Raw genomic sequence first — 57,671 nt, forward strand, 5'->3', positions numbered from 1 at the left:
TATTAGCGCAAGGTCCGAAGATCCCCTGCTTTCCCCCGTAGGGCGTATGCGGTATTAGCATCCCTTTCGGAATGTTGTCCCCCACTAATAGGCAGATTCCTAAGCATTACTCACCCGTCCGCCGCTAAGCTAAGGTGCAAGCACCTTCGCTCCGCTCGACTTGCATGTGTTAAGCCTGCCGCCAGCGTTCAATCTGAGCCATGATCAAACTCTTCAGTTAAAATCATTTCGAACTTTATAAGTAAAGTTCTTAAACTTGGCTCATCAATTCCTGACTTAAATTTCGCTCAAATAAACTTCGAGTAATTTAAACCAATCAATTAATGAAAATATATTCGATTAATCAACCAGTAAAAATCCACACAAGTTGTTCTTCATAATCTCTTAATGATCTTCTCGATGCTTCGTCAGCATCAAGCTAGGTCGGCTATATTACTCTCTATTTTTAGAAAGTCAACATGCAATGTTGATTTTATTTCTAAACTTACCACCTAAACCAGAACTCAACCATTTTAGCTAAATCCTTGTTTATCAACAAGTTTTTATCAACATCACCGCCGATGGATGTGCATTATAGGCGAAATATTTACGCTTGCAAGCCCTTTGATAAAAAAATTTAATCATCCGATTATTTTTTATTCATTTTACCTTTTTTAGCTATAAATTTCGGCCAAAAGTGTTTAAATACTCTCTTAAAATGTGCGCTGGGTCGAATGACCCTGCTTTCTCTTTTTTGCTTTCAGTATTCAAAGCACTAGGATCTTTTATGCGTCAACAACAATATGTATGGATTAGCCTGCTGACTTTAGGGATGGCCTCCCCTGCTTTTGCCAATGAATCTGCAGTAGACAGTTCTACCCGCACCACAGCAGAAGCAGACTCATCTGCAGCAACCAGCAAAGCCCCTTCACGCTTTGAATCCTTAAAAGAGCTGAAAAATATTAAAGCACAAGATTTGAAAGTGAATGCCAATGCCGCACAACCGGAAAGTGTTAAAGATCCACTACAACCTTTAAACCGTCAGGTCTATGCCTTAAATGATGTGTTAGACCGCAATATCGCCCGTCCGCTGGCTGTGCAATATACAGAAAAAGTTCCTGGCGATGTGCGTGGTTCTTATCGTAACTTCCGTAAAAACCTGGGTGAACCATGGAATGCAGTAAACCAGCTGATTCAGGGCCGTCCGCTCAGAGCAGCAAAAACGCTGGGCCGTTTTACTGTAAATACCATCACCACTTTAGGTCTGGCTGATCCGGCCCGTCGTTTGGGAATGGAAACCGAAGATGAAGATTTTGGCACCACTTTAGGCTATTTCGGGGTGCCGTCTGGCCCGTATCTGGTTTTGCCGATTATTGGCCCAAGTACCTTCCGTGATGGTTTTAGCCGTCTGGTTGACAGTCAGGCCCGTCCACAAAAATACATTCTAGAAGATCATGATGGACTGTACTGGACCGAGCAGGCTTTACGCGGCATTGATGCCCGTTCCCAGATTCTGGATGTAGAACAGGTGTTACAAGGGGATCGCTATGCCGCTATTCGTGATATTTACCTGCAGCGTAAAAACTTTGAAATTGCCGAGAAAAAAGGCTTAGAGGCCGAGAGCATTTCATTTATTGAAGATGTCGAAGACGACTACATCGAAGATGAAGAAAACTTTGATTCAGTTGCACCGCTCACTGAATAATTTGTAATACTTCTTTCTGGCGGGAAGTTCAACTTCCCCTAGTAATTCATTGATTGTTATAGTACATCTATCCCCTAAAGCGCATAGGATTATATTCTACATTTATGTATTTCATTCAGCCCACACGTGATATTCCCTATCTAGATCAGGTGATTGACACACTGCCCAGTGTGCAAATGATTCGCATAGATGACATCGACCTATATGATCAGACCATCATTGCCATTGCCGATGTGCAGGATTATTTAACCCATCGCTGGAATTTACCGACCATTGTTTTGGGCTTTGAAAATGAAGGTCTGGCCCTGTCACAGGCCTGGGAACAAGGCGCTCTGGCCGGCTGGATCTGGAGCAAACTGCCAGCAGAGCCGCAGCAGGCCCTGCTTAAAATTGATGCGCAATATAAACGCAACCAGGACAGTCGTGATTTACCCTCGGCTGCAGAGTTACAAAAACGTTTACTGCCAAACCCAATTGAACTGGTCAATTATGAAATTGAAACCCTGTTTCAGCCTTCGGCCTATTTATCTGGCGACTGGTTCGATTACTGGAAAATTAGTGACAAAGAGCTGATTTTTTATCTGGCCGATGTGTCCGGCCATGGGGTAACCAGCAGTTTATTAACCTCGTGGATGGCGGCTTTTCATGGTCGTTCCAAAACCCCGCGCGAGTTACTGAAAAAACTGAACGGGATGCTGGTACAGGAAAATATTGAAAAGCATATCACCATGATTAGCGGGATTTTAAACCTGGAAACCCATCAGCTGCGCTGGTCCAGTGCCGGACATTATCCGCCTGCGATTATCTTTGAGCCAAATCAGCCACCGAAAATCTTAAACACCAGCAGCTTCCCGTTGGGCCTGACCGAAGACCTGGAAGTAGAAGAATATGAATGCGTGCTGTCACGTCAGGCGCGCTTTATTATCTGTTCAGATGGTGCGCTTGAACCTTATGTCGGCGGACTCAATGAACAGTTTGAACAACTGGTCTATCACTTGCAGAATCAGTCCTTTAAAGCGCCAGAACACGTGGCCGATGATATTGCCATCCTCAGTTTGTGCCGACTGAATTAATCACTTAATCAACCACTTAAAACCATCCTTAGACTTATGTCCATAGCAGACACTTGAGTCTGTGGTGTCCCTATGGGATAATTTTATCTATCCTTCTCTGCAAATGGCATTTATATGTCAACAGGTCATGTTGAATACGCAAGTTTGGATGGAACGCATATTTTCAAGCTGATCGGCGAAGTGCGTGCCCAATCTTGTATCAGTTTAGACAAACTACTCAGTAAAATTGAACAGCAAACCAATGTGGTCGGCGCCATTGTCGATTTAACTCAAACCACATTTATTGACAGTACTGTTTTGGGTGTTTTGGCAAAACTCGGGCTAAAACTTAAACAGGTACATCAGATTCAGGCGGTTATGCTGTCGACCAATCCGGACATCACCACACTGGCCAATAGCATGGGCTTGGGGCAGGTGTTTGTGATTCTGAATTACTGTGGCGATCCGAGTGTCTGCACCCGTGCCCTGATTGAAGAGCATGTGACGCATAGCAATATGCTGTCGACCGTACTGGATGCCCACAAAACCCTGATGAAACTCAACGACAGCAACCAGAATATGTTTGAACCCCTGGTCAAACAGCTACAAAAAGAACAGGACAACTTGGAACAGGTGTCTAATCAGCAAAACGTATAATTTTCAGTTTGGGAGAATGCCTGCATGACTTTCGTTTCTGTTGCACAGATGAACTCGCAAAATGATATTGAAGCCAATTTCAACACAGTCGAGCAGCTGATTCAGCAGAGTAAAGCCGCCGGCAGTGAACTGCTGGTTCTTCCTGAAAATTTTATCTGTTTTGCTGCCGGCAAGCAGCGCGAAACTGCAGCCCAGTTTGAATCTATTCAACAACGTCTGGAACAACTGGCCCATCAGCATCAAATCTGGCTGGTGGCGGGTACCCTGCCGTGTCCATTCCGCCCGGATGGTTCAGTCATTGAAGATGGCCGGGTACGTACTGTCAGCCTGTGTATCAGTCCGGAAAAAACCGAAGCCCGTTATGACAAGATTCACCTGTTTGATGTACAGGTGGGTGATGCCGTCGGGGGTTATCAGGAATCCAAATTCTTTGAACCGGGCCAAGACGTTGTGGTGGCCAAAACCCCATTTGGCAATATTGGCCTGATGGTCTGCTATGACCTACGTTTCCCGGAACTGGCGCTAAAACTGCGTGCACAAGGCGCCAATCTTCTGACAGCACCTTCTGCTTTTACCTACACCACTGGCCAGATGCACTGGCAGCTGCTGCTACAAGCACGTGCCATGGACAGTCAGTGTCAGGTTTTAGGTGCTGCCCAGCAAGGCTGGCACGGCGAAAAACGTCAAACCTGGGGTCATTCTGGTGCGACCAATTCCCGTGGACAATTACTGGCCATGGTGCAGGACGAAGGCGCGCAACTGATTACAGTCGAATTTGACCTGAAAGAACAGCAACAGGTACGCGAGTCAATGCCTTTAATGCAGCATCGCGTGTTAGTCAATTATTAAGTCTTTCCCTTGATCTCGCTGATATTGTTATCGACGTAAGCTTTCAACTTGCATATAATAATGATTCTTATTTTCAACAAAAAATTATCCTGATGTTTAAAAGCGTGATCACCAGTCTGGGGCTACTGTGCTCAACACTGGCCTTGGCCGAGCTGAGTATTTCTGAAAAAATGCGTCCTGTGGTTTATTCTCAGGTCAATCCGGAGATGGCACGTCTGCCGGTTCCAGCCACACCGAACAAGATGAAACTGCCGGCCTTTGGACAGGGACTGATTGGCTGGGGCAGCGGCCCGGAAGGTGCGCAAGCGCGTTTAGATTCCATCACAGCTGCCGATGTGCATCAGATGCAAATTCAAGGTTTAACCCTGGAGATGGTGCAGGCCTGGCAGGCATTTTATACTCATGAAAGCCAGCGCAATCCCGGCAATCCGACGGCGCCCTTACGTGCCCTATTAATGCAAAAAATCGTCAGCCTGTGGTAGGGACTGACGATTTTTTAAATAGACTCTGCAAATCTGCTAGTCTGCTGCTTCATTGGTGACGCGTAATACTTCTTCGACTGTGGTTTTACCGGCCAGCACCTTACGCAAACCGTCTTCACGAATCGAACCAGATTGCTGGCGCGCATAGTTTTCCAGTTCATACTCTGCAGCATTGCCATGAATCAGGCGGCGCATGTGATCATCTACCGGCACAATTTCATAAATGGCGGTCCTGCCAGTAAATCCGGTATGCGCACACTGCTCACAGCCTTTCGGTTTCGGCAGGCGCAATACCTCTGCACTGCTGACAGGTTTAAACAGTTCTTTTTCAAAGTCATCAGCATCATGCCAGGTGGCGCAGTGCGAGCACAAGGTTCGGACCAGACGCTGCGCAATCACACCAATCAGGGAACTGGACAGCAGGAAAGGTTCAATGCCCATATCTTTTAAACGGGTTACGGCACCAATCGCAGTATTGGTGTGCAAGGTCGATAATACCAGGTGACCAGTCAGCGAAGCCTGTACCGCAATTTCTGCGGTTTCCAGATCACGGATTTCCCCGACCATTACCACATCCGGGTCCTGACGCAGCATGGCTTTTAAAGCACGGGCGAAAGTCATATCGACCTTGGTGTTGACCTGGGTTTGCCCAATCCCTTCCAGCTGATATTCAATCGGGTCTTCAGCGGTCAGAATATTTTTCGAGCCATCATTCAGGTCCGACAGTGCTGCATACAAGGTGGTGGTTTTCCCCGAACCGGTTGGACCAGTCACCAAGATAATGCCATGCGGACGATGCACCAGCTGTTTTAGCCGGTCATAATCATTTTGCATTAGGCCCAAATGGGTCATGTTCAGCCGTCCGGCCTGTTTATCCAGCAGACGCATCACCACTCGTTCACCATGCGAGGATGGCAAGGTTGATACCCGCACATCGACTTCACGGCCCGCCAGTCGCAGCGAAATACGGCCATCTTGCGGAATGCGTTTTTCAGCAATATCCAGTTTGGCCATGACTTTAATCCGCGATACCAGTAACGGCGCCAGCTCACGACGCGGCTGTACAATTTCACGTAATTGTCCATCTACCCGCAAACGCACCGATAAGCGTTTTTCAAACGATTCAATATGAATATCCGACGCACCGACCCGAATCGCTTCGGACAGCAGTGCATTAATCAGCCGGACAATGGGCGCATCATCTTCCTGATCCATTAAATCTTCGGCTTCAGGTACCGAGTCGGCCAGACTGAGTAAATCTGGATGATCTTCCAGGCCTGCTGCAACCTGTTGTGATTCCCCGGTATCGCCGGCAAAACTGCTGCTTAACAGCTGATGAAATTCCTGATCGGTACATAACTGGAACTGGGCCGGATGCCCGAGAAAACGGCGCGCCTCCTGAATAGCCAGCAGCGGCGTATTTTCACGGCGCACGATAAAAGCATGATCCCCCTCATAGCGAATTAGCACGCCATGGCGTTTTGCAAAACTATAGGGAATTTGTAATTGTTTAAGTACTTGCATCAGCGATTATAATAATGATGAAAAAATCTCATTTGAGTGTACTCTAAGCTTATGACAGCGTGAAGTCTGTTTTTAGGGTTTTAAATTGAAAGGAAGACGCCCTTGCCGCATCCGAATGAATTACTGAATCATGATGAATTGCCCGATTTAAAATGGTGGGGCGAACACGAGTTTGAACTGCATCAGCCCAAGGCCTGGCAATTTGGCTCCCTGCTGTTTCGTTTAACACGCGGCATGCAGGAGTGGCGTCTGGAATATCACCGTCCGCAGGTGCAGTATGACTATGAACAGCAATGGCATCGCATCAATGACCCGAATTTTTCCTTTCCACAGCCGGTGAAAATTGAACGCTACATGTTCAAATCAACCACCAACAAACTCCAGCTGATGCCGCGTCTGGCAGATCGGTCGGTGGTGATTAAACCGGTCGATCCGATTTATATTCCGGCTGGCCAGCGCGGCACGCTATACATTAGTACCCCATTATGGATTGCTGGTTTTGTTGATGGCCAGCGTGAGCCAATTTTTGATTTGCCGGTGATTTTGCCCAAAGATACCTGGTTTGGACCGAATCACCGTTATGGCGAAATCTGTTATGCCACCGCGGTGGATGGCCGGACCGAGCTGCACCAGCTACGCCCGCGCGCCTTTCGTGCCATTACGCCTATTGAGTTTCATAATATCAGCAACCAGCAATTGCGCTTTGACCGGATGAATGTACCGGTGCCGGCACTACCGCTATTTTTTAGTGAAAGTACCGGACGTTTATGGACCTCGCAGATTAAAGTCTTGCACGAAGGTTCCGACCGGCCGCCACGGGTACGGATTGAAAACCGCACCCCACCGCATGCCGGTGAAGTGATTTATGTGCATCCGCCACGTGAAACCGCAGGGGCCTTATTTAATATGTTTGATTCGTTCTTCTAGGGAGTAGACATGGCCGATTCCAATATCCCTAAAGAAATTACCAATAGCCTGAAAGGGATTTTTACCAACATTAATACCGAGCGCCTGACTGAAATTCTGGTGGCGCTGGTGCTGTGCTTCTTAGGCTTTCTGGTGGCGCGTTTTGTCTCTAATGCCTTTATTCGCACCATTGGGAAACGCTTTAATGCGCATCAGAGTCTGGTCTGGCGTCGCGGGATTTTCTATTTTATTTTCCTGATTTTTGTGATGGCCAGCCTGAAAGAAGCCGGCTTTAAACTTAGTGTCTTCCTGGGTGCAGCCGGTATCTTAACCGTGGCGTTGGGTTTCGCGTCACAAACTTCGGCTTCCAACCTAATCAGCGGTCTGTTCCTGATTGGTGAAGGTTCCTTTGAAGTGGGCGACACCATCCAGATTACCCTCATTCGTGGTCATACCGTAGAAGGTGAAGTGATTTCGATTGACCTGCTCTCGGTAAAACTGCTCACCCAGGACAACGTGTATGTGCGTTTACCGAACGAACAGCTGATTCGGGCGCCAGTACACAACCTGTCCAAATTCCCGATCCGGCGGATTCCAATTACTTTGGCCATTAATTTCCATGAAGATATTATCAAGGTGCGTGAAGTGCTGCTGGATGTGGCCAATAAATATCCATTGGTGCTGGCCGATCCGAAACCTGCGGTGACAGTAACTGCCTTCCGAGAATCCTCAATTGAACTGTTATTTGCGATCTGGTGCCAGCAGGAAAATTTCCTGCGAGTGCGTGATGAAATGCAGGAACGGATTCGTAATGGCTTTGTCGATAACCAGATTGAAATTCCGGTACCGAAAATGGGCTTTGTCGATCATCCGCTGTCCCGACCGCTGGAAAATGCAGAGATTGATCAATATGCCAATGAAAAAGCCCTGAAACGTGAACCGGATTTAAAATAAATTTTGTAATATTAGCCTTCTCCACCAAGAGAAGGCTTTTTCTATTCAGAGGGTGAGCGTTCAACCGGTTGTTCTGGATCGGGCATTGGCGCAATATAGGCAATAATCAGCATCACCGCACCGGCAGCTAAAAATGAAATGACCCGGGTTAAAGTGCCAATATGCGACAGATCAAACAGCACCAGCTTTAAGCTGACAATCACCAGAATACTGCCGCCTAGGACCCAGACCGAGCGTAACTGTTTGCGGCTGGCCCAGCTCATGGTGACAAATGCCAGGCTGACCCAAAGTAAAGTCAAACTCAGTTGCACCGTGCCATTACGCCACAGCGCCAGTTCATTCAGCGGCGTTCCCACATAGACATGCAAGCCACGCAGCACAATATAGCTACTCAGCCACAATAAACTCAGCACCATCAACACTGCAGCCATACTCCGATCCAGCCCAGCCTTAACCTGCAATGACAGCATCCATAAAAAGCCGACCAGCATGGCGATGCTGACCAGATCAAAAGGATTTAAGATGGGCAGCAGATAGCCATGAAACGCCTGCTGGCTTAACAGCTGCGAACAGATCATCCAGGCCAGCATCAACAGCAAACTGCTTCGGGCCTGCCAGAACATCTGCCAGTCGGGCTGTGCCTGCCAGTAACACCAGCCGCAAAACAGCAGCGGTAAAATCACCATACTGATATACGGTTGCTGCGGTAATAAAGTCAGACTGGTCAGTAGCAGACTGAGTAAAGTACCGGCACTGACCCATTCTTTTTCGGTTCGTACACCTAAAAGCGGCCTTAACCAGAGCAGACTGAGGATGATGCCAGCTCCGGCAAACAACAGCCGCTCATTGAAAGATGCCCAGACAATACTACCCTGCTGCATCCGCAGCATGACAATTCCTGCCGCAAACAGCAGCAAGGGAACCAGGCCCGACCATTTGCTGAATAACCAGGCCACCCCGGCCTGTCGGCGTAACAGGATTTCATTCACAACCCAATAGGCCAGACTCAGGCTGAACAGGCTCAGCACCGCACTGAGCTCGCCGGACCATTCATCTTGGAGCAGCACCAGCAGCATGGTGGTCGCCAGCAACATCAGCAGACATTGAAAGCCAATCATACTGCTACTAAGTTGTTGCTGAAACTGCAGCCGGCTATTGGACAGCAATACCACGCCCACATAGCTCAGGCACAATACCCAGAACATGGCGCGTGGAAATACAATCAGCTCCACCAGATAATACAGGCTCGACAGCCCCGCCACGACCAGCAGGCCCATGGCTAGATACAGACTGATTTTGGACTGCCGCACCAGCCCCAACAGGAAAATCAGCAGGCCTTCAATGGCCCAGCCCATGACACTTTTTTCAGCTGGTAATAGAATCGGCGGAATTAAGGCCAGAAAAATTAAGGTCAGGCTTAAATAGCTGTGCGCAATTAGCTGTACCGTTTGATGGTGTCTGGACAATCGGTACAACCCGGCGAACAGCAGTGCAAACAGCAGACTAAGCCCTGCCTGCCAGGCCGTATCCTGAAAATGCAGCACATATAAACTGCTATAGGCCAGCAACGGTGCAGCAAAAATCAGCCCAATATCCAGCGCCGGCTTGAGCTTAAACTTGTCTAAGTCCTGCTGCGCCAATAACTGGCTAAAACGGAAACCCAGCCAGATAAAGATAGCGGCATGTGCCAGAATCAGCACGGTCATCAGGTCGCGGTCAGCATCGCTGCCATGCACAAAGGCATAGCTGCCACCCACCAGCACCGTCATTAAAAAGGCAATCTGATTCAAAAACTTCCACGGCTGCAGGCTGCTGAGCACGGCCACCGCAATATTAATCACCAGATAATAGCTAATAAATTCAGGCGCAGTTGCATCACGTACCGGCAAGGTAAACGGCGCCAGATAGGCCATCACCATGGCCATTAACGCCAGTTCAACCGACTGCTGTCTTAAACTCAGCCATAACGTCAGGGCCATTAGTAGCAGAAAACAGCCGCTGGCTATCAGCAAGTTTGGAATCACCGCATTGTAATAGGCAAAGAATAAGGTCAGACACAAGGCCGCCAGCCCGAGCCCTTCCAGCCCCAGGGCAAAACTGCGATTGCGCTGTTGCAGGCGATAACCCAGTCCGGTCACGGCAGCACTGCTCAGCGCGACCATGGCCAGTTTGGTGGCCAGGCTCAGCTGCCAATGTTCCGTGGCAAAACGCAGTAGCAGAATAATGCCGATCACCAAAATAGAAATCGCGGTTTTCAGCACCGGATTACCGTCAAAAATCCAGTGTTTGATTTGCTGGACTAAATTGGGAGCAGGCGCTGGCGCAGCTTCAGCTGTTGCACTCAAAGGTAAAGGCGGTATGTCCGGCTGTACCGAAGAAGCCGGCTGCGGCAAAAAATGCTGGGCCTGTTGAATCTGACCCAAATACTGTTCCAGACGCCGCAGCCAGCGCAGAAAAAAGAAAATCCAGGCCGCAGCGCCAGCAGCAATCATCCAGCCCCAATCCAGCAGCCCACCGACTACGGCAATAATCGAGGAGAGATACAGCGGCACTTTGGAGGTGGCACGAAATGCAATCAACCGCTGTTCGCCTAGCGCCTGGGCCGGTTGCTGAATAGCATCGACATAGTGCATGACACTCATCAGCAGCGCAAAACCACAGACATAGGTCAGCAGTGGAAATGATAAAAACCACGCGCTGATGGCGACAATCATCAGGCTCATCAACCAGATCATGCGGATTTCGCTCTGCCCTCTCAGCATCTTGTTTTATTCCTTTATTAATTGTGCTGATCATACAACAACTTGCACAGTGCTTATTTTATATTCATCAGATATTCGGTAACCTGCATATACAATCATCACTCAGCGTGCGTGTGTAAAATCACGTACAATAAACAGGTTTTTTGGATTAGGAAACTTTCAATGCCACCATTTGTCTTGGTCGATGGGTCTTATTTTTTATTTCGTGCGTTTCACGCCTTACCCCCTTTAACCACGTCAACCGGTATACATACCAACGCCATCCGTGGGGCAATTTCCGCAATCCAGAAACTGATGCGCCGTACCCAGCCTACCCATATGGCGGTGATTTTTGATACCCCGGAACCAACCTTCCGTCACGAACTGTCACCCATTTATAAAGGTGACCGTCCAAGTATGCCAGATGAACTGTCACAGCAGATTCCTTATTTACACGCCTTAATTCGCGCACTGGGGATTCCTCTTTATATGCTGCCGGGTGCCGAAGCCGACGATATTATTGGCACGCTGGCCAAACGCGCCGAAGCCGAAGGTCATCAGGTGTTAATTTCCACCGGCGACAAAGACATGGCTCAGCTGGTGACCGACAAAGTTACGCTGGAAGACAGCTTCAAAGAGAAACCAATGGATGTGCAGGGTGTCTTTGAGAAATTTGGCGTATGGCCGAATCAGATTGTTGATTATCTGACCCTGATGGGCGATGCCTCGGACGGGATTATGGGTGTTCCGGGCGTGGGTGCTAAAACTGCCGCCAAACTGCTGACTGAATACGGCTCTTTAGGCGGAATTCTAGAAAATGTCGACAAAATTAAAGGTCGCGTTGGCCAGAATATTAAAGACAATGTCGATGGTATTGCCATTGATCATCAACTGGCCAGTATTGTCTGCGATCTGGACATGGGCCTGACCTTTGCAGATCTGAAACTATGCGATCCGAATACCGAAGAATTGCGCCGTCTGTATACCGAACTGGAGTTCCGGAACCAGCTACAGTCGCTCGATCATCCGAACAACCCGAACAGCAACAGCTATAAACAGGTCAGCCAGGCCATTAGCCAAACCCCAGCGGCCGCAGAAGTCGCTACTGAAGATCAGGCCCAGCTCAGCAGCAGTGAAGACCAGCTAGGTGAAGCCACCTATCATACGGTGTTAAGCCCGGCAGACTGGGATGCGCTATTCCAGCGTTTAAGCACCGCCACACGTTTTGCCTTTGATACCGAAACCACCAGCCTAGATTATCGGATTGCCCAGATTGTCGGCTTCTCGGTGGCTTTTGATGCTACGGAAGCCTTCTATGTGCCTTTGGCGCATGACTATGCCGGCGCACCGGAACAGTTAAACCGTGAAGCGGTGCTGGCGCAGATCAAACCGATTCTGGAAAATCCAGCGGTTGAAAAAATTGGCCATCATTTAAAATATGATGCACATGTGCTGGAAAACCACGGTATTCACTTACAGGGCTGGTACTTTGACACCATGCTGGCCTCGTATGTCTTAAATTCTGTCGCCACCCGTCATGGGATGGATGATGTGGCGCGTCTGTATTTAAGTCACCTGACCACCACCTATGAACAGATTGCCGGTAAAGGCGCCAAACAGAAAACCTTTAACCAGATCGAGATTGAAACAGCCGCGCATTATGCCGCCGAAGATGCACATGTGACGTATCGCCTGTATGAAGTGCTGAATGAAAAGCTGCAGCGTCATCCGGAACTAAGCAATCTGCTGCATCATATTGAAATGCCGGTAGCACGCGTGCTAACCCAGATGGAAGAAAACGGCATCAAGCTGGATCTGAATTTCCTGGATCAGCTGGGCGTAGAATTCTCCAATACCATGCTGCAACTGGAACAGCAGATTATTGAACTGGCCGGCCAGCCGTTTAATGTCAGCTCGCCCAAACAGGTTGGCGAAATCCTGTTTGAAAAGCTGGGCATCAAAGGCGGCAAGAAAACTGCCACCGGCCAATACAGCACCAGTGAAAGTATTTTAGAAAAGATTGAGCACCCGATTGCCAGCCTGATTGTGGAATATCGCGGTCTGTCTAAACTGAAAAGTACCTATACGGATGGCTTACAAAAGCAGGCTAATAGCAGCAGCCATCGCGTGCATACCAGTTATCATCAGGCACTGACCGCAACAGGCCGTCTGTCTTCGACCGATCCGAACCTGCAAAATATTCCAGTGCGTATGGATATTGGCCGTCAAATTCGTAAAGCCTTTATTGCACCAGAAGGCCGCGTGTTACTGGCTGCCGACTATTCGCAAATTGAACTGCGTTTAATGGCGCATTTCTCGCAAGATGACGCGCTGGTTGATGCCTTCAATCATGGTCAGGATGTACACCGCCGTACCGCTGCAGAAGTGTTGAATATTGCCCTGGAAGATGTCACGCCGGATCAGCGTCGCCAGGCCAAAGCGGTTAACTTCGGCCTGTTATATGGTATGTCCGAATTTGGTCTGATCCGTCAATTGGGCTTTACCCGGGAAGAATCGCAGAACTATATCAAGCAATACTTCCAGCGTTATCCGGGCATTTATGAATATATGCAGCGCACCCGTCAGGTGGCTCTGGAACAAGGCTTTGTTGAAACCCTGACCGGCCGCCGTTTATATACCCCGGATATTGATGCCCGTAACATGATGGTGCGTAAAGCAGCAGAACGTGCAGCAATTAATGCGCCCTTACAAGGCTCTGCGGCAGATATTATTAAAATGGCCATGGTGGAGGTAGATAAAATGCTGCCACGCCATCAGGCCAAAATGCTGCTACAGGTGCACGATGAACTGGTGTTTGAAGTCGATGCCAATGTCACCGATGAACTGGCACCCAAACTGGCCGAAGTGATGCAGTCGGTGATTGAACTGTCTGTTCCGCTGGTGGTCGAAGTGGGTAAAGGCCAGAACTGGGATGAAGCACACTAAAGTCTTTCCACCTTCCTCCTCGGAGGAAGGCTGGGCTGAAGGTCATTTGCCTCTTGGGCGAAATATCAAGGTCTTCACCTCAAAACTTGAGCCATAAAAAAGGACTCAATTGAGTCCTTTTTTTCTTGAGCTGAATTTATTAGAAGCCGGTCAGCAAAACAATCGCCACCTGGTTCATCAGAATTTCAGCAATATATAACGCCAGAAATGCCAGAATTGGAGACAGGTCAATCATGCCCATATTCGGCATGATCCGGCGAAACGGCGCCAGTAAAGGTTCTGCCAGCTCCTGAATCACTTCAATATAAGGCCCGCGTGACTGGGTAAACATCACTACCCAACTTAAAATAATGGTGGCAAAAATCAGGTAACGACAGAAACGTAGCAGGTCCTGAATCATGGTCACAAAGGTGAGAATCAGCAGATGTACCGGGCCATTAGGCATCGCCCCGTTTAAATACATCATGCCGTAATTTTTCAGCAGATAAAGCACCACCAGCAGCGCCAATGCCGCCAGATTCACCCGGCCTTTTGCCACGGTCGGGAAAATACGGCTAAATACATCTACAATTTTCGTGGCCTTGATCGTAGACAACACCACCGGATTATAAGGACTCACCGCAGCCAGCTGCATGAGAAAACGGAAGAAGACGAGCAAAATCGCTACGTTAATGATGATGCCAAAAATTAGCGCAGAATTTGCACCCATACTTGAACGTTCCTAAAATTAAATACTTTATTTAATGCTGTCACTCAGCTCGGCAGCCAGTTCCTGACTGCGTGTTTTGGCAGCCGCCAACGCCGCCTGAATATTCTGCGACACTTGCGCACGGTCAAACACTTCCAACGCTGCCTGCGTGGTCCCGTTTGGAGAGGTCACGTTTTTACGCAGCTCTGCCGGGGTATTGGAACTGGTAATTGCCATTTGTGCCGCACCCAACGCAGTTTGCAAGGTTAAAGCCGTTGCCACTTTTTCATCCAGGCCCAAGTTTTTGCCGGCACGAATCATACTTTCCATCATATAGAAAAAGTAAGCCGGGCCAGAACCGGATACTGCCGTGACTGCATCAATTTGCGCTTCAGAGTTTACCCAAATTGTTAAACCCGTGGCAGCCAAAACCTGACTTGCCAATTCACGGTCTTTGCTATCGACCGCATCATGCGCATATAAACCATGCGCACCAGTTTGTACCAGTGCCGGGGTATTTGGCATCACCCGTACCACACGGTCGGTATCGAGCAATGCCGAAATGGTGGCAATTTCTGCACCGGCAACAATCGAAATCACCAGTTTGCCTTCAAACTGCCCTTTTAGCGGTTGCAGCACGCTGGCCAGCACCTGCGGTTTGACTGCGAACACCACAATATCGGCGTCACGAATGGCAGCCTGGTTGTCTTCGGTCACATGTACATCTTTTTCTTCAAGCAACAAACGGATTTTTTCGACCGGATCAGCAACTGTAATACGCGTTGAAGGCATGCCACGTGCAATCAGGCCACCAATTAAGGCCTGTGCCATATTTCCGCCACCAATAAAACTAATATTACAATTTAACACTGCACTCATGATTCACACTCTTGGTTGAGTTCTTTATAGTTAAGAGATTAAAGTCGGTTGCCAGCCATCCGGTTCGCAATAGGCAGAATCTGCCAGCCAAAACCCTTTTGGCGTGAAAACCCCTAGCATAACATTATCTCTGCTTAATATTTGAATTGTATGACGCTTCCAGGGAAAAATTTGTGCCTGCTGTATCGCCTTTTTTAATGGCCAGGCCCCGACACGTCCATGAAGATGGATTTTTTCTCCGCCCACTCGCGTACTTAAAGTCAATTCTTGTTGAAGTAATGCAAAAGACAAACCAACCTGATGCGGTGCATTCAACTGAAACTGTCCGGCTGGTAAATCTAGGGTTTGCCCCAACTGGCAGCACACTGGTTCCCGCGCAGGGATGGCCTGTTGACTGGCCAAATATTCCAGCTGGGGCAGACGGTAAATGACATTTTGATAGCGCACATAATAAAAGCCATTGCAATGCAAAGCTGCTTGCGCATCGGCCCGGGCCTGAATCACTTCCTGCTGAATGCGCTGCACCATGTCAAAACTTGGCCGGTACTGGCTGTCCCCTTTCATCCAGAATGACAGTAACTGGCGTTGCCGTGCCTCGGACAATTGCTGAATACGGTGTAAATCCAGATGCTCGGCATCGCCACAGCTGGCTAAATCCTGCAGCAATACTTCGGCCAAAATCTGCTCAGCATCCTGCATCAGCTGGCTGCTGCGGCAAATGCTTTGCTGCATTTTGGGGAACCGTGCATTTAACAGCGGCCACAACTGTTCCCGACACCAGGCCCGGTCGTAGTGAATATCCTGATTGGTCGGATCTTGAATATGTGGAATCGAAAGCTGCTGGCACCAGGTCTGAATCTGCTCACGCGATAAAGATAGCAACGGTCGCCAGATTGACAGCTCAGGACGTGAATCGAAAGTTTTCATGGCCGACAAGCCAGGAATACCGGCACCAGAAAACAGGCGCAATAACACCGTTTCTGCCTGATCCTGCTGATGATGGGCCAGTACCAATATCTCGTTGGTTTGAATATGCTGCTGAAATGCCTGATAACGTGCGGCGCGTGCCTGCTGTTCCAGATTGCCTTCGGCGACCTGTACGGCTTGAATCATGCACGGAATATTGAAGGCCTGACAATGCTGCTGGACAAATTCGCCCCAGGCCTGGCTGGAAGACTGTAATTGATGATCAATATAAATGGCCCGGACTTTTTCCGGGCATACAAACGCCATCAGATGCAGCAGCAGCATGGAATCCATGCCGCCACTACATCCGATGAGAAAATGCGTATCTTCTGGAAAAGACTGAATCTGGGTTAAGACGCCAGTCCTAAATTGTCGCTGCCAAACTTCATCAAACGCTGGTAACGTGCTTCGCATCGTTCTTGTGCATCCATCGGTTGCAATTCTTCTAGAGCCTGTTTTAACACGGCTTTTAAATCTTGCATGACTTTTTCTGGTTGCAAGTGAGCACCCTCACCTTCATCAACCACATATTCAACAATGCCCATCTGCTGTAATTTTTCAGCAGTCAGTGCCAATGCTTCACTTGCCTGTTCTGCTTTTTCTGCAGTTTTCCACAAAATAGATGCACAGCCTTCTGGAGAAATTACTGAATAAATACTGTGAGATAACATCACCACACGGTCCGCCACACCAATACCCAAGGCACCGCCTGAACCGCCTTCACCTAAAACTGTTGCCACGACCGGCACTTTCAGGTTCGATAATTGAGCAAGACTGGTAGCAATCGCTTCCGCCTGACCACGTTCTTCTGCACCCACACCCGGATAAGCACCCATGGTGTCAATAAAGGTAAAGACCGGCAGCTTGAAACGTTCTGCCATATCCAGCAAACGCTGTGCCTTACGGTAACCTTCCGGGTTACTCATGCCGAAATTGTGCTGCAATTTCTCGCGGGTACTACGACCACGATGCTGGCCCACGACCATGACCGGCTGACCATCGAAGCGTGCCAAGCCACCCACCATTGCACCATCATCACCAAATAAACGGTCGCCGTGCAGCGCATCAAATTCAGTGAAAATTTCGCCTACATAGTCCAGGAATTGCGGACGCTCTGGATGACGTGCAATTTGGACCGTTGTCCATGCTTTTGATTGAGCAGCTTTATTTTTCATAAGTCGACTGTTATCCCTAAATTAACCAAAACGTTAATCGACAAATTGTTCCGAATGAATTTTTAATTCAATGTCCCAATTCTTGAACTGCACTTGTTCATCGTGCAATTCAGCGACAAGCAATGGCCATTGTTTAGCATCACCCGAAACGCTGAGCTGCCATTGTTGCGCATTCTGAACACTCAATTCAATGGCAGGAAGCATCTGATCGCTGCGACTGTGATTGACTAAAACTGCTAGGCGCAGCAGCAGACATAAATGCATTAATTTATGGCCACCGACCTTGTTGACATCAATTTTATCGTCCTGACGCAGCTTGCGGCGATGATGCGCAACCAGATGCGACAGATGGTTTTGATCAATTTGTGAAAAGCCTGGAATATCCGAATGTTGTAATAAATAAGCACCATGACGATGATAGCCACCATGACTGATCGCCAGACCAATTTCATGTAAATAGGCCGCGCGGCGCAGTAAATCACTGTCATCGCTGGTCAATTTCAGCTCCGCGGCTACGCCTTCAAACAGGTGCTGCGCGGTTTTGACCACACGTTCTGCCTGTTTCGGATCGGCGTTATAACGGCCCATCAGCGCCTGCACACTGCGGTCCCGGATATCTTCATGCTGGAAACGGCCTAGCAGGTCATACATTACGCCTTCACGTAAGGCACCATCGGAATAAACCAGTTTATCAATATCTAAAATATCAAAAACTGCATATAAAATCGCAATCCCGGCTGGCAAAACTGCTCGTCGATCTTCTTTTAAACCGTCAAAGTCCATTTCAGAGACATGCTTGTATTTAAGCAGCTTATCTTTAAGTTTTTCCAGGCCCTCACGGGTCAGATTTTCCTGCGCATTGCTCCAGCCCATATTCACGGTAATCTGGCGGCAGGCTTTAATGGTGCCACTTGAGCCTACTACGGTATCCCAGCCGGCATTTTTATAGGTATTGGCAATGGTGGATAATTCTTTGCGTGCGGCAAACACGGCTTTGTCAAAACTTTTATGGTTAATTTCACCTTCGGCGAAAAAGGCTTTGGTATAGGCCACGCAGCCCATCTGTAAAGATTCGGTATGAATAGGTTCGAATTCTTCACCAATAATCAGCTCGGTTGAACCACCGCCAATATCAATCACCAGGCGGCGACCACTGTTTTCCATGGTGTGCGACACACCCAGATAAATTAAGCGGGCTTCTTCACGACCGGCAATAATTTCAATGGGTTTTGGCAAGATTTCTGCGGCTTTTTGAATAAATTCATGTCCGTTTTTGGCCTGACGCAAGGCGTTGGTGGCAACAATACGTAAACGGTTCGGCTGTACAGCGCTTAAACGTCCGACAAAGCGTGCCAAACAGGCTAAACCGCGCTGCTGTGCGGCTTCGGTTAAATTTTTATTCTCATCTAAACCAGCGGCAAGCTGTACTTTTTCTGACATTGATGCCACTTTTTTTACTTCACCATGATCCACACGGGCAATGGCCAGGTGGAAGCTGTTCGACCCCATATCGATGGCTGCAAGTAACTCTTCATCAATTAAAAAATCAGACATTCTTCAAACAAACCTATACAGAATTGTGCCTAGAGTAATTCACATACATGCAATTTAAAAGCCATTTGTGCGCACATTTCGATGAGTATTTAAATTTTCGGCAGATGTGACAATTGTGTGACACGATCATCAGCATCGTGAGCATCAATTAGACAAATTCACAGGAAAGATCGAAAATTTACATATTCCTCTACATTGTTCTAGATGGCTATGTAATACTAATAAATATAGCTATCTATACAAAAATTCATTTGGAGCACATTCCATGTCTGGCAACATCGTAAACACAACGGATGCAAACTTCGAAGCAGACGTTCTTCAATCTGAAACACCTGTATTGGTTGACTTCTGGGCGGGCTGGTGTGCGCCTTGTAAGGCAATTGCGCCAGTACTTGAAGTTTTGGCGACTGAATATGAAGGCAAAGTTAAAATTGTGAAAGTTGACGTGACCGCTTGCGAACAAACTGCCGTGAACTACAACATCCGTAACATCCCTGCACTGTTGATGTTCAAAAATGGTGAAGTGGTTGCCCAGCAGATTGGTGCTGCACCAAAATCGAAACTGACTGCATTTATTGATGAAAACATCTAAATCCTGTCTGTTTAGAAAAATTAAAATACGCTATGTTTCATAGCGTATTTTTTTCGTCTATAAATTGACAAATCGGCGTTTCTCTCTTATATTGCTTGCTCAAGAAATAAAGGACTTCCCGTCCCGCCCGTTTCTTAAAAGACACAACACAAAAATGCCGCTCGGCAACAGAAATTGTTTTTTCACATTTTTCTCTGAAACAATTAATCAGTCCTCTGAATTGTTATTGTGCAAATACAATTGCGTTCGTTTTATTGCCTGCATGCGGTCAAATGTTGCTTCCCTTCCAACCTGTACCCCAGAATTTTTGATTCTATCTGATCACCTATGAATTTAACCGAACTCAAGAAAAAACCGATTGGCGAACTCATCAAGATTGCCGAGTTTATGGGCCTTGAAGGAATGGCTCGTAACCGTAAGCAAGACATTATTTTTGCCATCTTAAAACGTCATGCAATGAATGGCGAAGAGATTTTTGGTGATGGCGTGCTCGAAATTCTGTCAGATGGTTTTGGCTTCTTACGCTCTGCAGCAGGCTCTTATTTAGCCGGTCCTGACGATATCTATGTCAGCCCTTCGCAAATTCGTCGTTTTAACCTGCGTACCGGTGACACCATTACCGGCACCATTCGCCCACCAAAAGAAGGCGAACGTTATTTTGCCCTGTTAAAAGTTAACCAGATTAACTACGACACGCCAGAAAACTCGCGCAATAAAATCCTGTTTGAAAACCTGACCCCGCTGTTCCCAACCGAACAACTGGTCATGGAACTTGGTAACGGTACCACTGAAGATTTAACCGCGCGTGTGGTTGACTTGGTTGCGCCAATTGGTAAAGGCCAGCGTTCAATTATTGTAGCGCCGCCAAAAGCTGGTAAAACCATGTTATTACAAAACATCGCCCAGTCGATTGTACGTAATAACCCGGAAGTATTCCTGATTGTTCTGCTGATTGACGAACGGCCGGAAGAAGTGACCGAAATGGAACGTACCGTGCGTGGTGAAGTGGTTGCCTCAACCTTTGATGAATCTCCAGCCCGTCACGTACAAGTGGCTGAAATGGTAATTGAAAAAGCCAAGCGTCTGGTAGAACACAAAAAAGATGTGGTGATTCTGCTTGACTCGATTACCCGTTTAGCGCGTGCCTATAACACCGTGGTGCCATCTTCAGGTAAAGTCCTGACTGGTGGTGTCGATGCTCACGCACTGGAACGTCCAAAGCGTTTCTTTGGTGCCGCACGTAATATTGAAGAAGGCGGCTCACTGACCATCATCTCAACCGCGTTAATTGAAACCGGCAGCAAGATGGATGAAGTGATTTACGAAGAATTCAAAGGTACCGGTAACCAGGAAATTACGCTGGATCGTCGTATTGCGGAAAAACGCGTATTCCCTGCCATGAACATCAAGAAATCAGGTACCCGTCGTGAAGAGCGCCTGATGTCTGAAGACAACCTGCGTAAGGTCTGGATTCTGCGTAAGCTGCTGCATACCCAAGATGAACTGGCAGCCATGGAATTCCTGCTGGATCGTATGAAAGAAACCAAAACCAATGACGAGTTCTTTGATCATATGAAGCGTAAAGCCAGCAACTAAGATCAAAACTTTTTAAAAAGGCCATCGTATAACGATGGCTTTTTTATTTCGGTTGACCATCTTTACATAAAGACACAATTGGACGTTTTCTGTGTAAACTTATTTTTAAGTAAATGATTATAAATAAGTATTTCAAAAAAACCCTATAGTTTTTAATGATTTAAATCGCCTTTCGCCAATATAAACTGAACTCTTGATTGTTATTTTCTGTTAAAAAACAACGTATTTTAGGGCTTTTTTCGGCTTTTTTTAGAGCAAGCTAGTAGTAATTAAAAAAACTCAGTGATAGCATATTCGCAGACCAGTTAGACTGCTCCTGCGTTGTTAGTGCCTAACAAAATTAGGAATAATAAAAGCATATAACAGGCTAACGTCGGTTTTTTTTAATCTCAATTTTTTAGAGAGTGATGCCATGTTATTCAAAAAAATCGCTATTGCTGCTGCAGTTGCTACTACTTTAGCTTTCGTTGGTTGTGCTAAAAAAACTGAAGAAGCTGCTGCTGACGCTAACCAAGCTGCATCTGAAGCTGTTGTAGCTGCTTCTGAAGCTGAAGCTGCTGCTGACGCTGCTGCTGTTGAAGCTGCTTCTGGCGCTGATGCTGCTGTAGACGCTGCTGCTGATGCTGCTGACACTGCTGCTGCTGCTGCTACTGACGCTGCTGATGCTGCTACTGACGCTGCTGATGCTGCTGTTGACGCTGCTGCTTCTGAAGCTCAATAATCTTAGATTATTGACAAAAAGAGAGCCTTTTGGCTCTCTTTTTTATTGTCTGAATATTTCTTACAACATCTCATCATCACATACAAGGAACACGGTAATACCTGCCGTTAGAACCTCAGCCCTTACTTTTTTAGCGGCATAAAAAAGCAGATCAATCGATCTGCTCATTTCCAACACGTTGGCGGAACTTCTGTCCGGCACGGAAGGTTACCACCCGGCGTGCAGAAATCGGAATTTCTTCACCCGTCTTCGGATTTCGGCCTGGACGTTGACGTTTATCACGCAACTCGAAGTTACCAAAACCTGAAAGTTTCACCTGCTCCCCAGAGATTAGCGCCTGGCTAATCTCATCGAAGAATAACTCGACCATTTGTTTCGCTTCACGACGGTTTAAACTCGTGAGCTCACTTAAATGATCAGCCATTTCTGCTTTTGTTAATGCTGTCATGAAGCCCTCAATGTCGCTTGATAAGTGTTTTCTAACACTTTTAGGATATTGTCCATACCTGATTTAATTTCAGCATCTTCAAGCGTACGTGTCGGATGTTGCCATAACAGTGCAAATGCCAATGAGCGTTTACCCGCTTCAACACCTTGACCAGTGTACACATCGAATAACCAGGTTGAATGCAGAAGCTCGCCGCCCGTTTGTTCGATAAGTTGCTGAATTTCGCTAACATTAATCTTATCACTAATTAAAAGCGCAATATCACGTCTTACCGACGGAAAACGTGATAATTCTGTAAAATTAGATACATAAGTTTGCAAAACAGCCTGCTGATCCAGTTCCGCCACCCAAGTGGTGCCCAAATCCAGTTCATTTTCCAGAGATGGATGCAAACGGCCCAAATAACCAATTGACTGACCATTGACCAGAATCTCTGCAGATTGGCCTGGATGCAACCAGCTACGCTCTGAGCGTACATATTCGACCTGTACACGACCTGCTGCCAGCAACTCTTCAACTTCACCTTTCAGGTCAAAGAAGTCCATGGCTTGTGGCTTGCCATGCCATGATTCTGCTGTTTTAGCGCCCACAGCAATCATTGCCAGGGTTGGAATCTGTTTCAGGTCATGAATTGAAGCTGCATTCTGATAATCAAAACGTAAACCCAGTTCAAAGAAACGCACACGGCTTTGCTGACGGTTAATGTTGTACTGTACGCAAGGAATCAGGCTCGACAGCAAAGTTGAACGCATCACCGCCAGATCGCTTGAAATCGGGTTCGCCAATGCCAGCGGGTTGACCGCCGCATTTAGCTGTTTTTCCAGTTTCAGGTCAGCAAAGCTAAAGCTGATTGCTTCCTGATAACCCAAAGTCACCAGGGTTTGACGCAGCTGTGCCACTTCAAACTGATCCTGATACTTCGCCAGTTTGGTGTCAATCACCGGCAGGCTGATTTGAATATTGTCATAACCGTGAATACGCGCGACTTCTTCAATCAGGTCCTGGTAAATGGCCATGTCATAACGATGCGATGGCGGTACCACAGACCATTGGCCTTGCGCTTTTACTGTTACTTCACAGCCCAAGCGTGTTAAAGCATCGGTAATAAAGTCTGAATCTACGCTATAACCCAGCAGCTGATCGACCTGTGCCTGTTCCAGTTCAATCGCGTCACGTGTTGGCAATACTGCTGCATTTTCTGCCACCGTAATTGGACCGAACTCACCGCCTGCAAGCTCAGAAATTAACTGAGAGGCACGGTGCATGGCGATCAATGGCAGTTCAAAATCCACACCACGCTCATAACGCTGAGAGGCATCGGTATGCAGGCCAAAACGGCGCGCACGACCGGCAATATGCAGCGGTGCAAAGAAAGCAGATTCCAGGAAGATTTCAGTGGTTTCCTCGGTAACCGATGAAGACAGACCACCCATGATGCCGGCAATCGCCAGAGCTTTTTCATCATCGGCAATCACCATGACATCGTCTTGCAGTTCTACTTCTTGTTCATTCAATAGAACAAGTTTTTCGCCCGCAGTCGCCTGACGCACCTGTACAGCACCTTGCACTTTTGCAGCATCAAAGGCATGGAGTGGTTGACCCAGTTCCATCAAGACATAGTTGGTAATATCAACCAGAATGCTGTGCTGACGGATACCCGAACGTGCCAATGCGCGCTCCATCCATTCAGGCGTCGCGGCTTTGGTATTCACGTTCTTGATCACACGACCTAAATAACGTGGACAGCCTTCAGTCGATACAACCACTTTCTTTTCATCAGCAATGCTTGCAGCCATTTCTTTAATTTCAGGCGCAGTCACAGGCAGTTGGTTAATCACCCCAATTTCACGTGCGATCCCACGAATACTGAAACAATCACCACGGTTTGGCGTGATGCTGATGTCAATCACGTTGTCATCTAGGTCCAGATATTCACGGATGTTGACACCGACCGGTGCATCCACAGGAAGTTCTAATAGACCGTCGATTTTATCTTCTAAGTCAATTTCAGATGCACCGCAGAGCATGCCTTGTGATTCCACACCACGCAGTTTGCCTTTCTTGATTTTAAAATCGCCTGGTAATACTGCACCAATAGTTGCCACAGGTGCTTTCATACCTGCTCGTACGTTTGGCGCGCCGCAGACGATTTGTAAAGGCTCACCTGAACCAATGTTCACCGTCGTTACACGTAAACGGTCTGCATCTGGATGTTGTTCAACCGTCAGCACTTCACCAACCACTACACCAGTAAATGGTTTTGCAGCTGGAGATAAATCATCAACTTCCAAACCCAGCATGGTTAACTGGTCAGAAAGTTTTTCGCTATCGATGGCTGGGTTGACCCACGTGCGTAGCCAATTTTCGCTAATTTTCATTAATATAAAACCTGTAATTCAAATCTCTAAAATCCCCCTCTAACTCCCCCTTAAAAAAAGGGGGAGAACCCTATGTCACCGATGGACAACCCCTCTCCTTTTAGGAGAGGTCAGGGAGAGGTATAAATTTGTTTTAAGCAAACTGGCGTAAGAAACGCACATCATTCTGGTAGAACATACGTAGGTCGTTAATGCCATAACGCAACATTGCAAAACGCTCTACGCCCAGACCAAAAGCAAAGCCTTTATATTTGTCCGGATCAATACCTGCAGCGCGTAATACATTTGGATGCACCATACCGCAGCCCAGCACTTCTAACCATTTACCGCGCTCATCCATAATATCCACTTCAGCACTTGGCTCGGTGAACGGGAAATACGACGGACGGAAACGGACTTTCAAATCTTTTTCAAAGAATTCGTTCAGCAAGTTCACCAGTAAACCTTTCAGTTCAGCAAAGCTGGTGTTTTCCGCCACGTACAAACCTTCAATTTGGTGGAACATTGGTGAATGCGTCTGGTCGGAGTCACAGCGATAAACACGGCCCGGGCAGACAATACGGATTGGCGGCTGCTGGGTTTCCATAGTCCGAATCTGTACACCAGAGGTATGGGTACGCAGCAAATGAGTCGCATCAAAATAGAACGTGTCGTGCATGGCACGGGCCGGGTGATGGCCTGGAATATTCAGCGCTTCAAAGTTGTGATAATCATCTTCAACTTCTGGGCCAGTAGCCACAGTAAAGCCAGCTTTGGTAAAGAACTGGCAAATACGCTCTTGCACCTGAGTTACCGGGTGAATGGAGCCAATGGTCTGACCACGGCCTGGTAAAGTAATATCCACCGTTTCGCTGGCAAGTTTTTGTTCTAATGCCGCTTGCTGTAATGCTGCCTGACGCTCGGTTAATGCAGTATTAATGGCTTCACGCACCGCATGGATTTGCGCACCAAACGCTTTACGCTGTTCAGGATCCATTTTACCAAGTGACTTAGATTGTTCCGCGAGCTGGCTTTTCTTCCCCGTAAATTGCACCCGTACTTGATCGAGTGTAGCAAGGTCGTCTGCTGCTGCAATGGCAGCGAGCGCTTCAGTGGTCAGGGCTTCCAGTGACATAGTAACTCTCAAAGCAACAAATTTTGAATATAATTAAAAAACCCCACATTCTAACAGTTTTTGGACAGTAGAATGAAGTTGCATTGCAGGAAAATTAGATTGGCATCGCAATTTGGAAAAAGTATAAGATAATCAAAATATCAATGAGATCAAACACTATGGCGCTCGATCAAATTTGGAAACAGCAACTGACCCTGGTCACCTATGGCAATGAATATCTGAGCCAGGATTTGAGTTTCAGTCGCTGGCGTGCGCATCCCATTTTTAATCAGCACATGTTCTGGTTTCGTGATTTAAATTCCCAGCATCTGCTGGCCCAGCATTTTGAAATCTGGCTGGAAGGCTTAAAACGCCAGGGTACAACCCGACTGAGTCTGCACAATGCCAGTCTGCTGGTCGATGAAAAAAATCCCAATGCCAATGTCGAGTTACTTCCCTACCCGCATTTTATTGTCAGCCATGAAGCACATAAAAAATTTGCCTGGATTTGTGGCAAGGAATTGCCGGAATGGTATAACGCCGACAATGATTATGAATTTCCATCGGCACAGCGTATTGAATTGCGCCAGGAAACGTTCTGGCGTTATGAACTCAATAGTAAGCTGGCCAAAAAGGTAGAGGCCGATCTAGAACCCGCTCACTGGGATGAAATTCATCTGTTTACCGAGCAGGAGCTGTTTTCTCATACACTGGCGGCCGACTTTCAGCCACCTGAACAGCAGAATTTACCCTATTATGGTGTTCCGCTTACGGCAGATACACCTGATCCGCATCAGCTGTCTTTATTACCGACTCACTATCAGGCCGATTATGCACATCGCATGCTGTACCGTTTAGAAGCGCTAAAAGATGATATTCAACAGAAAATCCAGCATCCCTATAATGCAGATAATGAAGTGCTGAGTCCGGAAGAGCAGCTTGACCTGCGCCATTTTGCCCAGAAGCTGGATGATTTAAGCGCCAAATTTATTGTCAAGGTGGCCAACCATTACCAAAGCGCCCAGCTGACGCCTGTCGCACAGCCGAATCCGCTGGAACCGTTCGCATCTGACAACAAGGCTACCCATGCGCAAGCAGCGCATTCAGCCAAAGCCCCGTCTCATCATAAAGTTGGTGCGACTGGAGTCATCAAGCTGATTCTTATTACTGTGGTAATTTGTTTATTGGCCTATTATTTCGGACTTTAAACGCGATTCAGAAACCGTTCAACTTCAGTCGCTGAAGTCAGCCGAATCCAGTGCAGATGGGCATATTCGGGAGATTGTATCAGCTGCAGATAATGCCGGCGATTTTTCTGATGGGTTTTAATCATCCACCAGACAATCGAATCGCGGCTAAACAGCTGTCTGATCGTTTCCTGATTATTGGAATTAGGCCAGAGGGTTTGCTGTGAAACCGCGCGCTGCACGGCGCGTTGTACAGAACGCAGTAAATTGCTATGAAACGGTAAATCCAGCCAGATGATGGTATCGGCCTGCGCCCATTTAATGGGAATGGTGCGAGTATAGTTGCCATCAATCACATAGCCATTGGGTGCCTGCTCAATGGCTGCCTGAATTTTGGCAAAAAAATCTGTATCAGCACTTTGCTGCCAGTCATCTAACCAGAACAGATTATCCAGCTCGATATAGGCCAGTCCCAGCTTTTCTGCCAGCGCCCGGGCAAAAGTCGATTTGCCTGAAGCCGAAGTACCAACCACATTAATTCGCTGCATACAATTTCCCTACTCTATCATTCAGACCCTGATTCTGCGCAATAAAAAAGACCGCATAAAGCGGTCTTCTTTTAAGTCACGAGGACTTAGGCAGCCAATGCACCTTTCGCTTTTTCAGCTAAAGCAGCAAATGCAACTGCGTCATGCATAGCGATGTCAGCAAGTACGCGACGGTCGATGATCACTTGAGCTTTCTTCAAACCAGCAATCATACGGCTGTAAGACAAGCCGTTTTGACGAGCACCAGCATTGATACGCGCAATCCATAGAGCACGGAATTGACGTTTCTTCTGACGACGGTCACGGTAAGCGTATTGACCTGCTTTGATTACCGCTTGGAACGCTACGCGATATACGCGTGAACGAGCACCATAGTAACCTTTAGCACGAGCAAGAATTTTTTTATGACGGCGATGAGCCTGTACACCACGTTTTACACGAGCCATTTATAAATCTCCTTAGATGTATGGGCACATACGACGAACTGAAGCAACGTCACTCACGTGAACCATTACACAGCCGCGCAATTGACGGATACGTTTAGCAGATTTTTTGGTCAAAATGTGGCGTTTGAACGCTTGTTTACGCTTGAAACCGTTAGCAGTCGCTTTGAAACGTTTAGCTGCACCACGGCGAGTTTTTAACTTAGCCATAACAACCTCTTTTAAGTACCTGTTCGGCTCATTTGCACCATTACAAACGACCTGCAGGTAAGGGAGCACGTATTCTAAAGCATCTTTGTCTAAAACAAAAGCAGATATTGCAAAAGTCGCTCGCCTTCTATCGGCAGATGAGGTCTTTGAGATTAGCAGGATCTCTCCTTTTTATTGAACAGCCAAAACATACAGATGGAACCTCTTATTTTTATAGCGGAAGACTTGTACTGACGGCCAATTCAGGAAATACTGCGCAGCGTTCCTTCTTTTGCCCAACAACAAGCTAATCCTCATGAAAAAAACCATTTGCCTGAGTCTGTGTCTGGCGCTGCCGCTTAGTGCCACGCTTGCCATTGCTGCCCCTGCCGAACAACTGCAAGTACAAAAAACCTCGGCGTTGGCTGCCCATCTGACCACGCGTATTCAATGGACCGAGTTTCCGCAGCTGCGTTATAGCAATGCCGATTTAAAGCAGCAAAACCGCGCGGCCATTTTACGGATTCATGCCGATGAATCGGGGCAAATCAACAAGGTCACGGTACAGGAAAGCACCGGACTAAAATCTTTAGATCAGCTGATTAGCCAGGCGGTAAAACAGGCCAGAATCAAACCACATCTGGTCGATGATACCCCGGTTCCAGTGATTGGTTATCAGGTCTTTCATCTGGATTTAAAAGATACTGCTCAGGACTGCCACTACAGCTTTGACTCGACTGTCTGGCAAGCGCAGCAAGCCGGCGCAAAAAGCGCGTTTCAATATCGCAGCCAGCCTCAACTGAACGTCACCGAAGATGAGTTAAATGGTCATGCCCGCCGGATTCAGTTCAAAATGAAAGCCGATAAATACGGCAACATCCACAAGGTTAAAATTCAGCAAGGTTCCGGCCGTTATGCGCTGGACCAGAAACTGATTCAGGCGCTGCAAGGTGCACAGGTCGATGTACCACGCAAATTCTGGATCTATAAAAAATCCAACCTGAAAGATGAAGTCCGTTTTCAGCCAGCAGAATGTGAGGGCTAAACTAGAACATGGCATAAGCCAGATAAATAAACAGATAACGCCCGATTTTGGCTACACTCACCATCAGCAGAAATCGGGCGAAGTTTTCTTTCATTAAACCGGCAATTAAGGTGATTGGATCACCAATCACCGGCACCCAGCTCAGCAGTAAGGACCAGAAGCCATATTTCCGATAAATCTGCTGTGCCTGCTGCAGCTTGGGTTCAGACACCGGAAACCAGCGCTTGTCTTTATACTGCTCGATCTTGAGTCCTAACCACCAGTTCACACAGCTGCCCAGAATATTGCCCAGACTGGCGATGGCTATTAAAGCCATCACCGAATGTTGCTCTTGAATGAGCAGGCCCAGTAATACCGCTTCAGATTGCAACGGCAATAAGGTAGCCGCCCCAAAGGCCGACAGAAATAACAGCAGATAAGCCATAACAGATGCAGTTAACAGGTTCTGCCCATCTTAACTGAAATCACAAAAAAAGCACCCGAAGATGCTTTAGGTGATTTTATGATGATTATTTAAACCTGAATCGCCAGGGCGCGTTGTACTGCCGGACGGGCGGTTAAACGCTCAATATAATCCTGCACATGCGGATAATCTTCTAGCGGAATCTGCTGCCATTCATGGCGTAACAACCACGGTAAAATCGCCATATCGGCAATTGAATATTCACCGGCTACATATTTCTGCCCGATCAGCTGCTTGTTTAACACGCCATACAGACGTTTGCTTTCATTGACATAACGCTCGGTGGCATAGGCTATACGCTCGGGTGCAAAGCGGCTAAAGTGATGGTTCTGCCCCAGCATCGGGCCTAAGCCACCCATTTGCCACATCAGCCACTGCTCCACCTCTACCCGCTCGAGCTCATCTACCGGATAGAACATACCGGTTTTACGGCCCAGATATTGCAAGATCGCCCCCGATTCAAAAATCGAAATCGGCTGGCCATTCGGTCCATCCTGATCGACGATAGCCGGAATTTTATTGTTGGGAGAAATGCGCAGAAAATCTGGCTGAAACTGGTCGTTTTCAAGGATATTAATCGGGAAAATCTGGTATGGCAGCGCCATTTCTTCTAAGGCAATCGTAATTTTATGACCATTGGGCGTGCCCCAATAATAAAGATCAATCATGTGTATATCCTTGCGCTCTTGTCGTTGTCATGTGTTATTGCTCTGCCGTTAAAGATACGAGATAAGCCTGAGCAGGGCAACTGTTGTCACATAAAAATTAAACACCAGAGATGACCCGCAGCTGTTCGAAAGTCACCGAGCTTTTATCATGCAAAGTATGCTGAGCTGCTCAACATACCGAACGATCATTACGTCAAAATATTAGTGACCTCATAAACTGTAGTCACAAAAAAAGCACTGCTGGGCAGTGCTTTTTTGATTCGGAGATGCTTACTTTTTCTTTTTCGGTCCAAGCAGCATACCCATTTGACGACCTTCCATTTTTGGCGCCTGTTCAACTACACCAATTTCAGCTACATCCGCTTCAATTTTCTGTAATTGTGCCAGACCCAATTGTTGGTGCGCCATTTCACGACCACGGAAACGCAGCGTGATTTTGACTTTGTTGCCTTCTTCCAAGAACTTTAAAATGGCACGCAGTTTTACGTTGTAGTCACCTACATCGGTTGCTGGGCGCAATTTAATTTCTTTTACCTGCACTTGATGCTGCTTTTTCTTGGCATCTTTTTGCTTTTGCTTCAGGTCAAACAAGTGCTTGTTGTAATCCATGATTTTACAAACAGGCGGCTCTGCATTTGCCACAATCTCAACGAGGTCAAGATCTGCATCCTCTGCAGCACGCAATGCTTCCGCTAAAGAAACAATTCCTTTTTGTTCACCATCCGCTGCAACGAGGCGTACTTCTTTTGCACGGATCTCGTCATTAATTGCAGGGCGGTTACTCTTAGCACCTTGTTGTTGGTTACGGTCAGGCTGTTTAATCTTTCTTACTCCACAATGTACCGGCCGCGTTCGGCAACGGCTGCTTTTACTAGGTCAATGAAAGCATCAATTGACATAGTACCCAAATTTTTTCCTGAGCGGGTACGCACGTTCACTGTACCTTCCTCTACTTCACGGTCGCCAAGAACCAGCAAGTAAGGAATACGCTCTAAAGTACGTTCACGAATCTTAAAGCCGATTTTCTCATTTCTCAAGTCAGAAATCGCACGGATACCGTTTTCTTTCAGTTTCTCGACGACTGACCCACAGGCTTCAGCTTGCGCGTCGGTAATATTCATTACACAGGCTTGTGTTGGCGATAACCAAGGTGGCATAAAGCCCGCATAGTGTTCAATAAGTATACCAATAAAACGCTCAAAACTCCCAAGAATCGCACGGTGTAACATTACCGGCTGATCACGGTCGTTATCTTCCGTCACATAAGAAGCATCTAAACGTTCTGGCAAGTTAAAGTCACACTGAATGGTACCGCACTGCCATACACGGCCTAAGCAGTCTTTCAATGAGAATTCAATTTTCGGACCATAGAATGCACCTTCACCCGGCTGTAATTCCCAGGCCAGACCCGCTGCATCCAAAGCATCGGCCAGTGATTTTTCCGCCAGATCCCACAGTGCATCATCACCCACACGTTTTTCAGGACGAGTCGATAACTTCATTTGCACATCTTCAAAGCCAAAGTCTTTGTAGACATCTAAGGTTAACTGAATAAAGTCAGCAACCTCTTGGCCAATCTGCTCTTTGGTACAGAAAATATGCGCGTCATCTTGCGTGAAACCACGTACCCGCATAATACCGTGCAATGAACCCGATGGCTCGTTACGGTGACATGAACCAAATTCTGCCAGACGGATTGGTAAATCACGATACGACTTTAGGCCCTGGTTAAACACCTGCACGTGACATGGGCAGTTCATTGGCTTCACTGCGTAGTTACGGTTTTCAGAATGCGTGGTAAACATGTTTTCCGCATAGTTCGCGGCATGACCCGATTTTTCCCACAGGGTGAAATCGACCACCTGCGGGGTACGGATTTCCTGATAACCGTTGTCCTGCTGCACTTTACGCATGTACTGTTCCAGCACCTGGTAAATGGTCCAGCCATTTGGATGCCAGAACACCATACCCGGTGCTTCTTCCTGCATATGGAACAGGTCTAAGGCTTTACCAATTTTACGGTGGTCACGCTTTTCTGCTTCTTCAATACGTTTGATGTAGGCAGCCAGCTGTTTCTTGTCAGCCCAGGCGGTACCATAAATCCGTTGCAGCTGCTCGTTTTTGGCATCACCGCGCCAGTAAGCACCCGAGATTTTGGTCAGCTTGAATGATTTTAAGAATTTGGTATTTGGTACGTGCGGACCACGGCACATATCCAGATAGTCCTGATGGTAGTACAAGCCCATTTGAGTTTCTTCAGGCATGTCTGCAATCAGGCGCAGTTTGTATTCTTCGCCACGCGCAGTGAATTCAGCAATGACTTCATCACGCGGGGTCATTTTTTTCACAACATCGTAGTCCTGGTCGATGAGCTTTTTCATACGCTCTTCGATGGCCGCCATGTCATCTAAAGTAAATGGACGTGGCATCCAGATGTCATAGTAGAAACCTTCTTCAATGACTGGACCAATCACCATTTTTGCTTCAGGGAACAATTGTTTTACCGCATGGCCCACCAGGTGCGCACAAGAGTGACGAATAATTTCGACCCCTTCTTCGTCTTTCGGTGTGATGATTTGTAAGGTGGCATCTTCAGTAATTAAATCGCAGGCATCGACTAAACGATCGTTCACACGACCTGCCACAGTATTTTTGGCAAGACCTGGGCCGATGCTTTGTGCAACTTCCATCACAGATACAGCTTGATCAAATTGTTTTTGATCACCATTCGGCAAAGTGATAATTGGCATAGAAAATCCTTAAGGAGTGATGCCCCGTACCATGGAGCATGTCACCGCGAGATTATGATCGAGGAGAACCTCAAAAGATAAAAAACGGTGGTAAATAAAAAATCGACTAGAATTTTACACGTCTTGGTGCGGTGATTAAACCTTTTCTCCGAGAAAATTCAAATTAAGCCTCGTGTTTATGCTTAATTTTTTCCGATTTAAAAAAATGTGCTGCATGGGCCAATTTTATTTCCGGATTTACCGGTCAAACGGATGATGTGGCTTTTTATATGCTGATCTGGCCAATCTATCTGCAACTGCCATCATCAGCTACACCCAGATAAAAAAGAAATATCTCCATACAATTTTACCGGATCAAAAAAGGTTTATATTTCAGGTGATAGCGTGCCTATTTAGCTGCAATACCGCTCACTCGACTAAAGAATAACTGCAAGCCTGCACTGAAATGAATATCTTTAAACCAGAGAAACAATAAATATGATTAGGGAGTAATAATAATGGTTAGCGCATATGATCAATTGCCGCGTACCCCTGCCAATTTCGTGGCCTTGTCTCCACTGAGATACCTTGAACGCGCTGCTTATATCTACCCGCATCAGGATGCCATTATTCACGGTAAACGCCGCATTACCTGGCGAGAAAAATATCAGCGCTGCCGCCAGTTTGCCCATCAGCTACAACAGCTGGGGGTCGGCAAGAATGATACCGTGTCCACCTTACTCCCGAACGTACCAGCCATGCTGGAAGCACATTTTGCCGTGCCAATGGCAGGCGCCGTCCTTAATACCCTCAATACCCGACTCGATGCCAAAAGTCTGGCCTTTATGCTGGAACATGCCGAATCCAAAGTGTTACTGGTTGATCCGGAATTTTCCGCCGTGGCCAAAGAAGCGCTGGCGCTGGTGCCACAAGAGATTTTTGTGATTGATGTTGAAGATGAGCTGTATGAGCAGTGCTTTACTGCCCCGATTGGCCAGATTGAATATGAAGACTGGCTGGCTGAAGGCGATGCCAATTTTGAATGGTCACTCCCACAAGATGAATGGGATGCGATTAGCCTGAACTATACCTCTGGCACCACTGGCAACCCGAAAGGCGTGGTCTATCATCATCGTGGGGCTTATATCAATGCCGCCAGTAATATTATTGCCTGCGGTATGACCCCACGTGCCACCTATTTATGGACCTTGCCACTGTTCCACTGCAACGGCTGGTGTTTTGCTTGGACCATGGCAGCCAATGGCGGTACCAATATCTGCCTGCGTAAAGTCGATCCTGAGCTGATTTTTAAACTGATTGCTGAACATAAAGTTGATTACTTCTGCGGCGCACCGATTGTACTGTCGATGCTGATTAATGCTCCGGAACAGCAACAGATCAAAATTGAGCATCGCGTAGAAGTGATGGTGGCCGGTGCTGCACCACCTGCGGCGATTATTGAAGGGATGCGTAATCTGGGCATTAACGTGACCCATGTTTATGGCTTAACTGAAACCTATGGCCCATCGGCGCTATGTGCATCACAAGCTGGCTGGTCTGAGCTGACTATTCAGGAACAGGCGCAATTGCATTCACGCCAAGGCGTGCCGTATCCGCTGCAAGATGGCATGAAAGTCCTTGACCCGGAGACCATGCAACCGGTACCGAACGATGGCGAAACCATGGGCGAAATTATGTTCCGTGGCAATATCGTGATGAAAGGCTATTTAAAAAATCCGGAAGCGACGGCCGAAGCCTTTGCCGGTGGCTGGTTCCATACCGGCGACCTGGCCGTTTGCCAGCCGGATGGCTATGCCAAAATTACCGACCGCTCCAAGGATGTGATTATTTCCGGCGGTGAAAATATTTCCTCGCTGGAGGTTGAAGAGGTGCTGTACCAGCACCCTGCGGTCCTCACCGCGGCAGTGGTGGCCAAACCGGATCCGCGCTGGCAGGAAGTCCCGTGCGCCTTTATTGAAATTAAAGAAGGTAAAACCGTGACCGAAGATGAAATCATTGCCTTCTGCCAGCAGCATCTGGCGCGCTTTAAAGTGCCAAAAGAAGTGGTGATTACCGAGATTCCTAAAACCTCGACCGGCAAATTACAGAAGTTTGTATTACGTGAATGGGCCAAAAAACGCGCTGTCGGCGAGTTCGGTTAAAGCCAGCTGAGATGTTGATGCGGGTCATAGTGCCCGTTTTCAAATCAGTCACCCAAAAATGAACCGCAATAAAAAAACGACTCCATTGAGTCGTTTTTAATGGCTTCGGACCAGATGAAGTCTGATTAGCTTAATTGTCAGATAACAGCGCCACTTGCTGCACATAGTTAAACAATTTTAACTTGGATGCTTCCAGCTCTGCTGCGGGCATTTCCACTTTCAAATCACGGTGAATGCGCAACACATGCTGACGCAAGGTATGTCGTTCTGCCGCATTATAAGTTTTGCAGAAATCATTAATTACCGGATCACCATCTTTAATAATCCGCTCGACCCAGCGTTGCAGCTGTGCGGTTTTTTTGGCACCCTGCTGCGGGGTTAAATAAGACAGAATCACCGATTCATCTTCATTGCGCAGCAGTTTCCCAATCCGCTGGAACTGACGGCGACGCGCCTCATGCGAACTGATATTCTGCACTTCAATGAGTGCATCAATTAAACGCTCATCTACAGGAAGCTTTTGAATTTGCTTCAGGTTCAGTTGAGCCAACTGCTCGCCCAAAGCAGCCATACGCTGTACGGCTTTTTTCTGTTCAGTTTTACTTGCACGTCCTTCTAAAGATTCGAAATCATCTTCGGTAAAACGGTGCGGTCGACGTGCCACGATTAATCTGCCTCGTAAAATTTTGCTGCAAAAAGTGCCTGAATTTCAGATAAAGCTTGTTCTTCATCTGCACCTTCAATCACTAAACGTAAAGTTGTGCCCTTACCTGCGCCGAGCATGAGCAGGGACATGATATTTTTTGCATCGACCAACTTGTCACCTTTGCCAATTTGAATGGACGAACGGAATTTCGTGGTGACTTCAATCAGTTTGCCTGATGCACGCGCATGTAAACCTAGTTTATTAATTACCTCAACAGTTGTGTCAATCATGACCAGTGCTTCATTTCCCGGTGTAAGACTTGAATAGACCATTGTGCCTCAAGTGCCTTTTTTAGTCTATCCACCATATAAACAGATCGGTGCTGCCCACCGGTACAGCCAATAGAGATGGTCATATAATGACGATGCCCTTCTGCAAATGCAGGTAGCCATTTATTTAAAAACTGATAAATATCCTGGAACATTTCATTGGTCTGTTCATGCTGTTCCAGAAACTGTTGCACCGGCTCATCCAGCCCGGAATATTTGCGCAAAGACAGATCCCAATGTGGGTTCGGCAAATGCCGGATATCAAAGACATAGTCGGCATCCAGCGGAATACCATGCTTGTAGCCAAAAGATTGCAAAATCACAATCAGTTTATCGGTCTGACCCAGCTTCGACAGCAAGGTATGCTTTAAGTCATGCACACTCTTGTCGGTGGTATCAATGTGCACCGTGGAGCGCAGCTGAATCGGCATAAGCAGGACTTTTTCTTCCTGAATGCATTGATGCAGACTTTTAAACCGGCTGGCCAGAGGATGCGGACGGCGCGAAGCACTAAAGCGGGTGATCAGCTCCTGATCTTGGGCAGTCAGATAAATAATATCGACCGAGCCATGACCTTGCAACTGTTCAAACACCTGGTCAAATTCCTGCAAATTGGCGCGGGTACTGCGTACATCGACCCCTAGCGCCAGCTGTTCCAGATTATTTTCCAGATCAAGCTTGGCCACAATTTCGGGCAGCAATGCCAGAGGAAGGTTATCAATACAGTAATATCCGAGGTCTTCGAGAACCTGCAAAGCCGAGGATTTTCCTGAACCTGATTGTCCGGTCACAATCAAAATACGCTTCATGACAAGGCTGTCCTTTCCATTGCTGAGCTATGCAGTCGGTTTGATCTGCATATTATCAATTAAGCGGGTGCTTCCCAATTTTGCCGCCACGAACAAAACAATCTCTTGATTAAATTCATCAATTTTTTGCAGTTCAGGTGTACGTGCCTCTACATAGTCCACAACAAAGCCGGCCTGCGTCAATGCTGCCTTAATATTCGCTAACACTTCTGACAGCTTTTCACCCTGTTGCAGTGCCTGTTCAGCATTTTTCAGGCTTTGATAAATTACTGGTGCCGTTTTACGTTCCTGTTCACTTAAATAACCGTTACGGGAACTAAGGGCCAGACCATCCTCTGCCCGGACAATTGGCACGCCAATCACTTCCAGCGGAATATTCAGGTCACGTACAAACTGACGAATCACCGCCAGCTGCTGATAATCTTTTTGGCCAAAGAAGGCATAGTTCGGCTGCACAATATTAAACAGCTTGGTCACCACCACCGCGACGCCATCAAAATGTCCCGGACGCTGCAAACCACACAGGTCTTCGGTAATTTCAGACACACTGATGTTGGTTAAGCGCGGGTTTTTGCCATACATTTGCTCGACAGAAGGTGCAAATACGATGTCACAACCGGCTTCTGCCAGCAATTGACTGTCTTGTTCCAAGGTCCGTGGATAGTTGTCAAAGTCTTCATTTGGACCAAACTGAATCGGGTTCACGAAGATGCTGACCACCACCACATCACATAATTGACGCGCTTCACGCACCAGGCTCAGATGGCCTTCATGCAAATTGCCCATGGTCGGGACAAAACCAATAATTTTACGCGCTGCACGTGCAGGATTTAATGAGGCTGCCAATCCCTGAATCGTGGTTTCTGTTTTCATGTTTTACAACTCAACTTGGAAAGTTTGTTCACGTGCCGGGAAAGAACCGTCTTGTACCGCAGCATGATAGGCTTTGAAGGCATCTAAAATGGCTGTTTCACCAGACTGCTCTTTCATAAAGTTCCGTACAAATTTGGCAACGCGGCCAAACGTCAGACCCAGCATATCTTGCACCACCAGCACCTGACCATCGGTGTCTGCACCGGCACCAATTCCAATTACCGGAATATGCGGGAACAGGGCGCTAATTTCCTGACCAAGCTGCGCCGGTACACATTCCAGCAATAACAGCGCAGCACCGGCATCAACCACCGCCTGACAGTCGGCAATCAACTTGTCCGCCGCTTCACGGGTACGCGCCTGGAGTTTATAACCGCCAAAGACATGTACCGATTGCGGCGTCAGGCCCAAATGCACACACACTGGAATTCCGTTACGGGTCAGCACTTCTACGGTTTCAGCCAGCCAGGCACCACCTTCCATTTTGACCATTTGCGCACCGGCCTGCATCACGGTTTTCGAGCTTTGCAGTGCATCATTCAAGGTGGCATAACTCATAAATGGCAGATCGGTCATGATAAAGGCATGCTGATTGCCACGACGCACTGCTGCCGTATGATAGGCCATATCTTCAACAGTCACCGGCAAGGTAGAGTCACGGCCCTGAATCGACATCCCCAGCGAGTCGCCAATTAAAATACTATCAATTTCAGCAATTTCCATTGCCTTGGCCATACTCGCATCATAACAAGTCAGGCAGGAGAATTTGCGACCATCGGCTTTAAATTGTCTTAAGTCACTGAGACTAATCATGGAGATGTTCCTCTAGGAAAAGCATAGAACATGCTAAAAATCACTTTAAATATTTGCCCAGTGTTCATGGTCCAGCACATCCAGTGCGGGCTGTTGAATGAACGGCAAGTCTTTTAATAATTGCGTATGCACACGCAGTTCGGGGTCTAAATCCAGTAATGGAATGACCACGAAATCGCGTTCTAAAACGCCGACATGCGGCACAGTCAGACGTTCATGCTGAATCTGCTCCTGTCCATAGAGGAGTAAATCCAGATCGAGCGTGCGTTCACCCCAATGGCGTAAACGCACCCGTCCGGCTTCCTGCTCAAAACGCTGCAGCTGATCCAGCAATTCCAGCGCCGGTAAATCTGTACGCAGCTGTACCACCGCATTTAAATAATTCGGCTGGTCTTGTGGCCCCATTGGCGGACTTTGATACAGTTTAGAGGTTTTGACCTGACCCAACGTCGCCAGCTTGTGTACAGCTTCGGTCAGAATCTGGCGTGAATCGCCCAGGTTACTACCCAGGCCAATATAAGTCACCCTACTCATTGTGTTGGCCCGAAAATAACCTGACTTAAATCCCGTTGTACCCGCTTGCGCTTCAGAATTGGATGGTCTGCACCAATCCCCGAGCCATTGCTTGATGATATTGATGCAACTTGGGCACGGGCATCTTCCTGCTGTTTGGCTTTACGGGCACGGCGGCTGCGTGGCTCCGGCTCATTCACCAGCGGTTCAATTTCGGCGGTCTGCGCGGCATTCAGCTGCTGCTCCAGATGTTCTTCCTGTGCAGCTTTGCGACGGCTCTTGGCCCGCTGACGGTTGTACTGGCCAATGGCACGTTCTTTTTCATCGGTGCTCATGGTCTGGTACTGATCCCACCACGTACCCATCTCTTGAGTCTGGGCATCGCCAGATCTTTCACGCAGCAGCAAAAAGTCGAAACCGGCACGGAAACGTGCATGGTTGGACAGGGCAGCAATTTGCTGAGGTTTTGGATTCAGCAAACGGGTTTGCATTTCCCAGACTTCACGAATAAAGGTTTCGGCAAAACGCGGAATCACCGTGCGGGTGGCCTGACGTTTCAACACATCCAGCCCAGCCTGTGCACGTGCTTCTGCCGGAATTACCCCTTTGGACAGATAAAAATCACAGCGCTCTAAAAATGGCTTCCACAGCAGCACCGCATAGAAAAAGGCCGGGTTGATGGTTTTGCCAATCGCAATGCGCTGATCGGTATTTTTTGCAGCCAGTTCAATAAAGGGGGTGATGTCCGGCTTGATGTCGGCAAAAAGCTGACGCCAGATACCGAAGTCGATTAGCATCGGCAAGACGCGATTTAAATGCCCCATGGTGAACAGTTTTTGCGATTCATCATACAGACGGTGCGGAGAAACATCGCGCAGCAACTGAGTCATTTCCGGAGTAAAAATCTCCAGAATGGCCGGATCAATATTGAAATTCAGCTTGGCCGCAAAACGTAAGGTCCGCAGCATCCGCACCGGATCTTCTTCAAAACGGACGGTCGGATCACCGAGCAGACGCAAGGTTTTGGATTTAATGTCATCAACTGCATGACAGAAATCCAGCACGATTCCTTTACGTGGCTGGTAATACAAAGCATTGATACTGAAGTCACGACGGGCAAAATCCTGCTCAATCGTGCCCCAGTTATTGTCTCTTAAAATCATGCCCGCAGCAGAGGTCACCGCTCTTTTCGGCGGTGCACGGAAGGTAGCAACTTCCACCAGTTCACGTCCAGAATAGACATGAGCCAGCTCAAAGCGGCGTCCGATAATGCGACAGCGGCGTCCGAACACCTCTTTGACCTGAGATGGCGTGGCATTGGTCACGGCATCAAAATCCTTCGGATTCAGGCCCAACATCAGGTCACGAACACCACCACCAACGATATAAGCTTCATAGCCAGCTTTGGTTAAAGCATCAATAACATCTAGAATGTAAGCAGGTAATTGCGTGGTTGATAAACCACATTTTGACGCGCGCAAAGTTTGCAAAAGACGCTGTCTCCTACGTCTGAACGTAAAATAGATTAGATGACGCTAATCATATCTCTAACACAATCAAAGGGCAATTTGATTATCTCAATACTCGGGCCCGGCTGATGCGGTGTTGGCCGATGATCAGACCCGATTAAATACCCAGCCGGTGCCGGTTTTTGGCCAATAATGCCGGTCCAATCCCTTTGACTAACTGTAAATCTTCAATCCGTTTGAATTTTCCATGCCGATTGCGGTACTCAATAATAGCTTCCGCCTTCTTTTGTCCCACGCCAGATAATTGCTGTAATTGCGCGGCTGTTGCCATATTCAGATTAATTTTTTCACTACTGCCTGCGCTAGCTGAACGGGGTTGGGAAGTCTTCGTAGAAGCCGACGAGCTTAAGCGGGCATCAATCGCCTCTTGTTCAGCCTTCCATTGCAGATAACGCGCATCATAATTTTCTGCCTGCGCATTTTGCAGCGCGAAAAAACTACAAAACAGGCAGAACATTAACGCCAGTTGAATTAGAGCTTGAGCGTGTTGAAATCTTATTCTTCTTGTCATGGTCACTCTGTCATTTTAATTGTTGTTTTGCCTGCTCCCACAGCTGATCCATTTCAGCCAACGACACCTGTTCTATATTTTTATGCTGCTGTTGTAACTGCTGTTCAATGAAAGCAAAGCGGGTTCTAAATTTATGTACGGTACTCAGCAAAGCCATTTCGCTGGACAGATTCAGTTTACGGCCAACATTAATTAAAGAAAATAAACAGTCACCCAGCTCATCCAGAATTTCGTCGGAATCTTGCCGATCCACCGCCTGTTTCAACTCCTGCAACTCTTCATCGACTTTCTGCATCGCGCCAGCGACATCGGAAAAATCAAAGCCAATCTTCGCGACATTGTGCTGTAACTGCTGCGCCTGCTGAATGGCCGGGCCATGTTTGACCTCAGATAAGCGCGATGCAGGTTTTCCGGCTTTTTCCTGCTGTTTGATCTGCTGCCACAATGCACTGACATCTTCCGGGCTTAAAGCCGCAAACTGCTCCGGCTGAAATACATGCGGGTGACGGCGAATCATTTTATCGGTAATGGCCTGCACCACATCCTGAAAATCAAAAGCACCCTGCTCGCTATACATTTGCGACTGAAACACCACTTGCAGCAATAGATCGCCCAGTTCCTCTTTGACGTCCTGAGCATGACCACTGCGCACGGCCGCTTCGACTTCATAGGCTTCTTCAATCGCATACTTGGTCAGCGATTCTGGGGTCTGCTTCTGGTCCCACGGACATTGCTCACGAAGCCGTTTCATCACTGCCAATAACTGATCCATGCCGATTTCCACCTTCTTCAACCATCATCTACATAAAAATATTTGCTATGCTCTCAACAGAACAACACTTTGAAAAACAAAAACACAAGGAGTTAGCCACATGCACAGTATCTTCATTAGTGGCGCAGCACAAGGCATTGGTGCAGCAGTGGCCCGCTTATTTTATCAGGCGGGTTATAAAGTCGGAATTTATGATTTAAATGTTGCACAGGCCGAGCAACTGGCGCAGCAGCTGGGTCCCAATGCGCAAGCCGGCGGGCTGGATGTCGCGGATTATGCACAGTGGCAAACGGCTTTGGCGCGTTTTGTAGACTGGGCTGGCGAGCTGAATATTCTAGTCAATAATGCCGGTATCTTATATTCGGGTGCTTTTGAAGACACCGAGATTCAGGCGCATCAGCGTACCATGCAGGTTAATGTCAATGGGGTGCTAAATGGCTGTCATGCCGCACTGCCTTATTTAAAACAGGCGACTTTTGCCCGGGTGGTGAACCTGTCATCAGCTTCGGCCATTTATGGACAGGCCGATCTGGTGTCGTATTCGGCCAGCAAATTTGCGGTACGCGGTATAAGCGAAGGGCTGGATGTTGAATGGCAAAAATATGGTATCCGGGTGCTGGATGTGATGCCTCTGTTTGTACAAACCGCCATGGTCAAAGATATGGATGCCGGCACCATCCAAAATATGGGGGTACATTTAAGCGCGGAAGATGTGGCCGATGAAATTTTCAGTTGTGTTACGCGAAAAAGCTCGCTATTTACCGCCACCCATCAGCCGGTCGGATTAAAAAGCAAATTCCTGTTTACCCTGTCACGCCTAAGCCCGCAGTGGGTGAATCGTTATAGCAATATGTGGCTGGCACGGCGTCCAGACTAGAAACTGATGGCCATAAAAAAGCCCGAATCTGATTCGGGCTTTTTTTGTATCAAGCGACAAACCGCTTAACCGCGTTTAAATTTCTTCTCGGCTTTCTTAAACTTCTGTACATAACGACGACGACGCGCAGCAGTACGTTCATCCACCTGTGATTTACGTCCTTCAAACGGGTTCTCAGAGGTTTTAAATTCAATCTTCACCGGAGTTCCTTCCAGCTTATAGACCTTACGGAACACGTTTTCCAGGTAACGACGATAATCGGCCGGGGTTTTATCAACCTTGTTACCGTGAATTACAATCGTTGGCGGGTTCTGGCCTCCCATGTGTGCATAACGCATTTTAATGGCACGACCCTGCACTTTTGGCGGATGGTGCGCTTCAGTTGCATCATTCAGAATCTGAGTCAGTTTGGCTGGTGATACTTTTAAGCGCGAAGACTCATAAGCACGATGAATTGATGGATAAAGATCACCCACCCCAGTGCCATGCAGCGCTGAAATCAGGTGAATACGCGCCCAAGGAATAAAGTCAAAGCGGCGCTCGACATCCAGCTTACACTGCTTGCGATCATATTCAGACATGTTGTCCCATTTATTGATCGCAATCACCATGGCACGGCCAGCTTCCAGCGCATAACCAATCAGGTGCAGGTCCTGCTCGACAATCCCTTCACGGGCATCGACCACCACAACCACCACGTTGGCATCTTTCATCGCCTGCAAGGTTTTTACAATCGAGAATTTCTCGATCATTTCATCGACCTTGCCTTTACGGCGTACACCGGCAGTATCAATCAGGGTGTATTTACGCCCTTCACGCTCAAACGGAATATAGATCGAGTCACGTGTTGTGCCCGGCTGGTCAAAAGCAACCACGCGCTCTTCACCCAGCAAACGGTTCACCAGCGTCGATTTACCCACGTTTGGACGACCAATAATCGCTAGACGCAGACCCGTGTCTTCATCACGCTCTTCCGGGTTTTCATCTTCCGGCACATCTTGCAGTACTTCTTCCAGCATCTGCTGAACACCGCGACCATGGCTGGCGGCCACTTGCATTGGCTCGCCCATCCCCAGTTTAAAGAATTCAACCAGTGCGGCTTCTGCATGTACGCCATCAACCTTGTTGGCCACCAGAAAGACTTTTTTACCCAGCGTACGCAGTTCACGGGCAATCTGTTCATCCGAAGCCAGCAGACCGGCACGTGCATCGACCACGAAGATGATCATATCGGCTTCATGGATGGCGGTTTTCGACTGCTCGGCCATGTAAGAATCGATACCACCTTCAGATTCGCCAATACCGCCGGTATCGACCACGATGAAGGATTTATTCTGATAGGTCGCATCACCATATTTACGGTCACGCGTCAGGCCGGCAAAGTCTGCGACCAGAGCATCACGACTCTTGGTGATCTGGTTAAACAACGTTGATTTTCCGACGTTCGGACGACCAATGAGCGCAATTACGGGTTTCATAGATTAACCTTTATTTGAGATCAGTCCACTACACGGGTCTGAACATCAGAAACAAATGGGAAGAAAAAATTTCAGTCAAAGACCTGAATAAAAACACGGGGCATTGAACATTCAATCACCCCGCGTTAAAAAATACGGAAATTGTCGCCTAGTTTAACATAAGGCAACAAAAAGTTAACGGTTCTGCCAAATGCTGAATGCACCCTTTTGCGTACCAACATATAACTGGTTGTCGATGACACGTAAAGAACGCACTTCACCGCTGGTTTTGGCGCGACCAATCAGCTGACCGTTGCTCGGGTTAAACAGATGCAAGACACCATCCATATCTCCCACCACCAGGTCCTGACCCAGCATTACCGGGTTACTTAAACGACGGTTAAGCAACTGGTTATTTTCCCACAGCTTCTGGCCACTGGTAATTTCATAAGCCACTAAACGGCCATCGGCACTGGCGACAAAAACCCCATTGCCGACCACTTCCGGACGTTTGGTGCTGCTCAGGTCTTCGCTCCAAACCACTTGCTGTGAAGCCAGATCAGTGACGGTCACCTGGCCCTGGAAGCTGGTAGTGACCAGGAACTGGCCAGCTACTACCGGATCGCCATCAATATCATTTAAACGCTGAATATCGGAGCGACCTTCACTGATGGCCACACGGCGCTGCATACGCGGCGTACCGGTCACCACATCAATTGCATAAATATAAGCATTGGCGGTTGCTACCAGCACGGTACGCGGATCAACCGCTACCGGTGCAGCGCTACCACGCAGGCTAAACTGGACATTCGGCAAATTGTAAGTCCACATTTGCTGGCCAGTCGCCAGGTTATGCGCATAGACAATACCATCATTGCTGATGGTCACCACACGGTTGGCATGCACCAGCGAAGGTGCCAGAATGGCGCCAGTCAATTGTGCGGTCCATTTTTTCTCACCTGTAGCCTGATCCAGTGCAAACAGTTGACCTTTCTGATTCCCAACAATCACCAGACCTTCTGCCGCTTCTACACCTGAGCTGAGCCCCTGTTTGCTGACTTCGGTCTGCCACAAACGCTGCTTGCCACGATAGGCCGCTACTTCACCTTTAGGATCAATACTAAATACCACGCCATTATCGACATCTAGCTGTAAACGCAGCGGATCTTCTTCAGCAGTCGATGAGGTGTTTTGAGAAAATACAGGCACCAGGGTTTTGGCCTGTTGCAGTTTTGGCAAAGGATTCGGTTTTACTTTTTCAACTTTAATGCTGTTGCTTGAACAGCCAACCAATGCAAGGCTTAAAACAGTTAGTGCAAACGGGATCTTATATTTTCTATTCATTCAGTTTCATCCACTTGTGTGTCGATTACAGGACGTTCAATTTCAGGATCATCAACTAAAACGCCGACACTTTCGAGTTTAATTTGTAAAATTTGACGTTCCTGTTGACGTTCAAGTAACGCATTCCATGCGTTCTGATACGCTTTTTTGGCATTTTCAATATCATTTTTCGCCACGTACACATCACCACGCGCTTCTTCAGCTGTTGCTTTAAAGGCAGGATCGTTGACGGCAGACAAGGTTTTCAGTGCCTCATCATATTTCTTTTGTGCCAATTGCGCATAGGCCAAACGCAGTTTTAATACCTGCATTAAGCCGGCATCATCGACTTTAGAATTTTCAACTTTCTTTAAGGCTTTTTCTGCACCGGCATAATCGCCCTGATCATAGGCCAGTTTCGCCATTAAGAACTGGGTCTGAATGGCCTGGACGGAATCTGGAGCTTCTTTCACAATCTTATCGGCCGTGGTCGACAGATTCTGGAAAGCTTTGTCATCGCCTTCAGCCGCACGCGCCTCGTCCATCAGTTGCTGGACTTTGGCGGTGTTGGTCTGATCTTCAGCCAGGTTTTTCTTCTGCCAGTATTGCCATCCGAAAAAGGCAATCAGCGCAATCAAAATCCCGCTAATAATTGCAGAACCATATTTCTTAGCGAATGATTTTAAATGATCAAGTTGTTCATCATCACTTAATGCGCTCATTGAATTACCCTTTTCCTTATGTTCTTTGGCTTATTTTGAAGAAAATTTTTCAATCATAAATGGCACAATCCCTGCCACAGCTACATCCAACTGCTCGGCAGTGGCCAGTTCTTTAACGGCGAAGCGCTGGTTTTCCCACTCACGCTCACCCAGAATTAAAGCATACAGTGCACCCGACTGGTCGGCTTTTTTCATCTGGCTTTTCATCGAGCCTTGTGAGCCGACTTTCAGGCGAATGGCACTACCACTGGCTTCAAGCTGGTCACGAATCTGCTCTGCCAGCACCAGTGCTTTACCTTGTGATGCCGGATCGGCCACCAGGAACACTTCACAATCGCGGCTTGGGCTGTTGTCTTCGACCTGTTCCAATAGAAGCAATAAACGCTCCATGCCCATGGCAAAACCAACTGCCGGAACCGACTGTTCTGGCTTGCCTTTTAACTGCCCCACCAGACCATCATAACGGCCGCCGGCACACACTGTCCCCTGTGAACCCAAATGGGTGGTGGTCCATTCAAATACAGTTTTGTTGTAATAATCCAGACCACGGACCAATTTTTGATTAATCACGAAGCTGACACCGGCATCAGTCAGATACTGCTGCAACTGGGAAAAATGCGCCATGGTGTCTTCACCCATAAAGTCGTGAAGTTTTGGTGCATTTTCCAGGATGCTTTGAGTTTTGGCATCTTTAGAGTCCAGAATACGCAGCGGGTTGGTGCTTAAACGGCGCTGAGAATCTTCATCGAGATCGGCTTTGTGCGTTTCCAGGAACTCAACCAAGGCGGCGCGATACGCGGCACGTTCATCTGACTCACCTAAAGTATTCAGTTCAAGTTGAACTTTATCTGCAACGCCCATACGTTTCCATAAACGCGCGGTCATTAAAATCAGCTCGGCATCCATATCTGGGGTAGCGACACCAAAAGTTTCCACACCAAACTGATGGAACTGGCGATAACGGCCTTTTTGCGGTTTTTCATAACGGAACATTGGGCCGATATACCACACGCGAGGCGTTGCACCGCGCAGCAGGTTATGCTCAAGCATGGCACGTACACAGCCTGCCGTACCTTCCGGACGTAAAGTCAATGACTCTGGCGGATTGCCTTTGTCCAGGAAGGTGTACATTTCTTTTTCAACGATATCGGTTGCATCACCAATGGAACGCTTGAACAGATGGGTCTGCTCAACCATCGGCAAACGGATTTGCTGATAACCATAAGCATCCATAAGACTGGACAGATGCTGTTCCAGACGTCTCCAAGCCGGGGTCTGGGTTGGGAGAATGTCATTAAAACCTTTGATTGCGACGATTGAACTCATGATCTACTCAGAAAAACCTGTGCGAATAATCTCTTTTGACTTAGCTTCTTCAAGCTCTTTAACACGTTGACGAACCATTGTTTCGATTTCATCAACCAATTGATTGGTATCAATTAAATGGCTCTTTTCACCATTACGATACACCAGTGAACGCGGACTTGCACCTACCACGCCAATATCAGCTTCTTTGGCTTCGCCCGGACCGTTAACTTTACAGCCAATCACCGACACATCCATTGGAGTGCGGACATCTTCCAGACGCTCTTCCAACATCTGCATGGCTTTAATCACGTTAAATTCCTGACGTGAACAGCTTGGGCAGGCAATGAAGTTAATGCCATTAGAACGCAGGCCGAGCGATTTTAAAATATCAAAGCCAATTTTGACTTCTTCTTCCGGCTCTGCTGCCAGGGAAATACGCATAGTGTCGCCAATGCCTTCCATCAGCAGGCCACCTAAGGCAATCGCTGATTTCACCGAACCGGTCCGATAGATTCCCGCTTCAGTCACACCTAAATGTAGCGGATTATCAATTTGCTGCGACAGCAAACGATAGGCATCCATGGTTAAAAATACATTCGATGCTTTCACCGAGACCTTAAATTCCTGGAAATCCAGACGGTCTAAAATATCAATATGGCGCATGGCCGATTCAAGCAAGGCTGCACCGGTCGGCTCGCCGTATTTTTTTTGAATATCTTTTTCCAGTGAACCGGCATTGACCCCAATCCGCATGGAAATATCATGATGTTTGGCCGCAGCCACCACTTCACGGATTTTCGCTTCCGAACCGATATTACCCGGGTTAATCCGCAGACAGTCAGCACCGAAATCGGCCACAGCCAAAGCAATTTTATAGTCGAAGTGAATATCAGCCACCAAAGGAACAGAGACCTGCTTACGGATTTCACCAAAAGCCTGTGCGGCTTCCATGCTTGGTACCGATACCCGCATGATGTCTGCACCAGCATCAACACAGCGCTGAATTTGCGCAACCGTTGCAGCGACATCACAGGTTTCGGTATTGGTCATACTCTGAATGCTGATTGGCGCATCACCGCCCACATAGACTGAACCGACACGAATTTTACGGGTTGGACGGCGTCGAATTGGATTCTCAATCATGATTTCGCTCTACTCTGTGCCATTAAGGCGACAAACGGAATTCCGCTTTGCCATTGACGGTATATGGAGACAATGAAATATTTTCATTGTTTAGACTTAATGACACTGCGGTTGCATCATCTAAACGAATCTGAAATGGTGCCTCACCAGTTAAATTCAAGCTGGACGCCTGACGGCCAGTGGCCAGCACCTTCCCGGTCGAATCCACAATATGAACCGACGTCGGACGATTAAAGCTTAAAGACAGCTGATCGCCGGTCACGGCACTGCTGTTGTCTAAATTAATAATTTCGACATCAGACATTGGCACAATATTCTGCTCAGTGTCGCTCGACTGCGAAGATGACCAGTTTTGCACGGCCGCGATGATAATCCAGATTAAGGCCAGTGCCACTACCGCCAGCGCAATACGTTTTAACCATTTGCGGTTACGGTCACGATTCGAGCCAGGCAGTTTGCCCATAATTTTAATTGGGGAATTATTCAGGGCATGATTCGGCAGCATGCCGGTATCATTGGCATAGATTTCATCAAAACGCTGGATGATACTGGTGGCATCGACTTTTAAATATTTGGCGTAGGTGCGGTAATAACCCTTGATAAAGGTCGCTTCAGGCAGTGACTTGTATTCATCCTGCTCCAGCGCCGTCAGGGTTTTGACCGGAATATTCAATTCTTGCGCCACATCTTCAAGCTCAAGCTTCTGATTTTGACGGATTTGACGCAGATACTCACCTGGGCGTTGGATATTTCCTAATGCATTGGGCGCTACATTTGTATTTGATTGCGGTGAATTAGGATTTACTTCCATACGGCCTCAGTACTGTGCTGTAATTGCAAATAACGTTGATATTCCTGGCTTTCAGGGAACAATGCCCGGAGCTGATTGACCAGCACCTGCTGTCCTAACTGATCGCCATTTGCACGCGCAACACGGATCCCAATCCATAAGGCACGCGCACCTTGATTTTTTTGTCCCACAGCACGCACAAACTGTTCATACATTCTGGATGCGGCAGGAGTCTGCTGGTTGAAATAAAAAATTTCCGCCAACTCTAACATTGAAACATAGGAGTCACGGTTTGCCTGCAGGGCCTGCTTGAATGATTTTTCAGCATTCGCCATATCGCCCAGTTTCAGGTAAATCCGCCCCACGTTTTCCAATGCACGAAAACGTTGATCATAACCGAGTGTTGCCCCGGCAATACTCAGCTGTTCAATGGCATCATTATAGCGTTCAACCTGATACAAATACGTACCATAGTTGTTACGCGCCTGCGCATTGTTCGGATCGGCAGAGATGGCACGCTTGAAATACGTATCGGCCTTCTCCAGATTCAGCTTGCTACCTTCTTGCTGTAGCAGCACGCCCATCATCATATTGGCCATAGAATCACGCGAATCTGTTTCCAGTGCCTGATCCAGGGCACGTTTGGCCGAGTCTAAATCACCCGATTTTAAATACTCGGCCGCCAGCTGGGTACGCACCTGAATTGCCTTTTCCGGATCTTTCGGACTTAAAGTAGGAGTTGTGGTTTGACAGCCGGTGCTCATCCATGCAGCCACACACAATGTGCTGATGGTTGTGAATTTATACATCAACTTAGTCAATGGACCTCTCCCCCTAAATTTAATTATCCTTGAGAGCGCATAATTTCATTTCGCTCTGCAACTTTCTTTTTCCATTGTTCCGCACGACGGGTACGGTCTGCCACCTGTCCCACCAGCTGGCCACACGCAGCATCAATATCATCACCGCGTGTCTGACGAATCGTACACACAAATCCGGCATCAGACAAAGTTTTTTGGAAAGAAATAATCCGGTTCCGGCTTGAACGGCCATATGGCGCATGCGGGAACGGGTTAAACGGAATTAAATTGATTTTGCTTGGCAGGTCTTTGAGCAGCTTGATCATCTCTTTGGCATGTTCAATGCTGTCATTCACGCCATCGAGCATGACATATTCAATGGTCACGTGCTTACGCGCACTTTCGTTGCCATCTTTTTTGATATAACGCTGGCAGGCTGCAATCAGCTGTTCCAGTGGATATTTCTTGTTGATTGGCACCAGCTCATTGCGCAGTTCATCGTTGGTGGCGTGTAAAGAAATCGCCAGCGCGACATCAATATCTTCAGCCAGCTGGTCAATTTTTGGCACTACACCCGAGGTCGACAGCGTTACACGGCGTTTTGACATGCCATAGGCGAAGTCATCCAGCATAATACGCATCGAGTTTAAGACCGCATCATAGTTCAGCAGCGGCTCGCCCATGCCCATCATCACCACGTTCGTCACCGAACGCTCACGCTCTGCAACCGGCACATCTTCCATATAGGAATAGTTGGCCATCCACAGCTGACCAATAATTTCAGCTTGGGTCAGGTCACGTTGAAAGCCCTGTTTACCGGTTGAACAGAATGAACAGTCCAGCGCACAGCCAACTTGTGAAGAAATACACAAGGTCTTACGTGAGCCAGTTTTATCTTCCGCAGGAATCAGCACGGTTTCAACCAAGGAACCCGCACCATCACCAACACGGAACACCCATTTACGCGTACCATCTTTAGAATAGTTTTTATGCACCACATCTGGCGCTTTAATTTCACATATCTGTTCCAGTTTTGCGCGCAACTTGCCTGAAATATTGGTCATTTCGGCAAAATCAGTCACGAAATACTGGTGAATCCATTTCATCACCTGGCCGGCACGAAATTTCTTCTCGCCTAAATCTTCGAAGAATTTTTCCAGCTCAGCACGCGACATGCCCAGTAAATTCACTTTCTGCACAGAAGTTGATTGCGCTGGAGTGGACAAAGATTGTTGCTGCTCATCAGATGTTGCAGATGAAGCGACCACTTCATTACTCATGTGTATTACCTAAATCATGTCTGAGGATGAAAGGAGATGCTCAAGATCTGAGCGAGGGATTATTCAGAGAATAAAAAAACCAGATAAGTATAATAACACTTATCTGGTTTGAATACTGCGTATTAACGAGTACGTGGAGCAATCTCAGTTTGAGCGAAGAAGTAGTTAACTTCACGGTCAGCAGATGCTACAGAGTCAGAACCGTGAGCAGCGTTTTCGTCGATGCTTACAGCGAAGTCTGCACGGATAGTGCCAGGAGCCGCTTCTTTAGGGTTAGTTGCGCCCAGGATTTCACGGTGAGCAAGAACTGCGTTTTCACCTTCAAGAACTGAAACAACAACTGGACCAGAAGTCATGAACGCAACTAAGTCAGCGAAGAAACCACGTTCTTTGTGCTCAGCGTAGAAGCCTTCAGCTTCAGCTTGAGTCAAGTGTTTCATTTTAGTTGCAACGATTTTAAGACCCGCTTTTTCAAAACGCGCGAAGATTTCGCCGATTACGTTTTTAGCAACTGCGTCTGGTTTAACGATAGATAATGTACGTTCGATAGCCATGATTGGCTCCTTAAAGTCAAAGTTGACAGAAATTTTGCCGCATTATACCGAAAAATGGGCTTTTTTCTGCGTTTAATCTGTAAAAAAAATCGGTTTTTTGAAGTCGCTGTTAACGTGCTTCGTCAATCCATGCCATTTGAATGGCTTCTAACAGACCTTCGGTTGACTTGGTCGGATCATCTTCAAAATCTGAAAGTGCACAAACCCAGGCATGCAGGTCAGTAAAACGGATCCATTGCGGATCGACATCTGGATGTGCTTCATACAGTTCAATGGCGATATCGATGCTATCTGTCCAACGTAAACCCATGTCTATTCCTAAGGCAATTTAGTGTGATGCACTACTTTAGCAAATTTTGCAAATGCTGTACCAGCTTTGACAGGCCGTACCGCCGGTGAATGGGCTATAGCGCAATTTCCAGATACGGCGCAGCCGAAATAATGCCGCTGGCCACCACACCGCCAATCAGTGCACCGACCGCCACATCACTTGGATAATGCAGCCCCAGCACCATACGTGATAGCGCCACCAGAATGGTAAAAGGTAACATCAACACCAGCAGTAGCGGCTGAATATAGCCCAGCACTGTGGTAATCATGACCGCGTGCAAAGTGTGACCGGAAGGAAAACTAAAGTGATCAAGCGGACGCTCGCCCAAGCGAATCACCTGATGTACCTGATAAGGACGGGGACGCACGGTTTTGCTTTTAAGCAGTTTATAGATGCCCGTACCGACCGATCCACCTAACAGCAAGTAGATAATCTGCAATCCATACAGCAGGCCCTGCCATAACCAGACCGTGGCCAGCATGACATACCAGAATAAACCGTCGCCTAAGCGGCTCACCACTTTAAAGAAATAAGCCACCCGTTCGGAGTGGGAAAAATGATTGAGATACAAACAGCCTTTCAAGTCGAGATCAAGTATTCTTATTTTTGCATTTTTAAGTTTCATTCTATGCTCTCCTTTAAGCTTGAGCTTAAAATCTAGGTCGTCATATGCGACTCCTGCACCACCCGATAAAGTGCCTGTTCAAATTGTTGGATCGGATATTGCCAGCCGATATGCTGGGTAGATTCACGGGCTTTTTTACCCATCTGTCTTAATACTTTTGCGCTTGGCAACTGATAAATCGAACGCATAATTCCGGCGACATCACCCAGTGGACTAAGCCAGCCGGTTTCATCTTGCTTGACATGCAAATTGGCGCAGGCATAGTCATACGCCACAACTGGCAAGCCACTGGCCATGGCTTCAAGCACCACATTGCCAAAGGTTTCTACCTGACTGGCAAAGACAAACACATCTGCACTGGCATAAGCTTCAGCCAGTTTTTGCCCGCTTAAGCTGCCCATAAAAATGACCTCGCCATCGGTGTTCAGCCCTTCCAGACGTTTCAGGTCTGGGCCATCGCCTACCACCACCAGCTTGGTTGGATATTTGGCAATGGCCTGCATGGCCCGATAGGCATCAATCACCACGTTCACTTCTTTTTCTGGCGACACCCGGCCCACATAAATCAGCACCCGGGTCTGTTCATCGGCGCCCCAACGTAAACGTAAGGCTTCTGAACGATGTTGCGGTGAGAACCTGTCGACGTCGACCCCACGACCAACGACCACCAGTGGGCCTTCCACACCAAACTGGCGTAAAGACTGCTCGGTATCAGTACTAGGCACACAGGTCAGTTGCGTATTGTTATGGAACCAGCACAGATAACGCTGGATCGGTTTAACCAGAAAAGCCAGGTCAAAAAAGCGGCTAAAGTCCTGAAAGGCAGAGTGAAAACCGCTAGATACCGGAATCTGCTTGGATTTTGCCACCTGTAAAGCAGCCAGACCCAGCGGCCCTTCGGTCACCACATGCACGATATCTGGCTCAAACTCATCCATGGCGGTAGAGAGTTTATACAGCTGTGGCCAGCCAAACTGCAGATGGCCATATTTCGGAATAGACTGCGCCTTGACCAGACATTCTTTGTTGGGACTAAAATCGGTACAAGGTTGTTTTTGTTCAGGACGAATCAGTAGAATTTTGTGTCCCAGTTTTTGCAATCCTTTGCACAGTTGTAATAATGAATTGGCCACACCATTAATTTCTGGCGGCCAGGTTTCTGTCACTAACGCAATTCTTAAACGAGGTCGCACCAGCTCTTCAATTTCAATAACTTCATTAATCGCGTTTTTTTGTTTTTCCTGTTTAAAATAAAATTTAAAATTCTCAGGAATATTAGGCGACTTTAATACCAGTGTGCGTGAAGACGCTGACATCCGCGTATTCCTCTGTTGTTGTTGTCTGCCCAGCATAATCCTTACAGTTTGCAGTTTTATGATAAATTCATGAAATTAATTTCATACATGTATCAAACTCGTGGTATTGCACCCGCCTGGTTAGAGCCTTGGAAAAATATTCGATATTTCCAATATTTAAAGCATAATTAAAACATCAAATTAATATATAGACTGTCCCGGTATACACCGGCAGGTGTTCTTGCCGTTGGACGTTCCATTAATTGAACCAACACCACAAATTTATCTTGACCAGTAGGGGCCTGACTAAGCGGAACATTCCAGCGTGAAGAACTGGCGCCACTAATATTCATCTGGGTTCTGAGCTTATAATTCTTCTCATTCACCAGATAACTGCTGCCTGTACTATTCACCAGATTTCGGCTATTAAATTTAATAGCATAACGACTATCACAATTCACCGAAAAGGAAGTCGCAGCCTGACTTAAATAAGAGGCATTCAAATTCAATTGGGTTGCCGTTAAACGCTCAATTTGGCATTGTCTCGCATGTGCCAGAGACAGACTGCTGCTGATACAACAGACTAAAAACAGTACACTCGCTTTCATCACCCCTACTCCTTTTATTTACACACAAGTTCAACCGGTACAGTTATATCTTGTGCCTGAGCTGAAACCTGTAATACAGCGCTACAGGTTTGCGCCTCTCGGGTTTTAATCCGGACACTATAATTCCCTGGAATCAAGCCATATAAAGTGACCGTTCCATCCGAACCAATCGGATAAACCTCGCCACCTTCATTGTTAATATGCAGCTCTGATCCCGGTACAAAACTGCGATTTTGGACATCTACCGGCCGGATACGAACCTGTTTAGCATGGAAAACCGGGAAATTGATTTTGTAGCCGCGCTGGTTTAACGCGGTAATTTGTTTACTTGAATAAAGAATTTTATCTTCGATAGGTAACTGATTTTCATCAAAGGCAATGTCGTATTTCACATAAGGAATAATGTCATGCACAAAGGCATAGCCGTCTTTGTTGGTTTTATCGACATAAACCAGTGAGCGTAGAATATCAATATCTTGATAATCCCCGACTTTGACCAAACCAAAAGCATGTTCAACAATTTTGGTAAAACTTAGCTGATTACCCAACCAGACAACAGCACCACGATAAGCCAGTTGCGAGTCACGCGTTTCCTTGCCCTGAACATGGTAAAAATCTAGATCACCCACCTTGGTTTTCAGCAGGCCATTTACATTATAAAGTGTGTCATCATTGCGATGATTCACACCGACAGCATAGTCAAAGCCGACCTGACTCGAGTCACTTTTTACCAGCTGCAGGTTGGTGTTCTGGTCTGCAGACTGACTAAAATAGACGGATTTATCATTATCAAAATTATAACTAAGAGATAATATCCCGCCAGAATCTTTACGATCGCCAAAGGCATTGAAATAACTGAGCCCGACAGCAAATTGGCGTCCAAAATTCCGGTTAAATCCAACATTGATCACCCGCTGGTTCTGCTGTTCAAATTCAGGATGATCATAGTATTTCTGTTCAGCATAGTTCAGATTAATATTGTGCACATAAGGCACATTGGTCAGCCCTAAATACACCAGATTTTCAAATTTTGGATAATTCGAAACATTGTCCAGATCATCGCCTAAAAACTTAAAATCCCGTTCGGTATACTTGGAACTGGCACCCAGTGAAAAATTCCCGAAATCTTTGCTGGCGGATAAACCATAGGAATAGTTCATCTGATTTCGGTCATCATGCGAGGCCATGATCACACTGTCTACAATTAAAATATTACTGATGGCCTGAGTCCACATAACCCCCGCATTCTGAATATCTTCACTATAGGACAGATTGGTTCCCAGGGTGGTTGCGTTAGACAGTCCCCTGCGGTAAAAGCCATTAACAAAGAAATCCCGATAATCGCTACTGTCCAGATTGTAGTTATAACGCAGCTTACCTAAGGCAATATTATATTCATCTAGGCCATCACGTAATAAACGGTTAGTGACCAGCACCGGAAAAGTTTGCACACTGCGATTACCTAAAACATCTTCAACTACAATTTGTGCCTCACCCGCCTGCTGAATTTGCGCCCCTGTTTCCAGCATGTAATCACCCGGGCTGACTTTCTGGCTATAAATGCTCACCCCGTTAATAAACAGCTCAACAGTAGATGGAATACGCGCGCTACCCTGTAAGGTTGGAATATTCCAATAGACAAAACTTGGACGCTCGGTGTAGTTGGTTCCCCAGTTTAAACCGGCAAAACGCAAAGAGTTAATTAACGGGTTATAGGTTGTTGTGGTGTCGCCCAGGGTTAGACGGGTCATGCTTTCCGGAAATTCCAGATCAAAACTGCTATTTAAACGTACCACCTGCTCCTCGACAGAGGTATTCTGATACAGCACCGAATTCTTGAGAATCCAGTAATCTTTAAAGATCCCCAACTCGGCCAGACCACTATAAGCTTCATTTGAATCGCTGTTGGCATAGACCCAGTCATAATTCATAAAGCCACCAAAACTGGCTTTTTCAGGAATCACTTTCTGGTTAAAAACGTTTAAATCGGATTGAAAATAGTGAGTGGGGATGGTTAATTTAATGGACTGCGATGAACTATCAAAAACCGCTTGAATATCGCCTTCACTGACCAGACAGAAATCCGCACGCTGCTGATGTTTCTTTAACTTTTGCACTTGAATTTGCCGTTCGGACAGCACATCACAACCCATATAATAATGCTGCCCTTCTGTGATTAAAATAATATCAGTATGATGATCAAGTTCATTAATCCACAGATTGGCAAGACTTTCTTCTATCGGATTTTCATTCGCATTCGCTGCGAAGCTAAATAAAATATGAACAACAATAAACCACCGATTTTTTATATTCATCGCAAATTCCCCTTATACCGCTAGTCCGAGAATTTAAGCTCCACCATGTTATCGTTCTTATCCGTAAAAAATTGGACAGTATACTTTTTTGGATCTGCAATCTTGGTTCCATTTAACTCATAGCTGTAA

56 protein-coding genes and 1 rRNA gene (1 of these 57 running past the window's edge) are annotated in these 57,671 nt (G+C 47.2%); 15 read left to right on the plus strand and 42 right to left on the minus strand.

What is annotated here, in order from left to right:
* Positions 1-220, minus strand: a 16S ribosomal RNA gene (locus FTT64_RS09795); the annotation flags it as partial.
* A gap of 546 nt (positions 221-766) precedes the next feature.
* On the opposite strand from FTT64_RS09795, the gene FTT64_RS09800 reads away from it, so the two are divergent.
* From FTT64_RS09800 to FTT64_RS09820, 5 genes are all read left to right on the plus strand, one after another.
* Entirely contained in the window at positions 767-1,684 is a 918-nt protein-coding gene (locus FTT64_RS09800) for a VacJ family lipoprotein (protein WP_127799102.1), read from the plus strand.
* A 104-nt stretch (positions 1,685-1,788) separates the two neighbouring features.
* On the plus strand, positions 1,789-2,757 hold the full coding sequence (gene gigA, locus FTT64_RS09805) for an RsbU family protein phosphatase GigA (protein WP_168381930.1): 969 nt from the start codon (positions 1,789-1,791) through the stop codon (positions 2,755-2,757).
* Positions 2,758-2,871: 114 nt separating this feature from the next.
* Complete coding sequence (gene gigB / locus FTT64_RS09810; protein ID WP_005182525.1) at positions 2,872-3,393, plus strand: anti-anti-sigma factor GigB; 522 nt, start codon at positions 2,872-2,874, stop codon at positions 3,391-3,393.
* Between the two features lie 24 nt (positions 3,394-3,417).
* On the plus strand, positions 3,418-4,242 hold the full coding sequence (locus tag FTT64_RS09815; RefSeq protein ID WP_005182522.1) for a carbon-nitrogen hydrolase family protein: 825 nt from the start codon (positions 3,418-3,420) through the stop codon (positions 4,240-4,242).
* A gap of 92 nt (positions 4,243-4,334) precedes the next feature.
* Entirely contained in the window at positions 4,335-4,724 is a 390-nt protein-coding gene (locus FTT64_RS09820) for a DUF4951 domain-containing protein (RefSeq protein WP_168396721.1), read from the plus strand.
* 36 nt (positions 4,725-4,760) lie between these two features.
* Here the strand turns inward: FTT64_RS09820 and gspE are convergent, their stop codons facing one another.
* On the minus strand, positions 4,761-6,248 hold the full coding sequence (gspE, locus tag FTT64_RS09825) for a type II secretion system ATPase GspE (protein WP_016659509.1): 1,488 nt from the start codon (positions 6,246-6,248) through the stop codon (positions 4,761-4,763).
* A 123-nt stretch (positions 6,249-6,371) separates the two neighbouring features.
* Between gspE and FTT64_RS09830 the strand changes: the two genes are divergently transcribed.
* Both FTT64_RS09830 and FTT64_RS09835 read left to right on the plus strand, forming a co-directional pair.
* Positions 6,372-7,175: a hypothetical protein gene (locus FTT64_RS09830; RefSeq protein ID WP_034598323.1), complete on the plus strand. Its 804-nt coding sequence runs from the start codon at positions 6,372-6,374 to the stop codon at positions 7,173-7,175.
* Between the two features lie 9 nt (positions 7,176-7,184).
* Positions 7,185-8,108 (plus strand): mechanosensitive ion channel family protein, encoded by a 924-nt coding sequence (locus tag FTT64_RS09835; RefSeq protein WP_016659510.1) that lies wholly within the window; start codon positions 7,185-7,187, stop codon positions 8,106-8,108.
* 41 nt (positions 8,109-8,149) lie between these two features.
* Here the strand turns inward: FTT64_RS09835 and FTT64_RS09840 are convergent, their stop codons facing one another.
* The gene (locus tag FTT64_RS09840; RefSeq protein ID WP_180182325.1) at positions 8,150-10,870 is read right to left on the minus strand and encodes a DUF2339 domain-containing protein; all 2,721 of its coding nucleotides are present in this window, start codon (positions 10,868-10,870) and stop codon (positions 8,150-8,152) included.
* Positions 10,871-11,032: 162 nt separating this feature from the next.
* Here FTT64_RS09840 and polA point away from each other — a divergent pair, with 162 nt between their 5' ends.
* Positions 11,033-13,795, plus strand: coding sequence for a DNA polymerase I (gene polA, locus FTT64_RS09845; protein ID WP_180182324.1), 2,763 nt, complete (start codon positions 11,033-11,035; stop codon positions 13,793-13,795).
* A 139-nt stretch (positions 13,796-13,934) separates the two neighbouring features.
* Here the strand turns inward: polA and FTT64_RS09850 are convergent, their stop codons facing one another.
* Genes FTT64_RS09850 through ppx form a run of 5 tightly spaced genes read right to left on the minus strand, consistent with a single transcriptional unit; the run spans position 13,935 to position 19,057 of the window.
* On the minus strand, positions 13,935-14,504 hold the full coding sequence (locus FTT64_RS09850; RefSeq protein WP_005182501.1) for a YggT family protein: 570 nt from the start codon (positions 14,502-14,504) through the stop codon (positions 13,935-13,937).
* 27 nt (positions 14,505-14,531) lie between these two features.
* Positions 14,532-15,362: a pyrroline-5-carboxylate reductase gene (gene proC / locus FTT64_RS09855; RefSeq protein ID WP_005182498.1), complete on the minus strand. Its 831-nt coding sequence runs from the start codon at positions 15,360-15,362 to the stop codon at positions 14,532-14,534.
* A 30-nt stretch (positions 15,363-15,392) separates the two neighbouring features.
* Positions 15,393-16,742, minus strand: a complete 1,350-nt coding sequence (gene tilS / locus FTT64_RS09860; protein WP_180103749.1) for a tRNA lysidine(34) synthetase TilS — start codon at positions 16,740-16,742, stop codon at positions 15,393-15,395.
* Positions 16,679-17,503 carry an acetyl-CoA carboxylase carboxyltransferase subunit alpha gene (locus tag FTT64_RS09865; protein ID WP_045795976.1) on the minus strand — a complete coding sequence of 275 codons (825 nt, stop codon included), beginning with the start codon at positions 17,501-17,503 and terminating at the stop codon, positions 16,679-16,681. Before FTT64_RS09865 ends, tilS begins: the two co-directional genes overlap by 64 nt.
* A 33-nt stretch (positions 17,504-17,536) precedes the next feature.
* Complete coding sequence (ppx, locus tag FTT64_RS09870) at positions 17,537-19,057, minus strand: exopolyphosphatase (RefSeq protein WP_005182484.1); 1,521 nt, start codon at positions 19,055-19,057, stop codon at positions 17,537-17,539.
* A gap of 265 nt (positions 19,058-19,322) precedes the next feature.
* Between ppx and trxA the strand changes: the two genes are divergently transcribed.
* The 3 genes from trxA to FTT64_RS09885 all read left to right on the plus strand — a co-directional run bounded on the left by trxA (position 19,323) and on the right by FTT64_RS09885 (position 21,966).
* Positions 19,323-19,649 carry a thioredoxin gene (gene trxA / locus FTT64_RS09875; protein ID WP_016659515.1) on the plus strand — a complete coding sequence of 109 codons (327 nt, stop codon included), beginning with the start codon at positions 19,323-19,325 and terminating at the stop codon, positions 19,647-19,649.
* Positions 19,650-19,976: 327 nt separating this feature from the next.
* Complete coding sequence (rho, locus tag FTT64_RS09880; protein WP_005182456.1) at positions 19,977-21,245, plus strand: transcription termination factor Rho; 1,269 nt, start codon at positions 19,977-19,979, stop codon at positions 21,243-21,245.
* A 412-nt stretch (positions 21,246-21,657) separates the two neighbouring features.
* Positions 21,658-21,966 (plus strand): hypothetical protein, encoded by a 309-nt coding sequence (locus FTT64_RS09885; RefSeq protein WP_005182453.1) that lies wholly within the window; start codon positions 21,658-21,660, stop codon positions 21,964-21,966.
* Positions 21,967-22,117: 151 nt separating this feature from the next.
* On the opposite strand, the gene FTT64_RS09890 is transcribed toward FTT64_RS09885, so the two are convergent.
* From FTT64_RS09890 to pheS, 3 genes are all read right to left on the minus strand, one after another.
* Entirely contained in the window at positions 22,118-22,414 is a 297-nt protein-coding gene (locus FTT64_RS09890; protein ID WP_004649746.1) for an integration host factor subunit alpha, read from the minus strand.
* Positions 22,411-24,792 (minus strand): phenylalanine--tRNA ligase subunit beta, encoded by a 2,382-nt coding sequence (gene pheT / locus FTT64_RS09895; RefSeq protein WP_127799090.1) that lies wholly within the window; start codon positions 24,790-24,792, stop codon positions 22,411-22,413. The genes FTT64_RS09890 and pheT overlap by 4 nt, the downstream gene beginning before the upstream one ends.
* Before the next feature lie 133 nt (positions 24,793-24,925).
* Entirely contained in the window at positions 24,926-25,906 is a 981-nt protein-coding gene (gene pheS / locus FTT64_RS09900; RefSeq protein WP_016659518.1) for a phenylalanine--tRNA ligase subunit alpha, read from the minus strand.
* A gap of 158 nt (positions 25,907-26,064) precedes the next feature.
* Between pheS and FTT64_RS09905 the strand changes: the two genes are divergently transcribed.
* On the plus strand, positions 26,065-27,093 hold the full coding sequence (locus FTT64_RS09905; protein WP_016659519.1) for a hypothetical protein: 1,029 nt from the start codon (positions 26,065-26,067) through the stop codon (positions 27,091-27,093).
* On the opposite strand, the gene FTT64_RS09910 is transcribed toward FTT64_RS09905, so the two are convergent.
* The 3 genes from FTT64_RS09910 to rpmI all read right to left on the minus strand — a co-directional run bounded on the left by FTT64_RS09910 (position 27,090) and on the right by rpmI (position 28,273).
* Positions 27,090-27,620: an AAA family ATPase gene (locus FTT64_RS09910; protein WP_127799088.1), complete on the minus strand. Its 531-nt coding sequence runs from the start codon at positions 27,618-27,620 to the stop codon at positions 27,090-27,092. The two genes, FTT64_RS09905 and FTT64_RS09910, sit on opposite strands and share 4 nt — an antisense overlap.
* Before the next feature lie 86 nt (positions 27,621-27,706).
* Positions 27,707-28,066 (minus strand): 50S ribosomal protein L20, encoded by a 360-nt coding sequence (gene rplT / locus FTT64_RS09915; protein WP_005182440.1) that lies wholly within the window; start codon positions 28,064-28,066, stop codon positions 27,707-27,709.
* Between the two features lie 12 nt (positions 28,067-28,078).
* Positions 28,079-28,273, minus strand: a complete 195-nt coding sequence (rpmI, locus tag FTT64_RS09920; RefSeq protein ID WP_001096359.1) for a 50S ribosomal protein L35 — start codon at positions 28,271-28,273, stop codon at positions 28,079-28,081.
* Between the two features lie 295 nt (positions 28,274-28,568).
* Between rpmI and FTT64_RS09925 the strand changes: the two genes are divergently transcribed.
* Positions 28,569-29,297: an energy transducer TonB gene (locus tag FTT64_RS09925; protein ID WP_127799086.1), complete on the plus strand. Its 729-nt coding sequence runs from the start codon at positions 28,569-28,571 to the stop codon at positions 29,295-29,297.
* Position 29,298: 1 nt separating this feature from the next.
* On the opposite strand, the gene FTT64_RS09930 is transcribed toward FTT64_RS09925, so the two are convergent.
* From FTT64_RS09930 to thrS, 4 genes are all read right to left on the minus strand, one after another.
* Complete coding sequence (locus FTT64_RS09930; RefSeq protein WP_005182435.1) at positions 29,299-29,721, minus strand: YqaA family protein; 423 nt, start codon at positions 29,719-29,721, stop codon at positions 29,299-29,301.
* An 89-nt stretch (positions 29,722-29,810) separates the two neighbouring features.
* On the minus strand, positions 29,811-30,428 hold the full coding sequence (locus FTT64_RS09935; protein WP_045795980.1) for a glutathione S-transferase N-terminal domain-containing protein: 618 nt from the start codon (positions 30,426-30,428) through the stop codon (positions 29,811-29,813).
* Positions 30,429-30,698: 270 nt separating this feature from the next.
* A complete protein-coding gene (gene infC, locus FTT64_RS09940) occupies positions 30,699-31,250 on the minus strand; it encodes a translation initiation factor IF-3 (protein ID WP_075167371.1) in 552 nt (183 codons plus the stop codon).
* 5 nt (positions 31,251-31,255) lie between these two features.
* Positions 31,256-33,178: a threonine--tRNA ligase gene (gene thrS / locus FTT64_RS09945; protein WP_104472408.1), complete on the minus strand. Its 1,923-nt coding sequence runs from the start codon at positions 33,176-33,178 to the stop codon at positions 31,256-31,258.
* A 497-nt stretch (positions 33,179-33,675) separates the two neighbouring features.
* Here thrS and FTT64_RS09950 point away from each other — a divergent pair, with 497 nt between their 5' ends.
* On the plus strand, positions 33,676-35,319 hold the full coding sequence (locus FTT64_RS09950; protein WP_180182323.1) for an acyl-CoA synthetase: 1,644 nt from the start codon (positions 33,676-33,678) through the stop codon (positions 35,317-35,319).
* A 130-nt stretch (positions 35,320-35,449) separates the two neighbouring features.
* Here the strand turns inward: FTT64_RS09950 and yjgA are convergent, their stop codons facing one another.
* The 9 genes from yjgA to mazG form a co-directional block, all read right to left on the minus strand.
* Positions 35,450-35,983, minus strand: a complete 534-nt coding sequence (gene yjgA, locus FTT64_RS09955; protein WP_127801701.1) for a ribosome biogenesis factor YjgA — start codon at positions 35,981-35,983, stop codon at positions 35,450-35,452.
* Positions 35,984-35,985: 2 nt separating this feature from the next.
* Positions 35,986-36,255 (minus strand): HPr family phosphocarrier protein, encoded by a 270-nt coding sequence (locus tag FTT64_RS09960; RefSeq protein ID WP_168396726.1) that lies wholly within the window; start codon positions 36,253-36,255, stop codon positions 35,986-35,988.
* Positions 36,252-37,103 carry an RNase adapter RapZ gene (gene rapZ / locus FTT64_RS09965; RefSeq protein WP_005182418.1) on the minus strand — a complete coding sequence of 284 codons (852 nt, stop codon included), beginning with the start codon at positions 37,101-37,103 and terminating at the stop codon, positions 36,252-36,254. Before rapZ ends, FTT64_RS09960 begins: the two co-directional genes overlap by 4 nt.
* A gap of 27 nt (positions 37,104-37,130) precedes the next feature.
* A complete protein-coding gene (panC, locus tag FTT64_RS09970; RefSeq protein ID WP_005182413.1) occupies positions 37,131-37,976 on the minus strand; it encodes a pantoate--beta-alanine ligase in 846 nt (281 codons plus the stop codon).
* Positions 37,977-37,979: 3 nt separating this feature from the next.
* Positions 37,980-38,789: a 3-methyl-2-oxobutanoate hydroxymethyltransferase gene (gene panB / locus FTT64_RS09975; protein WP_005182412.1), complete on the minus strand. Its 810-nt coding sequence runs from the start codon at positions 38,787-38,789 to the stop codon at positions 37,980-37,982.
* A 45-nt stretch (positions 38,790-38,834) separates the two neighbouring features.
* Positions 38,835-39,323, minus strand: coding sequence for a 2-amino-4-hydroxy-6-hydroxymethyldihydropteridine diphosphokinase (gene folK, locus FTT64_RS09980; protein WP_005182411.1), 489 nt, complete (start codon positions 39,321-39,323; stop codon positions 38,835-38,837).
* A complete protein-coding gene (gene pcnB, locus FTT64_RS09985; RefSeq protein ID WP_127801700.1) occupies positions 39,320-40,792 on the minus strand; it encodes a polynucleotide adenylyltransferase PcnB in 1,473 nt (490 codons plus the stop codon). Before pcnB ends, folK begins: the two co-directional genes overlap by 4 nt.
* 136 nt (positions 40,793-40,928) lie before the next feature.
* Entirely contained in the window at positions 40,929-41,342 is a 414-nt protein-coding gene (locus FTT64_RS09990; protein WP_127801699.1) for a ComEA family DNA-binding protein, read from the minus strand.
* A 10-nt stretch (positions 41,343-41,352) separates the two neighbouring features.
* The gene (mazG, locus tag FTT64_RS09995; RefSeq protein ID WP_127801698.1) at positions 41,353-42,114 is read right to left on the minus strand and encodes a nucleoside triphosphate pyrophosphohydrolase; all 762 of its coding nucleotides are present in this window, start codon (positions 42,112-42,114) and stop codon (positions 41,353-41,355) included.
* Positions 42,115-42,214: 100 nt separating this feature from the next.
* Between mazG and FTT64_RS10000 the strand changes: the two genes are divergently transcribed.
* Entirely contained in the window at positions 42,215-42,991 is a 777-nt protein-coding gene (locus tag FTT64_RS10000) for an SDR family oxidoreductase (protein ID WP_016659529.1), read from the plus strand.
* A 65-nt stretch (positions 42,992-43,056) separates the two neighbouring features.
* On the opposite strand, the gene der is transcribed toward FTT64_RS10000, so the two are convergent.
* The 15 genes from der to FTT64_RS10075 all read right to left on the minus strand — a co-directional run.
* Positions 43,057-44,469: a ribosome biogenesis GTPase Der gene (gene der, locus FTT64_RS10005; protein WP_005182406.1), complete on the minus strand. Its 1,413-nt coding sequence runs from the start codon at positions 44,467-44,469 to the stop codon at positions 43,057-43,059.
* A 174-nt stretch (positions 44,470-44,643) separates the two neighbouring features.
* A complete protein-coding gene (bamB, locus tag FTT64_RS10010; protein ID WP_127799078.1) occupies positions 44,644-45,792 on the minus strand; it encodes an outer membrane protein assembly factor BamB in 1,149 nt (382 codons plus the stop codon).
* A complete protein-coding gene (locus FTT64_RS10015; RefSeq protein ID WP_005182401.1) occupies positions 45,789-46,493 on the minus strand; it encodes a tetratricopeptide repeat protein in 705 nt (234 codons plus the stop codon). Before FTT64_RS10015 ends, bamB begins: the two co-directional genes overlap by 4 nt.
* A gap of 30 nt (positions 46,494-46,523) precedes the next feature.
* On the minus strand, positions 46,524-47,819 hold the full coding sequence (gene hisS, locus FTT64_RS10020) for a histidine--tRNA ligase (RefSeq protein ID WP_127799076.1): 1,296 nt from the start codon (positions 47,817-47,819) through the stop codon (positions 46,524-46,526).
* Positions 47,820-47,822: 3 nt separating this feature from the next.
* Positions 47,823-48,944, minus strand: a complete 1,122-nt coding sequence (gene ispG / locus FTT64_RS10025) for a flavodoxin-dependent (E)-4-hydroxy-3-methylbut-2-enyl-diphosphate synthase (RefSeq protein ID WP_005182396.1) — start codon at positions 48,942-48,944, stop codon at positions 47,823-47,825.
* Between the two features lie 22 nt (positions 48,945-48,966).
* A complete protein-coding gene (locus FTT64_RS10030) occupies positions 48,967-49,755 on the minus strand; it encodes a helix-turn-helix domain-containing protein (protein ID WP_127799074.1) in 789 nt (262 codons plus the stop codon).
* Positions 49,746-50,543 carry a type IV pilus biogenesis/stability protein PilW gene (gene pilW, locus FTT64_RS10035; protein ID WP_104470591.1) on the minus strand — a complete coding sequence of 266 codons (798 nt, stop codon included), beginning with the start codon at positions 50,541-50,543 and terminating at the stop codon, positions 49,746-49,748. The genes FTT64_RS10030 and pilW overlap by 10 nt, the downstream gene beginning before the upstream one ends.
* 35 nt (positions 50,544-50,578) lie before the next feature.
* A complete protein-coding gene (gene rlmN / locus FTT64_RS10040; RefSeq protein ID WP_005182389.1) occupies positions 50,579-51,814 on the minus strand; it encodes a 23S rRNA (adenine(2503)-C(2))-methyltransferase RlmN in 1,236 nt (411 codons plus the stop codon).
* A gap of 122 nt (positions 51,815-51,936) precedes the next feature.
* Positions 51,937-52,368 (minus strand): nucleoside-diphosphate kinase, encoded by a 432-nt coding sequence (gene ndk, locus FTT64_RS10045; RefSeq protein WP_005182388.1) that lies wholly within the window; start codon positions 52,366-52,368, stop codon positions 51,937-51,939.
* A 109-nt stretch (positions 52,369-52,477) separates the two neighbouring features.
* Positions 52,478-52,678 (minus strand): Fe-S cluster assembly protein IscX, encoded by a 201-nt coding sequence (gene iscX, locus FTT64_RS10050; protein ID WP_127799072.1) that lies wholly within the window; start codon positions 52,676-52,678, stop codon positions 52,478-52,480.
* 94 nt (positions 52,679-52,772) lie between these two features.
* Complete coding sequence (locus FTT64_RS10055) at positions 52,773-53,324, minus strand: phosphatase PAP2 family protein (protein ID WP_104470590.1); 552 nt, start codon at positions 53,322-53,324, stop codon at positions 52,773-52,775.
* 32 nt (positions 53,325-53,356) lie between these two features.
* Positions 53,357-54,640: a glycosyltransferase family 1 protein gene (locus FTT64_RS10060; RefSeq protein WP_127799070.1), complete on the minus strand. Its 1,284-nt coding sequence runs from the start codon at positions 54,638-54,640 to the stop codon at positions 53,357-53,359.
* 167 nt (positions 54,641-54,807) lie between these two features.
* A complete protein-coding gene (locus FTT64_RS10065) occupies positions 54,808-55,227 on the minus strand; it encodes a hypothetical protein (RefSeq protein ID WP_005182377.1) in 420 nt (139 codons plus the stop codon).
* Positions 55,228-55,241: 14 nt separating this feature from the next.
* The gene (locus FTT64_RS10070; RefSeq protein WP_168396727.1) at positions 55,242-57,542 is read right to left on the minus strand and encodes a fimbria/pilus outer membrane usher protein; all 2,301 of its coding nucleotides are present in this window, start codon (positions 57,540-57,542) and stop codon (positions 55,242-55,244) included.
* Between the two features lie 20 nt (positions 57,543-57,562).
* On the minus strand, positions 57,563-57,671 hold the 3' portion of the coding sequence (locus FTT64_RS10075; protein WP_005182375.1) for a molecular chaperone. The gene runs 596 nt beyond the window's last position; only the last 109 of its 705 coding nucleotides appear in the window; its start codon lies off the right edge, out of view; it ends in the stop codon at positions 57,563-57,565.

Origin of the sequence: Acinetobacter sp. Q186-3 (genome assembly GCF_013420655.1) — a bacterium.
Taxonomy (GTDB): domain Bacteria; phylum Pseudomonadota; class Gammaproteobacteria; order Pseudomonadales; family Moraxellaceae; genus Acinetobacter; species Acinetobacter indicus.

What these genes read in the sequence shown, in the direction of transcription:
- FTT64_RS09800 (WP_127799102.1), top strand. Translation starts at nt 767, where the DNA reads ATGCGTCAACAACAATATGTATGGATTAGCCTGCTGACTTTAGGGATG.
- gigA (WP_168381930.1), top strand. Translation starts at nt 1,789, where the DNA reads ATGTATTTCATTCAGCCCACACGTGATATTCCCTATCTAGATCAGGTG.
- gigB (WP_005182525.1), top strand. Translation starts at nt 2,872, where the DNA reads ATGTCAACAGGTCATGTTGAATACGCAAGTTTGGATGGAACGCATATT.
- FTT64_RS09815 (WP_005182522.1), top strand. Translation starts at nt 3,418, where the DNA reads ATGACTTTCGTTTCTGTTGCACAGATGAACTCGCAAAATGATATTGAA.
- FTT64_RS09820 (WP_168396721.1), top strand. Translation starts at nt 4,335, where the DNA reads ATGTTTAAAAGCGTGATCACCAGTCTGGGGCTACTGTGCTCAACACTG.
- gspE (WP_016659509.1), bottom strand. Translation starts at nt 6,248, where the DNA reads ATGCAAGTACTTAAACAATTACAAATTCCCTATAGTTTTGCAAAACGC.
- FTT64_RS09835 (WP_016659510.1), top strand. Translation starts at nt 7,185, where the DNA reads ATGGCCGATTCCAATATCCCTAAAGAAATTACCAATAGCCTGAAAGGG.
- FTT64_RS09840 (WP_180182325.1), bottom strand. Translation starts at nt 10,870, where the DNA reads ATGCTGAGAGGGCAGAGCGAAATCCGCATGATCTGGTTGATGAGCCTG.
- polA (WP_180182324.1), top strand. Translation starts at nt 11,033, where the DNA reads ATGCCACCATTTGTCTTGGTCGATGGGTCTTATTTTTTATTTCGTGCG.
- FTT64_RS09850 (WP_005182501.1), bottom strand. Translation starts at nt 14,504, where the DNA reads ATGGGTGCAAATTCTGCGCTAATTTTTGGCATCATCATTAACGTAGCG.
- proC (WP_005182498.1), bottom strand. Translation starts at nt 15,362, where the DNA reads ATGAGTGCAGTGTTAAATTGTAATATTAGTTTTATTGGTGGCGGAAAT.
- tilS (WP_180103749.1), bottom strand. Translation starts at nt 16,742, where the DNA reads ATGCGAAGCACGTTACCAGCGTTTGATGAAGTTTGGCAGCGACAATTT.
- FTT64_RS09865 (WP_045795976.1), bottom strand. Translation starts at nt 17,503, where the DNA reads ATGAAAAATAAAGCTGCTCAATCAAAAGCATGGACAACGGTCCAAATT.
- ppx (WP_005182484.1), bottom strand. Translation starts at nt 19,057, where the DNA reads ATGTCTGATTTTTTAATTGATGAAGAGTTACTTGCAGCCATCGATATG.
- trxA (WP_016659515.1), top strand. Translation starts at nt 19,323, where the DNA reads ATGTCTGGCAACATCGTAAACACAACGGATGCAAACTTCGAAGCAGAC.
- rho (WP_005182456.1), top strand. Translation starts at nt 19,977, where the DNA reads ATGAATTTAACCGAACTCAAGAAAAAACCGATTGGCGAACTCATCAAG.
- FTT64_RS09885 (WP_005182453.1), top strand. Translation starts at nt 21,658, where the DNA reads ATGTTATTCAAAAAAATCGCTATTGCTGCTGCAGTTGCTACTACTTTA.
- FTT64_RS09890 (WP_004649746.1), bottom strand. Translation starts at nt 22,414, where the DNA reads ATGACAGCATTAACAAAAGCAGAAATGGCTGATCATTTAAGTGAGCTC.
- pheT (WP_127799090.1), bottom strand. Translation starts at nt 24,792, where the DNA reads ATGAAAATTAGCGAAAATTGGCTACGCACGTGGGTCAACCCAGCCATC.
- pheS (WP_016659518.1), bottom strand. Translation starts at nt 25,906, where the DNA reads ATGTCACTGGAAGCCCTGACCACTGAAGCGCTCGCTGCCATTGCAGCA.
- FTT64_RS09905 (WP_016659519.1), top strand. Translation starts at nt 26,065, where the DNA reads ATGGCGCTCGATCAAATTTGGAAACAGCAACTGACCCTGGTCACCTAT.
- FTT64_RS09910 (WP_127799088.1), bottom strand. Translation starts at nt 27,620, where the DNA reads ATGCAGCGAATTAATGTGGTTGGTACTTCGGCTTCAGGCAAATCGACT.
- rplT (WP_005182440.1), bottom strand. Translation starts at nt 28,066, where the DNA reads ATGGCTCGTGTAAAACGTGGTGTACAGGCTCATCGCCGTCATAAAAAA.
- rpmI (WP_001096359.1), bottom strand. Translation starts at nt 28,273, where the DNA reads ATGGCTAAGTTAAAAACTCGCCGTGGTGCAGCTAAACGTTTCAAAGCG.
- FTT64_RS09925 (WP_127799086.1), top strand. Translation starts at nt 28,569, where the DNA reads ATGAAAAAAACCATTTGCCTGAGTCTGTGTCTGGCGCTGCCGCTTAGT.
- FTT64_RS09930 (WP_005182435.1), bottom strand. Translation starts at nt 29,721, where the DNA reads ATGGCTTATCTGCTGTTATTTCTGTCGGCCTTTGGGGCGGCTACCTTA.
- FTT64_RS09935 (WP_045795980.1), bottom strand. Translation starts at nt 30,428, where the DNA reads ATGATTGATCTTTATTATTGGGGCACGCCCAATGGTCATAAAATTACG.
- thrS (WP_104472408.1), bottom strand. Translation starts at nt 33,178, where the DNA reads ATGCCAATTATCACTTTGCCGAATGGTGATCAAAAACAATTTGATCAA.
- FTT64_RS09950 (WP_180182323.1), top strand. Translation starts at nt 33,676, where the DNA reads ATGGTTAGCGCATATGATCAATTGCCGCGTACCCCTGCCAATTTCGTG.
- FTT64_RS09960 (WP_168396726.1), bottom strand. Translation starts at nt 36,255, where the DNA reads ATGATTGACACAACTGTTGAGGTAATTAATAAACTAGGTTTACATGCG.
- rapZ (WP_005182418.1), bottom strand. Translation starts at nt 37,103, where the DNA reads ATGAAGCGTATTTTGATTGTGACCGGACAATCAGGTTCAGGAAAATCC.
- panC (WP_005182413.1), bottom strand. Translation starts at nt 37,976, where the DNA reads ATGAAAACAGAAACCACGATTCAGGGATTGGCAGCCTCATTAAATCCT.
- panB (WP_005182412.1), bottom strand. Translation starts at nt 38,789, where the DNA reads ATGATTAGTCTCAGTGACTTAAGACAATTTAAAGCCGATGGTCGCAAA.
- folK (WP_005182411.1), bottom strand. Translation starts at nt 39,323, where the DNA reads ATGAGTAGGGTGACTTATATTGGCCTGGGTAGTAACCTGGGCGATTCA.
- FTT64_RS09990 (WP_127801699.1), bottom strand. Translation starts at nt 41,342, where the DNA reads ATGACAAGAAGAATAAGATTTCAACACGCTCAAGCTCTAATTCAACTG.
- mazG (WP_127801698.1), bottom strand. Translation starts at nt 42,114, where the DNA reads ATGGATCAGTTATTGGCAGTGATGAAACGGCTTCGTGAGCAATGTCCG.
- FTT64_RS10000 (WP_016659529.1), top strand. Translation starts at nt 42,215, where the DNA reads ATGCACAGTATCTTCATTAGTGGCGCAGCACAAGGCATTGGTGCAGCA.
- der (WP_005182406.1), bottom strand. Translation starts at nt 44,469, where the DNA reads ATGAAACCCGTAATTGCGCTCATTGGTCGTCCGAACGTCGGAAAATCA.
- bamB (WP_127799078.1), bottom strand. Translation starts at nt 45,792, where the DNA reads ATGAATAGAAAATATAAGATCCCGTTTGCACTAACTGTTTTAAGCCTT.
- FTT64_RS10015 (WP_005182401.1), bottom strand. Translation starts at nt 46,493, where the DNA reads ATGAGCGCATTAAGTGATGATGAACAACTTGATCATTTAAAATCATTC.
- hisS (WP_127799076.1), bottom strand. Translation starts at nt 47,819, where the DNA reads ATGAGTTCAATCGTCGCAATCAAAGGTTTTAATGACATTCTCCCAACC.
- ispG (WP_005182396.1), bottom strand. Translation starts at nt 48,944, where the DNA reads ATGATTGAGAATCCAATTCGACGCCGTCCAACCCGTAAAATTCGTGTC.
- FTT64_RS10030 (WP_127799074.1), bottom strand. Translation starts at nt 49,755, where the DNA reads ATGGAAGTAAATCCTAATTCACCGCAATCAAATACAAATGTAGCGCCC.
- pilW (WP_104470591.1), bottom strand. Translation starts at nt 50,543, where the DNA reads ATGTATAAATTCACAACCATCAGCACATTGTGTGTGGCTGCATGGATG.
- rlmN (WP_005182389.1), bottom strand. Translation starts at nt 51,814, where the DNA reads ATGAGTAATGAAGTGGTCGCTTCATCTGCAACATCTGATGAGCAGCAA.
- ndk (WP_005182388.1), bottom strand. Translation starts at nt 52,368, where the DNA reads ATGGCTATCGAACGTACATTATCTATCGTTAAACCAGACGCAGTTGCT.
- iscX (WP_127799072.1), bottom strand. Translation starts at nt 52,678, where the DNA reads ATGGGTTTACGTTGGACAGATAGCATCGATATCGCCATTGAACTGTAT.
- FTT64_RS10055 (WP_104470590.1), bottom strand. Translation starts at nt 53,324, where the DNA reads ATGAAACTTAAAAATGCAAAAATAAGAATACTTGATCTCGACTTGAAA.
- FTT64_RS10060 (WP_127799070.1), bottom strand. Translation starts at nt 54,640, where the DNA reads ATGTCAGCGTCTTCACGCACACTGGTATTAAAGTCGCCTAATATTCCT.
- FTT64_RS10065 (WP_005182377.1), bottom strand. Translation starts at nt 55,227, where the DNA reads ATGAAAGCGAGTGTACTGTTTTTAGTCTGTTGTATCAGCAGCAGTCTG.
- FTT64_RS10070 (WP_168396727.1), bottom strand. Translation starts at nt 57,542, where the DNA reads ATGAATATAAAAAATCGGTGGTTTATTGTTGTTCATATTTTATTTAGC.